Origin of the sequence: Hymenobacter sp. (genome assembly GCF_036387835.1) — a bacterium.
Taxonomy (GTDB): Bacteria; Bacteroidota; Bacteroidia; order Cytophagales; family Hymenobacteraceae; genus Hymenobacter.
Genome location: NZ_DASVSY010000026.1, coordinates 1 through 57671, shown reverse-complemented (window position 1 = coordinate 57671; position 57671 = coordinate 1). Strand labels below are relative to the sequence as shown.

Below are 57671 nucleotides of genomic sequence, written 5' to 3'. Positions count from 1 at the left end.
GATGATGCAAATATCGAATTATCTTGTATATTATACAAATTAATAAGTAAATAAGTTGTTGATAATTTACGTTTTTAATTAGGATGTATCATGTTCGTGGCTATAATGTTCCTTATTAATGTGTTAGATAGGCTATATGTGCAACAAATTTTGTAGTAGTCGATAGATGCTACAAACATTGTTGAATCAGAAAAACGAAAGCAGCCTTTGATACACTTTAAAGCAGCACTAGCCTAGCTGCTTAGCTGCAAAGCGACCGTAGGGCAATGAATGCTAGATGATAATCAGCCGCCGCTTGTTGCGCGGCGTACGACAGCATAGCCAGCATCCAAAGCTTCTGATTTTGGAAATGCCAGTGTGCGGCCTCTCAGAGCAGCTTCTCGTTGCAAGGAATGAAAAGCTGCTTGGTCAGCCAGAGCGGTTTCAAAGTCGGTGGCGAGTAGCGCGCACTTTGTAGTTCGCGTCGCTGAACGAGGCTACCGGCGCGAGGACGCGAACTGTAAAGTGTGCTACTCGCCGAGCCGGTACACTGAGCCTGAAATTGCTATAATCACAGAGTAGCCACCTTTAGCCTGTGCTTAGGTGGGGTATCAGCAAGCATCTGGTTGAATGGGAGACTCCATCGTTGTCTTTTTCAGCTGTTCCCGATGCGTGCGCCAATCCGGCATAAACTGATCCATCAGTCCCCAAAATCGCGCATTATGTAGCCGCTCGTGCAGATGCACCAGTTCGTGTGCTACCACGTATTCCAGGCAGGCGGTGGGCCTTTTGATTAGCTCCAGGTTCAACCAGATTCGTTTTGCCCGGATGTTGCAAGTTCCCCAGCGGGTTTTCATTTGCTTGATGCCCCACTCGTTTACTTGCACGCCCACCACCTTCTGCCACTGCGCTATCATATCCGGTAGTTGCGCTTTTAGCTGCCGCCGATACCAAGCCTGCAACACTTTTTCACGCTGCTGCCGGGTACTGCCTTCCGGCACATACATAGCCAGAACTTGTGGCTCGTGGCGTACTATGTGTGGTGCGCCACTACCTGCGTAAAGCTGCAACAGGTAGCCAGTACCTTGATAGTAATGCGTTTCTCCTGATACGTACTGTAATTCCGCCGCCGGCTTTTGCGACTTGAACTTCTCTTGATGCTTGCCGATCCACGCGCGGCGCGCAACCACAAAATCCTGAATAGCTTGGTCGGGTGTGCGCGTAGGTACGGCCACTCGGATGCGGCCGTCGGGGGCATATACTGTGAGGCGTAAGCTGCGAATGTTCTTGCGTACTATTTCTACCTGCAGATCAGCAATTTGTACTGTTGGCATAACGAGTGGCAGCAAGAACCCTGGTAGTTGCAAAGCTGCAAAACCTTCTTTAGAAGAAACGTGAAAGTGATTTCAGGAGCAGTGTCTGCACAATGGCACCTTGTAAGAACGCTATTACAAGCTATTGCGAAGCTACTAGACGAGGTATTAGCTTCCAACAAACCCTAACTGTTGCAGTTATTGTTAGCTGTTCAACAGGCACTGTGTCAGTGAATTATCTTTCCTGAACGCGTTTTGCTCACTACTAGCAGTTAGCACTATATTGTGCTGGCACAAGTTGAATAGCCAAGTGTCTACGCCCGTTAGTGGGGTCCTTCATCTGATTGTGCACGGCGCGAAACTCACTCAATACCGCTTCCTCGCTGCCCGTAGCCTTGGCCGGATCCGGAAAGTTGTGGTGCCGCTTCCTGGAAGCAGCGGGCAGACTTTGCATGGTCGCACACGGTCAGCACGTAGTCGAAGGGTACGGCGGCGTACTCGTTCACGTGGTTGCTGGTGTGGTGGCTACTGTCTACGCCATCTTCGGCTAGTACTTGCACCGCCCGTGGGTTCGGCCAGGGTGGTGGTACTTGAGGGCGTTGCTGAGCAGGTTATACACCACTGAGCGCAGGTTTTTCTTGGAGAAAGGCAGGTGGGCAGTGGGCGGCACATCAACGACGAGTTGGGCCTGCGTTTGCTGCACCAGCGGCGGCAGGTCGAGCCGGACTTCTTCCACCACGGCGGCCAGCGGCAGTTGCGTAGGCGGTTGGGCATGCTCTTTCTGCAGCTTGCTTACCTCGGTAAGGTAGGTTATGGTGCGTTTAAAGCGCTCGGTAGCATTTTGCATGAGCAGCAGTATTTCGGGCACGTCGCCCACCAGGGCCTCAGACGGCAACTCGTGCCCGAGGGCCAGCAACAGGCCTTCGATGTTGGAGATGGGCGCTTTCAGGTCGTGGGAGGCGGTGTAGATGAAGTTGTCGAGGTCCACGTTGGTGCGGGTGAGCTGCGTGTTGATTTCGAGCAGCTCTTCGTTGAAAACAGCTAGCTCCTGATTGAGGGTATCAACATGCTGACGGGCCTCGACCTGCTCGCTGATGTCGGACGTCAGCGTGTAGAACCCCACGACTGCGCCGCCCCGCACGTCGGGCACGTAGCTGCTGCGAATGTGCCTGGTGAAATTTTCGCAGTAAGGCATCGTGGCTTCGAAGTCAACCCGCCCGCTATCTAACACCCGCTCGATATATGGCTTAATAACCTGATAAGCCGCCTCACCAACTACTTCGCGCACCGGGCAGCCGAGCAGGTGGTCGGGCTCATGGCCAAACCAAAGCTGGTAAGCCTGGTTGGCGAAGCGGTATTTTTGCGCGCGGTCCACGTAGCCAATGAGCACGGGCAGGGCATCAGTGAGCAAGCGCAGCCGGTGGGTCGCGGCCTCACTGGCCCGGCCGGCCCGCACCCGCTCGGTGGCGTCGACGCTCAGCGTGAGCACGCCCTCAACCCGTCCCTGCGCATCAAACAGGGGCTGGTGCATAATGTCGAAATACACCTCGCGTAGCTTACCGTCGCCGGTCTGGTCGATGGTAGTCAGCAATTCGGGATGGTGCTGCGGCTCGCCGGTGGTGTAGGCTAGGTCGAAAGGCCGGTGGGCGTCCTCGGCAAGCTCGGGCAGGACCCGCTCGCCGAACAGCTGCTGCGTGAGCGGGTGCACCAACTTGAACACGTGGTCGGGCCCGCGGTATAAATTAAGGTAAAACAGAGCCTGACGGAAAGCCTGGTCGAGCCGCTGGCGGTTGCGTTCAACTTCCTGACGGGTCATCTCGGCTTCCCGAGTACGAACCCGCACGCGGGCTTCCAGCTCCTGGTTGAGCTGCTGCATCTGCTGGCGGGCCAGCATCTGGTCGGTCACCTCGGTGGCCACCACCGTCACGCCCGTCACTTGGCCGTCTTCCCCGCGCAGGGGCTGGTACACAAAATTCCAGTACACGGTGTCCTGCCGGCCATAGCGGTTGATGAGCGAGGGCGCTCGTGGGCCACGTAAGGCTGGCCCGTGGCCATCACCGCGTCGAGCAGCTTTTCAAAGCCCTGGCCGGCCGCTTCAGGCAGCAGCTCGAACAGGGGCGTGTGTTGAGCCTGAGCTTGGGTGCGGCCCCAAATGGCGCAAACGGCGGGGTTGGTCAACTCGGTAACGTAGCGGGACCCGCGGAAGATGGCAATGGCTACCGGGGCCTGCCCGAAAAGCCGTTGCAACTCCCTGCGTTACCGCTCCACCTCGGCGCGAGCAGCTTTTTCAACGGCCTGGCTTACGCGCAAGGCCTGCTCGACCAGCGTACGGGTCTGGTCCGTGGTGTCGGTGAAACTAGCCACCAGTACCTCGCCGCAGCGTTGGGCCGCAATGCGGTAGTAGTTATCGAGGCCGTCGGCCTGGTAGTTAATTTCAAAGTTGCCGGGCGTGCCGGCAAGGTAGGTGCGGCGGTAAAAGTCGAATGTGCCATTGGCCGCCATTTCTGGAAAACGGGTGAGGGCGGTGATACCCGGCTGTTCGGGCAGGTCGGCCATGCGCTGCGCGGCGGGGTTGAGGTAGTCGAGGATGAAATCGACGATGTCGGTACCGTTAGGGGCATAGAGGGGGCGCAACAGGTTAACGGCAGTAAGCGAAACGGCCAGCCTCGACACCGTCCAAACCCTGCGCTTTCACGGCAAACCGGCCACGTTCGCCAACGATGCTGCCGGCTTTACCGCGCTTCTGACATGGGCCGCTGCCCACCAAGAGCAGCCTCAGGTGCCCTGCTGGTACGTGGTGGAGGCCACCGGCGTCTACCACGAGGAACTGGCCTACTTCCTGGCCGACCACCGCCAGGCGTTGAGCGTGCTCTTGCCCCACAAGGTCAAGCACTTTGCCCACAGCACCCAGGTCAAGAGCAAAACCGACGCGCTGGATGCGCGCCTGCTCTGCCAGTTGGGCCTGGAGCGGCAGCTGCCGCCTTGGCAGCCCCTGACGCCGGCCATGCGGCAGCTGCGCTTCCTCACCCGCGAGCGGGCGGGCTTGCGTCGGCAGGCCTCGCCGCTGAAAAGCCCCCTGCACGCTCACCAGCACACCTACCAGCCCGACCCGCAAGCCTTGACCCGGCGGCGGCGGCAGCTGGCCTGGCTCGACGAGTTGGTGGCCGAAATCGATGCTCAGCTGGCCCAGGTCGTGGCGGCCGAGCCGGAACTGGCCCGCAAGCTGGCCTACCTGACGGGCATACCGGGCATCGGCTTGGTATCGGCTTGCATCATCGTGGCCGAAACCAGCGGCTTCGCCCTGGTGGAGAACGAGCGCCAACTCGCCTCCTACGCCGGCCTGGACGTGGTACAGCGCCAAAGCGGGGCCACGGCCCGCACGGCGAGCGTCTCCAAGCGCGGCAATGCCCGTCTGCGCGTGGCCCTGTATCTGCCGGCCGTCAGCAGCCTGACCCACAACGTGCAGCAAAAAGCCTTTTACACCCGCTTGCGGGCGCGAGCCGGCCAGCCGGCAAAATCGGCGTCGAGGCCGTGATGCGCAAGCTGCTGCTGCTGACCTACTCCCTCTGGAAGAACGAGTGTCCCTACGACCCCACGCGCCGCCCGGCGAACCAAGGCCCAAAAGTAGCCCCAACGCAGCGGGTGCCGGCCGGGGCTACACAGGATGACCCGCAAAGCGCGGGCCTCCTTCAGGGGAGCAATGATAAAAAAGCGGCTTTCAAAGACAACGCGCCATCACAGTATCTGCCACGATCAGCAATTCCAATAAGCAACCCGGCGAAGAGGCCGGCCGCTGACGGGCCCCACTTTTTCACCTCTTCCTCTTTCTTGTTATGGCTACTGCCACGAAAACCCCAAAAACAACCGCTCCTGCTACCACCACCGCCGAGCTGCCGGCTACGCTCCCCAACCCGCCCGCCTACCTACTGGAAAAGGTAGACGAGGCCACCGGCGAAGTCGTGCAGGTGCCGCGCTTTCGCTATCTGCCCGGCCACCCCCGCCAGATTCGCTTCGATACCAAGGCCGGCCAGTTCAACCGCGGCGGCACTACCCCGCTCGGCTCGTCGCTGTCTTTCATTCCGCTGGCTTGGCGCATCTTCCAGGATGATATTCTAAACATGGGCCGCAAGCTGTGGGCCGAGCTGTTCTACGCCGACGACAAAGGCGCCATCTGCGCCGTGCTCTTCCACGGCTACAGCGTCGAAAACCTCTACCGCCTCATTGAACCACTGTTCTACGACGACCTGACGCTAGCTGATGTAGTCGTTAAAGTGCAGGCCAGCAAGAAAGAAACCACTAAGGACGGCAAAAAGGCGACTTACTACATTGCCGAGTTCAGCTACGAACCCGCGCCCGCCCATGAAGTAGCCGCCCGCCAGGAATTTGCCCGCGACTTTCCCATCTGGCGCCAGGAAACCCATACCGGCGCCGCTGAGGTGCGCATCCAGCACGGCTACGCGGCTCCGGCATCAGAAGCTACCGATTCCGAAGAAACCGAAACGTCCCAGGCCGCCTAAACCGACCGGCCCCCAACCCAGCAGGGAAGGGGGCCACCTAGCTACGCTCACCATATTCGCTACCGATGCCTTGCCCCACCGAATCCCCGCAACTGCTGATAGAGCTGCTGCCCATTGACGAAGCTGAAGCCAGCCGGCTAGACCAGTTAGCCTACCTTCTCGACACCACCGAGCCACTGCGCGACCTACGCGACCTAGCTCCGGCTGTGCGCAACCTGTTTCCAGCTCCCGCCTACGAAGTCGGCTGCGGCAGTGCCCACATCTGGCTGCTCCGCACCACCGACCATCAACGCCTGGCTCTCATCCGCTAACTGCACAACTCTATTGAAGGTGCTCCTAGCTCCTAACTTCTGACTTTTTCTCCCATGTTTCATAACCTCGAACCCTTTCCCGAGCTGACCCAGGCCCAGCACCGCGCCTTGCCCTGCGTCAGCAATACCGACCTCTCCACCCTCAAAGCCGGGCTATTAGGCCAACTCCGGGCCCCTAACCCGCAGGCCTTGCGCTTCGGTGCTGCCTTCCACGAGGCTGTACTAGAGCCCGCCCACTACCTGCCGCCTGCCGATCTGCCGCCCGTCCAAATCAAATTGCTCACGAACCTAGCCGCCGCCGTGCGCCGCCACCGCTACTGCCGCGACCTGCTCTACCGCGGTACCCCCAAGCTGACCCATACCGCCACGCACACCGAAACCGGCCTGACCGTCAAGCTGCGCCCCGATCTGCTGCTCGTCACTCCGCGCCGAAACCGCAAGGTGCTCGTTGACTTCAAAACCACCAGCTGCCGCGACTACGCGCAGTTCGTAGCCACCATCGAGCAGTACGACTACGACCGGCAAGCCGCCTTCTACGCCGACGTGCTGCAAGCCCACCGCTTCCTGATTGTGGGCGTGCAGAAGAAAGTGCCCTACGAAATCTGGCTAGTAGAAGTCAGCGCCGACGAACCCACCATGGCCCAGGGCCGCAAGAAGTACACCCGCCTGCTGCGCGAGTATGCCCGAATTAACCCAGTATATCATTCCGCAGACGCCGCAAAAGCTCTGCTTGCTGCTTGCCTCTGAGAACCCTGTTTTTTCTGTTGCTCGGCGCCCTGATGGTATCCGGACTTTTAGGTCGCCCCGCCGACAGCCGCCTCTATGCCGCTGGCCTGTTGCTCACACTGGCCGCCAGCGCCTTCTTTCCACCACGCAAACCCAACCAGCCATGAACCACACCATTCAGCTATGCCACGACAAACAAACCCACACCGTCACGCTTACCATGTGCTACGACAACGAACCCGACGCCCGCGTGGCCTACCCTCAACTTGTTAGCTCTGCTCTCCGATCAGCACCACGCCTCCGTCGTGGCCGAGGCTCCGCCGTGCACAATCCGCCGCAACGTTACTCATGCCGTTGTGCCGTGCGAAGCTCATCCTGCTAAACCACCACGCTCGCCCGACGAGTCAGTAGTACGTTAGAAGTGCTGTGTAATGCTCATAACAATGGAGCCCGCAACTGAACCTATTTGTTTGGTTGCGGACTCTGCATTTCTCTCCACAGCGGTAGCCTTTTGTTTTCAATCTGCTCCTAAATAAATAATATTACAAGGACACCTTTAAGCTTGTTCCGTTTATGCAGTCCACTTCTCTTTCCCTGGCCTCCGGCGTCACAGTAGCCACCTACGAGGCGGGCAACCCGGCCGGCGGGCCTGTATTCTTCGTGCACGGCAATTCCTTCGCGGCCGACACGTTCATTCGCCAATTCGAGGCTCCCGAGTTGCAGCAGTTCCGCCTGGTGGCAATCGACTTGCCGGGGCACGGACAATCGGCCTGGACGCCGGAACGGTATAGCCTCGGCAGCATGCGGGCAACGGTGGGGGCCGCCGTGCAGGCGCTGGGATTGGAACAGGCCCTGGCGGTGGGGCACTCCTACGGCGGTAATCTGCTGCTGGAGCTGCTGCCCAGCTTGCCGGCGCTTCGGGGACTGATAGCAATTGCGCCGCCGCTGAGCGCAATCTCCGATTTTGCCGAGGCGTACCCGAATGTAGAGGCGCGAAAGCTCTTTTTCGTTGAAAACGTGTCGGCAGGCGAAGTAGAGGCAATGGCTCGCTACGCGTTGGGGCCGCGGGCATCGGCCGAAGAGGTGGCGTTACTGCAAGCCGCCGTTGAGTGCGCCGACGGCCGCATCCGGTCAGAGTTGACGGCCAGCATCGCCGCTGATTTAGGCGACGAGCGCGGGCACGTAGCCCGTACCAACGTGCCGCTCGCTTTCGTGGCGGGTGAGCTGGACGAAACCGTGCTGGCTCCTTATTTTGCTACCCTGACTGCCCCCAGCCGTTGGGGCCCGCCCCTGCACCGGGTGCCCGGCACGGGCCACACGCCGTTTCTCGAAAATCCGCCGGCGTTCAACGCGCTACTACTGCGCTTTGCGGATGCCGTGGTAGCACCCGGCGCAACCAAGTCCGGGAGCGGCACTCAATCCCTCGGCGCAGAATGCTAGGCGCCGCTCGGCTAGAAATACAACTGTAGTCCCGGCAGGTAGCGGGGGTTGGTTTTGCGGTGGATATTGCGCCGGTGCGTGTTGACGGTGTGCACGCTCAGGCACAGTTCGTCGGCGATTTCGCCACTGCTGCGGCCGGCCAGCACTAACGCCAGCACGGCCTGTTCGCGCTGGCTCAGGGCCGGGCGCAGCCGGCTCAGGTCTTGCTCCAGCCGCTGCTGCAGGCGCTCATCGGTGCAGTGAAATGTCACGTCGTCGCTGCGCTTATGGGCACTAATGTCGGTGTAGATACTGGCAATGACCAGCACGTTGCCCTCCTCGTCGGCGTAGAGCCCATAGTTCTGGCGCAGCATCTGCACGTAATGGCCCCGTTGGTGGCGCAGGCGGTAAGCCATGCTGAACACTTGGCCCAGCGTTTCGCTCTTGTACCGGGCCACATACTCGGCCGAGAGCACCGTGCCCCGACCCACCGTTGCGGCATCGTTGGGGTGAATATCCTGGTAGAGGCGCTCCAAGCTAAAATCAGCGGCCGGGTAGCCTAGTACCCGCTCGATGCCGGCGCTGACAAATACCGGCTGTTGGGCGCGCACATCATAAATTAAGACGAACTGGTTGAGCAGCATCTGGCGGGCCAGCTCCCGCACGGCCTCGGCGGCTAGGTGTACGGGTGGCGCGTCGTTGCCGTCGGGATAGACGGTACGCCAGGTACCACGCAGGCGGGCTAGCTCGGGGGTGAGAGGAATGTTTTGGGGCATAAGATTATAGCCGAAAGCGTCTGTCAGTGGCAGCAGTCACCAGTAAGTTCTGACTGATACACTAAAGATATCGAGTAAATGCATACTAATCATATGTTTGCGTATTTACCGGTGGGCGCCAGACCAGGCCAGACGGCCTTCAATTCTTTACATTTTAGGACGGATGCCAGCGCGCACGGACAGGCTGGGTGTAAGCCGCATATGCTTACGGGTAGCGCGCCGCCGCCGCCACAGCACTGCTGGAAAGCGGGAAACGCCACGATTGGAACAGGGCGGTAAGGTTGCGGTTGGCGCTGGCGCAGGACGCCAAGAAGAAGTTATCCACCGCGTCTTGGGTGGTGACGGCGTTGGGGCGTAAGGCCGCCTGCTTCCATAGATTACGAACAAATTGCTCCCCGCGCCATAGTCGCGTCTTAACCTAAAGCAAAAAGAAGCAAATAAATCGGTGGCGCCAAGGCCGGAATTGGGAACCCCTTGGCCGGCACCCAGCGTGTTGGCCCAGTTGAGCGAAGGATTGGCCGCGTAGGTGCTGACTAGGTTTTCCACATTGCTTCTGAACACAAGGAAAGACCAAGGCCCAAACGCCGCACCATTTACGCCCGCCGCTTCCATAGCCATAAAGCGCATGAACACGGCATAGCCGGTAACTACTGGGTCGTTGGCTTTGTAGGCCAGCTGGCCGCTGTAAAACCAAAAATTGCGACCGAATTCATAAAACAAAATCTGATCGTACTGATTAGTGACGTTGATGGCGTTGTATCCAACATCGAAATACGTGCTCTGTAACTCTATTCCGGTAGCACCTAGGTAACCGCAGCCCGCCCCGCAGGTGGTCGGCACGTCGGCAATAGTGGAGCGGCCGTTCAGGTACGTGGGTGCATACGGCGTTGGCTCGCGGCCCGTGCATCGGCGGTAATAGCTGTAGGTCGAGTCCATCACCGTGAGCCAGCGGTACATCGTGGCGCGGTTCAGCGTGGCGCTTCTCGACAGAATCACCACTTTGCTTCCCTCCCAGGCATATAGGTTCAGTGGGGTGCCGTTGAAGCTGGTGTACGCCTGCGGGTACGGTGATAGGCGCACTTGCTTGGTGACACTATCCCGGCCACCTGCGTTGATTGCTACCAGCTTAATGTTATAGATACCTCCCGAGGTAAAGGCGGCGGTCAGGTTGGTTTGGGTTGATGTCGTGGTGCCGAACGACCAGCGGTACGTCGTGTTTGCCCCGACGGTGGTGTTCGTTGCGGTCAGCGTAACGGGCAGGATTTTAGCGTCGCTCGTAGTAAAGGTGAAATTGGCTACTGGCTTGTCAAGTGTAATACTGACGGCCTTAGTAAGGCTATCCTTACCGTACTGGTTGGTGGCCACCAGCTTCACATTATACACCATGTTGTTCGTGAAAATAGCCTCTGGATTCGTAGCTGTTGACGTAGTGCCGTTGCCAAAAGACCAGCTTAGCGAAGTGGCGTTGGTGGCGGCTGCTTGAAAAGCAACGGTAGCAGGGAGGGCGCCCGGGTTTCGTACGGTAAACGAGAAATCAGCTTTCGGCTTATTACCAGTCGGCGTGCTGTGCGGCTTCTCGTCTGGCTTTTCACAGGCAAACACCCCGGCCAGCAGCGCAAGTGCGCATAGGGCAGTGCGCCCATAATGAACGAGTAGATTCCGGCTCATGAGTTGAGCTGCTAAGGTGATTATGACAGTATCATCATTTTTCGGTGCATGCGGGGCTGGCTTTGCTCATCCAGCCCGGCGCAGCAAGAAACAGCAGCCGACATCGGCTGCCAGTAGCGCCGCTTGAGTCAGACAGGGTTACGCCCTTGCCGCAGTCGACGCAGGCCGTAGGCCAAGCCACTAGCCAGCAGCAAGCTAGCTCCTCCATCGAGGGGTACAGCTGTCGGAGCTTGTGGGGTAGGGCCACCCGAGCCCGGACCTTGAGCAGCAACCAAGCCCGCGTTGGCCAGGGGCAGCGCTACCAGAAACCAGCGCCATACGGTTGTTTTACCTGAGTTTTTCATGTAAGGATTACGAAAATACTTGAAGGATAAGGGGTTAGCGCACGACCAAGCGCTGGCCACGTAGGGAGCCCAACGGCCGGGACTGGGCATCGCGCGCGGTGAGGCGCAGCAGGTAAAGGCCGGTACTTAGTCCGGTCGCGGACAGAGATTGACGGGCAGCCCCCTTGCGCACGGGAAGTACGTAGCGTCCCACTTCCCGCCCTACCGCATCGAGCAGCACGGCCTCCAGCGTGGCAGCCGAAGCCGGCAGGCCGGTGGCACTCAGCGTGGTTTCGGCGGCTGTGGGGTTGGGGTAAAGGCTAGCCAGCGTACCCGCCAACGGGCTTCCGGGCGAAGTAGTCAGCACGCCAGCGGGCCGTAGCACCAACGCGAAGCGGCCGGCGTAGGGCGCGCCGGCCGCCACGGCAAATGAGTAGCTGGCCTGCCGGCTCAGGTCGGTAAAGGTGCCCGTCAGGGCGTCGCGCAGGTAGGGCATGAGGGCGCTGTTGGGGGTTGCGAAGTTGACTAGCTCGGTGGCGGTGAGGGTATAAGCGCCAGCCGGGGCGCTCAGCCACAGCGGAATTACCTCGTCGGTGGTGCCCGGCAGCGGACGGCCGTTGATGCTCAGGCCTAGTGGTACAGCATCGGTGCTAGTGCTGGCCAGATAGAACCCATTGGGGTTGGCGAGCTTATCAGCGTCGTAGGCCCCATCGAAGGCAGTGGTAGCCCCGGCCTGCAGGTATACGAAAGCTTCGTCGACGGCCGTGGCGGGGGTGGTCGGCTGACTGCCGACGCCCAAGCTCAGGCGCAGGCGGGGGCGCGGGTCATTGCTGCGCTGCAAAGCCGGCTGCCCGGCAAACGTAGTAGCGCGGTTAGCATTCGTGAGGGCGATGCTGCCGGTGGCTCCGGCCATGCTGGCCCGCACAAAGAAGGCTTGGCCGGCCGGAATCAAGCTGCTGCCCGCCCCAATGCCATTCACGAGCGTGCGGTACCGCCCCGCGTAGGGCCCGGTGCTCTGGTGGATATAGATGGCCGGGTTGACGGCCGTGAGCTGGCCGCTGGTCACCGTGCTCCAGTCGAGCGGGGCCGGATAGGGATTGCCCACCAGATGCCAGCCGGCGTCGGCTCGGCTGCCCCGCGTCAGGCCTCCGAGGGTGCGGGAGCCGGTCACGAAGGTCCCCGTAAAATCGACTAGTTCGGCGTTGCCCAGCTGCACCGTATAGCCCCGGCCCACGGCCAGCGGGTCGGTGGGAGCGGCGGGCGAAAACCAGCCTTTGTCGAACTCGCTCAGGCCGGTGGCCGGCGAGCTAGCCAAGCGGGTTTCGTCGTAACCAAATACCGTCGGGAAGGGCTGCACGGCCGTCGGCGTCGTGCTGGTATTATACAGCTGGTTGAGGGTGGGCGCAAACGTGCCGGTGGCCAAGTCGGCCACGGTGGTGCCGCTCACCGGGGTGCTGTAGTGGCGGTAGCCACTGGCCCCGCTGTTGCCGCTGGCGTCGATGTAGCGCTGCATGGTGCCGGTGCTGCCCTGCACCACGCCCGTGCCACTGTTCACCACCAGGGCCGTGCCGCTGGCATCAGAGAGCAGCGTCAGGGCTTGGCCGTTGAGCACGAGGTTGCCCGCGCCGCCCACTGTCACTACCTGTTGCACCCGCACGGGCTGGCTGAGTGTCAGCAATTGGGCGTTGGTAGTTGTCAGGTTCAGTACCTGGTCGGGCAGGGCGTTGCCGGTTGTTTGCGCGGCCGTGCCGTTGTAAAGGTAGCTGGCCGCGGTCGAGAAGCTGCGGGGGCCGGTGGTGCGCACCGCCCCGGTGCCGGTGGTACTGCTCAGGCCCGCCGGGTCGCAGATTCCCACCGTGGCCCCCGCCGTCAGCGTGAAGCTGGCCGCCCCGGTCAACAGCTGGCAATTGGTGAGCAGCGTACCGTTCACTGTCACGACATTGTTCACTACGGTATTGCCGGCTAGTTGAGCCACGCTGTTGCCCATCACAGTGAGGGAGTTGTAGGTGCCGGCAGGCACAGTGGCAGGGCTCTGTAGGGTACCGGTGCTTATTACTAGGTCGGGGAAGCTGGCGTTTTGGTTGAAGCGCACACTCACGGCGTTGGCCGTCTGGTTGGCGGTCAGAAAGTCCAGGTCGCCGTCGCCGTCTACATCGGTTGTTATAATAACAATTGGCCCGCTGCCTACGCTCAGATTGCCTATGCCGCTGAAGCTGCCGCTGCCGTTGTTAATGCGTACACTCACAGTGTTTGCCTGAAAATTGGTCGAGAGCAGGTCCAGGTCACCGTCACCGTCCACGTCGGCGGCCACTACGCCGCACGCATACGCACCCGAACTGACCGAGGTGGCCGCGCCAAACGTGCCGCGGCCGTTGTTGAGCAGCACACTCAGATTGTTGCCGCCGTGGTTGGCCGTCGCCACGTCCAGCGCGCCGTCGCCGTTGAAGTCAGCGGCAACGACACTCTGCGGCGCGGCGCCCACGGGCAACTCGGTGGTGCCGCTGAAGGCTCCGCTGCCGTTGTTGATACGCACGCTCGCCGTGCTGCTGCCCTCGTTGGCGGTCAGCAGGTCTAGGTCGCCGTCGTTGTCTACGTCGGTGGCTACCACGCAGAAGGGATTGTTGCCTACCGGCACAGTAGTAGTACCCGTGAATACCCCGCTGCCGTTATTGAGGCGTACGCTCACGGTATTGGTGCTGTGGTTGGCCGTGAGTAGGTCCAGGTCGCCGTCGCCATCCACATCAGCCGCTGTCACGCCCCAGGGGCCACTGCCCACGGTCACGCTAGTGGCCGCACCAAACGTGCCATTGCCGCTGCCTAGGCATATGCTGGCTGTGTTGGCGTTCTGGTTGGCCGTCAGCAGGTCCAAGATACCATCCCCATTCACGTCGGCGGCCACTACCCCGAAAGGCCGGGCGCCTACGCTCACATTAGTAGTGCCGCTGAAGGCTCCGCTGCCGTTGTTGATACGCACGCTCACGGTGTTGCTATTGGCGCTAGCCGCCAGCACGTCAGGGTAGCCGTCGTTATTCACGTCGGCGGCGGCCACGCTGAATGGTAAACTGCCCACGGCGGGATTCGACCCACCCCCAAACGTGCCCGTGCCGCCGCTCACGGCCGTCGTAAACTGCCACACCCGGGGTGTAGTCAGCGTGCCGCCGCCATTAGATGTAGCTGCCGTGGTTACCGTAGCCTGCACCGTTTCGCCCGGCAACCAGGCATAAGTGGGCGCGAAGCTGACCGTGCTGCCACTTACCGTGGTGGTGCCGCTGCTGCCTGAGCGCAGCCCGCCCCGCTGCTGGCTGAACACCTTGAGCGCCGCCGTGCTGCCGCTACTAATGGCCTGGTTGAAGGTAACCGATACGGGGCCGGTGGCCGAAGCCGCCCGCACATTAGCGGTCGGGCTGGTGCTGGTAATGGTGAGCGGGGCCGTTACTGTGAAGGTGAGGCCGTTGCTGGTGCCGAAGCTAGTGCTCACAGTGATGTTGCCGGTGATGGCTCCGCTCGGTACCACGACGCCCGTAATCTGAGTGCCGGCTGCGTTGACGGTGAAGCCGCTCGTGACGGTGTTGCCGGTGAAGGCGATGCTGGTGGTGCCCGTTAGGTTAGTGCCCGTCAGGGTCAATATCGTACCCGGCGGGCCTATCTGGGGGCTGAGAGCTGTCAGAGTGGGAGAGGATGAAGTATTCCGCAATACGCTAACCGAGCCACCAGGGCTAACCGTCACGATATCGGACCACCCATCATTGTTGAAGTCAGCGGCAGCTACGCGGTAAGGGGCGCCCACTGGTTTCAACGCCACCGCTTGGAACGTGCCGTTGCCATTGCCCAGCAGGGTGCCCACTGAGCCGCTAGTGTAGTTAGCGGTCAGAATGTCGGCTTTGCCGTCCGCGTTCATGTCGGCTACGGCTACGGCGGTAGGAGCACCACCGGCTGAATACGTTGTGGCAGCCTGAAAGGTGCCATTGCCATTACCCAGCAACACGCCGGCCGTACCGTTGCCCGAGTTGCCCGCTACGATATCAGGTTTTCCATCCCCGTTGAGGTCGGCTACAGCCAGGGTGGTGGTGGCGCTGCCCGTGCCTCCGGCGGCATAGGTCACCACTGCCTGGAAGGTGCCATTGCCATTGCCCAGCAACACTGCTACCGTACTGTTGCTGCTGTTGCTTGCCAGCAGGTCAGGCTTGTTGTCGGCATTAATGTCCGCCACGACAATGCCATCGGTACCGCTAGCCGTGCCAATGCTGTAGGTGACCACGGGCTGCAAGGTGCCCGTGCCGGAATTCAGTAGGACGCCTACCGTACCACTACCAGCGTTAGCGGTAAGTACGTCGGGCTTACCGTCGGCGTTTACATCTGCTACCGCCACTACTCGCGGTGAGCTGTTGTTGCCAGCACCGTAAACGGTTGGCGCCAGAAACCCCCCGCCCGGTGCACCAAACAGCGTACTGGTGGAATGATTAAAATTAGCCGTTACTAAATCGAGGCGGCCGTCACCGTTAAGGTCGGCCGCCGCTACCCCAAAGGGCCCGGTGCCAGTGCCCGCAGCGTAGGTAGTCACGGACTGCAAGGTGCCCGTTCCCGTACTCAGAAGTACACCGGCCGTATTGCTGCCGTAATTGGCCGTCAGCACATCCGGTTTTCCATCTCCATTCACATCGGCCACGGCTAGGCCCCACGGCTGACTGCCCGACCCGCTCGAATAGGAGACAGGCGGCCCAAAAGTGAGGCTTTGTCCGGAAGCCGTATAGGCGTTGGTCAGCAGACCTGACACAAGCAACAAAGCATACCGAAATCGATATCGTTTCAAAAACCTTAAAGCCGTGTTTTTTATGAACAGGCTAATCAGAGTCATTATACCAGTGGCTAGCAGCACCCACGTAAGCAGAGTAAAGCGTTTAAGCATAGCAAGAAGTGTTGAAATTTGAAACGCGACTGTCAAAACCAATTGGGTATAACATCCCAAGTAGTGAGCCTTACACTGCCGTTTCGTTCAGCCATAGGCAGGCTAAATAGAACAAGGCACTACGTTGATCAACCAGCGTGGAACCAGCGGCAACCGCTACTCAGCCGCACGCCAACGTGCGGCAGACTACTGCACAAATTTGTCTGCGATTATTGCAATTCCGCAATACCTATTTTAAGTAAAATTCAGCCTGAATAGGCAGGATGACTTGATGTAGAATAAGCTAAACCGAGGCGTGCTTGCCATAACAGAAAAGGCCAGCTCCTCCACGGAACTGGCCTTTTCACTTTTCGGTAAACGGGCTTACACTATCTCCACTGCCTGCACGACCCGGTTCCCGACCGTATCCGTGAAGGTGAACGTCACTATCTGTCCCTGCTTGGCCTCATCCAGCGTGAAGCTCATCTCGTGGTCACTCTCAAAGTCGTATCCGTAGAGCGAAGAGGTATTGACCAGGTGGTACCGCCCCGAAGGCGAGTTGGCTGATACGGATATGGTGTAACTCCCCAGTACGTTCGGCTGCGCTTGCAGCTTAGTAACGTTCAACGGCGCCTGAGCTACAGGTCCGGTGCTACCACCTGCACCACTAGGCGGTGTGGCCGGCTCGGGCAAGCCATCCAACAGCCAGTCACTGGCCAACTCATTGCCAACGCCATTATCCGGAATCAGGTTGAATAACACCAACTCTTCGCCCGGCGTGGAGCCCGCCAGCGCATTGCTCAGCACATTCAGGTCCAGGTTGCGCGTCAGCTCGGCTGTGAGCAGGGTCTTGGTCGACACGTCCACGTTGTAGGTCTGGTTCAGCTGGTTCATCACCCGTGCCGCAAAAGCAGCGTCCTGCAAAGCCAGGAGCAGCCGTTGGGCATACAGCCGCGCTTTGCTGTCGGCTTTCTTGCGCAGCAAAATGGCCCGTCGCATCCGACGGGTATATTGTTTTTGATATAAAGTGGACTTAGCCATTACTCCGGAAAGTGAGGAAGTTGAAAATTAAAGACAGCTAGCAAGAAAAAACGGCCAGCCGTTACCGACCAGCCGCTTTCCCATTGCCCCAAACCTAGGCCACGTACTCAATGGCCAGTGGGTTGGTGCTGTTGTTATTGAGCGCATAGTACTTGCCGCTCACCTGCTGGTAGAAGTTGATGCCCGCCACGCCCACCACCAATTCTGCATTGGTCGGGGCACTGGCGAAACTGGCTACCATCGTCTGATTGGCCAGCGCGGCACTGGCAAGCGGCAGAATGCCGAGCGGAGCGGCTACCGTAGCATTCTTAAACGTCAGCGTTTCCATGTCCAGCGCCGAGGCGGCGAACACCACCTCAAAGTGCGTGGCTCCCTGCGGAGCGGCAATGTCCGACGCCGGGTTCAGGCTAGGAATGGTCATAGTCACGTTGGCGCCTTCGCCCGTTATTTCAAACGGGAAGTACATGGTTTGCCCAATGCCCGCGCCGGCATTGAAGTTGAAGCCCAGCAACGGAGCCGAGTTGCTGGCATCAAACACCCGCTGCCCCCGTTCATTAACGTCATCCAGGCCGATGACCTCGCGCATCACCTTGGTGAGGCGAGCCGCCACGCGGCTGTCACTGGCCGCTGCAATGGCCACGCGCAACGAGTCGCGCAGCACTTTGCTGTAGCTGGCCGCCAGGCCAAATTCCGCCGCGTTTTCCCGCGTCCGCGCCCGGCTCGGAGCGCTGGCGAAAGCCGCCTTGTTGCTGGCCGGCTTCTGCGAAACTGAGCCATCTTCACGGAAGACCAAGCCGCCCACGGTTCCTTGTAGGCCTAAAATTCCTGTTTGTTGTGCCACTGTGAAAAGTAAGTTGTCGAATGCGCTTGAGTTGCCAATAGCCGCCAGCACCACAGCCTGCATTCAAAGCCAGGGCACTGTTTGTGCTATCGAAATACTTCAAGTAAATTTGACATTGCTACTACGGTGCCCTGTATAGCCCCGTCTATCCTCACATACCCCGCTCCATCCTCGTGCCCCGCATCTGCCTATACCCCAAAGACGTGGCAGGCCTGACCGGCCGCAGCTACGACGCTGCCAAGCGCCTCATGCGTCGTGCCCGCCAAGCCGCCGGCAAGCCCGCCGGTGCCCTCATCACCGTGCAGGACTTGTGCCGCTTCACCGGCCTCGACGCAGCCGAAGTATCCGATGCCATCAACCGCTAGCTAGCCCACTCGGACCGTACTCGGAGGCATGTCGGAGCGTACTGATAGCCTTTGCTCATCGAAACAGCCTAAGAGCTACCCGGCAGCAAAACGCCCAGTCGAAAGCTTGCTTCCAACCGGGCGTTTTCTCTTTCTATTTACTACTTACGCGGCCATCACATTACATACCGCCGCGTCTACAGCTGTGCTAGCCGGTGCAGTAGTCGGCCCGTCCCACGCCGTCCGCATCGCCTGGTGCTGCAACTCCTCAACCACTTGCGCGTAGCGCATGGTATTCTGAATTTTGGCGTGGCCCATCACGCGCTGTAACACAGTCACCGGCATTCCGCGCAGCAGGCTTTGTACTGCAAACGTGTGGCGAGCGGTGTGCATCGTTACCAACTCATGCAGCGGCACGGCCGTTTTCACCACCTGACCGCCCGCCGTGCCCACCACTTCCACCGGGCGAGTCACTCCCGCCAGCTGCGCTATTTTCTTTAAATACCGGTTCATCGGCTGGTTGGCCAGCACCGGCAGGAGCCGGGCGCCGTCGTATTGCCGCTCGGGCACCGCGTAGCGGTCCAGGATATCCGCCGCCAACCGGCTCAGGTAGATGCTTACCGTAGCCCGTGTTTTCGTCTGGATTAGTCGCAGCACCCGGTCTCCGTCGCCATTGGCTCCCAACGCGTGCAGGTTGCCCGCGTGCAGTGCCGCTACGTCGGAGTAGCGCAAGCCTGTGTAGCAGCAAAACCAGAACACGTCCCGCGCCGGCTCCAAGGTTTTGGGAAGCTTCACCGCCACCAGCGCGGCCAGGTCAGACCCGGTTAAATACGTTTTGGCTTGGTCGGTGTACCGCACCTCAAACCGCTTCAGTTCCAACCCCAACGTTAGGCCTCGCTCATCCTGCGCATGGCGCAGAAAGGTTTTTAGATCTTTCAGCACCGAATACACTCCGTTGGCGGATAAGCCGCAACCGGCCCGCAGGTAACTCACAAACTCATCGTGCACCGCCAAGGTATAGCCCCGCCAGCACCAGTCCCTTGCGCCGCGTCTTGCCAAGAAAAGCTCCCAAGTGGTTGCACGCGGTTTTATAGTGCCGCACGGTATGGAAGGCATACCCGCGTCCGCCTATCACATCTCGAAACTCTGCGAAGCGGGTCACCAGCGTAGGTTCCTCCTTCACTACAACGGCCGCCGGATTCACCGCCTCACGCATCAAGGCTACGCTTGGTGCTACGTTCGCGGCCCGCAGTTCCCGGTACCGGTCTTCCAGGCGTCGCATCAGGGCTTTCAAGCCATCATTGGCCGTTTGATAGCCCGGAAACGAGCGCCGAAACTCCTGTTCCTTCTCATTCCACTGGCGCGGCTCACACCGCTCTTTCGTCGAGCAGCGAAGCCGCAGCCCGTTGAAGTACGCCGATACATAGACCGGCACCGTGCCTGCCTTATCCTGCTTATCATGCCGCAGCTCAAACAAAACTTTCATAGGGTTTGAAAAAAGAGGTGGCGTAAGGGGTGGCGTAAGCTTATTGGTAAGTCCAGGTATCACCTCTGGTAAATCCCAATTGGGCTAAACGCAAAAAAGCCTCAAAAACTGCATCTGCGAACAGATTTACAGCTTTTGAGGCTTGCTTTAGTGAGGGGCGTTAGCCCTTCCAGGTACCCAGAGCCGGAGTCGAACCGGCACACCTTGCGGTATTGGTGTTTGAGACCAACGCGTCTACCGGTTCCGCCATCTGGGCTTCACTTCGCTCCTTCGTTTCAGGAGCGGGCTGCAAACTTAGTTAGACTTTCGCGAATGCGCAACAGGTAGCGCTTCTTCAAATAATAGGTTTGTATTTGGCGTAGAGCCTGAGGCCGGGTATCAACCGGTAGGCCCGGATAGCCAGCCAACACCGGCTCAATTCCTGCATCTAGCGTCTGAGTCAAGGCATTAACTTCATTTTCGACCCGCTTAGCTGCCTCCGGATCCGGCTCGAATTCCAGCTCCATTATCTGCTCGTTCAGGTCCATCACTTCCATTAAAAAATCTGAAGGCATCTCCTGTTTTCCCTCTTCCAGCAGCCCGTGCTGGCTTAAAATGTAAGCCATCCGCAAGTCAGCATCGGAGAGGGTACGGTAGGCGTTGGTGTTCAGCGTGGCCAGCCGCAGGATCTCCTGCTGCCGCTCCGGACTAGCCGTGGCGTGGAAATCGGGGTGATATTCGCGGCTCAAGGCGTAGTAGCGGTGCTTCAAGGCTGCTTCGTCCGGCTGAAAAGTTTCGGGTAGACCGTAGAACTCGAAATAGTTGGTGTCCATAGCTAGCAATACAGCCTTTGCTGATTAAGGTTGGCGCTTTCTTGTTCTTCGGTGTCCTCGCTGTGCTTATCTATGCTAAATCGATAAGCCAAGAATCTGTCTGGCCAGGAGAGCTTGCTGAGTCTTGCTGGCTTATATAAAATCCTGCGAAGGGGAGGGTTTGGGGCAGACACAAGCTCATTTGCCCTTAGCTAGTAAGGCGGGACTTGGTGCACCGAAAACGCCTGGGCCGGAGCAGTAAACAGCGCCTTGGTAGCAGGCCACACCTGTCCAAACAACACAGAGCGGCGGTAGGCATTCAACGCCTCCTCGGATTCCCAATGACTATGCGTGCAATAAATATGCGGCTGGTCGGCGTCCTGCCACAATTCCAGAAAGCGGCAGCCTGGCATCTGGCGAATCTGATCTTGAGAATTACGATAAATCTCTAGAAAGGCCGGGACTTGCTCAGGCGCGAATGTCATGCGCACAACTCGGATTAGCATGTAAAAGGATTTACGGTTAGCTTGTCTTCTAACATTTCAAGCTCGTAAAAGTAAAGCTCTCCTATTTAACATAATATAAAAACAAAAACAGAAGCTTAATTTCTGAGTAAATAACGAGGTTTTAGTTGAACCAGAAATTAGTTTTTACTAAGCAAGGTGCCTTTACTGCCCGTCTACCGGGAAGCGCAAATCGACTTGTGAGTCGAAATGCAAGCCAAGCAGTTCCGAGGCGTTGCCTTGATTGATGCCGATGCAAAGCTGGCCTTGACTGTTGAAAATGCACACCGCTTCGCCCGGGTCAGAGGCTTGGAAATGGGCGGCAATTTCGCGGACTGTTTCGCGGGCGAAATGGATGGTGAACGGGCGAGTGCGGCCGATAACTTCCACTGCTTGGCGAGTGATGTCAGTAACCAAGTTGCCGTAATGATCGACGTGCACCACGTGGCCGGTGATGCGGTTGTCTTGGAGGCGCACTTGGCGGTTGAGCAACTGGTAAAGCTGCGTAGTGGTGGGTCCGAGGTCGGTTAGCAGGCCTCCCTGAGCTAAGTGCACGGCGGCGGGGGCTAGCAGGTCGCGGGTGGGGGAGGCAGTGAGGGCAGCAGCTGTTCCCAAACTTACTAGCTCCTCGGGTTGGCCATCGCAAAGCAGGGCCAGGACGCCATTATCGGCGGCTACGAAGTAATGTCCTTCGTACAAGCCTGCGTGCCAGGCCGCGCGTGGGCCACCCAAATCGTTGACACCGATGAGGTGGACGGTGCCCGCCGGGAAGTCACGGAATACCGCATTTAGAACGTGAACGGCGTGCGCGATGTTGAAGGGTTCAATAGCGTGCGAAATGTCGAGCACCGGCATGGTCGGAGCTAATTGCAGAATCCGTGCCTTTACGGCCGCCACGTAATGGTCGCGGTAGCCAAAGTCAGACAGAAACGTAATCAATCCCATTGCCGGAAATTCCAAGTTCTTCGTACTATTGTTTTAGTGCCCTCCAAGGGCGGCAAAAGTAGGCTATTTGCCGGAACCGATGTTCTTCAAGCGCTTTCATTTCACTCAACTTCCTAGTCCCCACCACCCCTAATTTGGTAGAGAAAGTCATCACGCTCGAAAACGTGTCCCTGATTGATTTCCTGGGACCCGATAACCAGAATATCCGTCAATTAGCGGCGGCTTTTCCTGGAAGCAAAATTATTTCCCGCGGCAACGAGATTAAAATACAGGGCCAAACGCCCGTCATCAGCCGTATCAACGATATTCTGTCGGCCCTGCTGGAACATTATCACCAGTACGGACAAATCACCGACAAAACAGTGTACCAGTACCTTTCCTCGTCCGATGAGGACCAGCAGGACCGCCTGCTCGCCGCCTCGCCCGATGTGATTCTGTTTGGGGCCAAAGGCGGCGTTATTAAAGCTAAAACAGCCAACCAGCAGCGGCTTGTTGATGCCGTTATGCGCCATGACCTGGTGTTTGCGCTCGGGCCAGCCGGTACGGGCAAGACGTATATTTCGGTGGCATTAGCCGTGCGGGCGCTTAAAAACAAAGAGGTCAAGAAAATCATCATTTCGCGTCCCGTAGTGGAAGCCGGCGAAAGCCTCGGTTTCCTGCCCGGCGACCTGAAAGATAAGATTGACCCGTATCTGCGACCCATTTATGATGCGCTCGAGGACATGCTGCCGCCCGAGAAGTTCAAGTTCTACATGGAGAACAAGACCATCGAAATAGCCCCGCTGGCGTACATGCGCGGCCGGACGCTCAACAATGCTTTCGTGCTCCTCGATGAGGCCCAAAACACCACGCCTTCGCAGCTGAAGATGTTTCTGACCCGAATGGGCCCGACGGCCAAGGTGATGGTGAACGGTGACCGCAGCCAGATTGACTTGCCCACCAAACAGAAATCCGGCCTGATTCAAGCACTGGATATTCTGAAGGATGTAAGTGGTATTGGGTTCGTGGAAATGAGCTCGGAAGACGTGGTACGCCACCGCCTGGTGAAGTCCATCGTGCTGGCCTACGACAAGTTCGACGTGGACACTCAGCACGAGCAGGCTAACTCCATCAACCGGCCCATCCGCGAAGCGCAGCCCTACCGTCGGCCCAACAATCCCGGCTCCGCCGCCTCCGACCCGGGCCGGCATCCTGATACCCGTCCCGAGGACGATGGTACCCAAAAACTACCCGTAAACCAGGAGCAGCAACTGTAAAGCAAGCTGAAGCTTTAGGTGACCTTGTTTTTATTACAACAAAAAGCGGCTTCCCATGGAAGGCCGCTTTTTTTATTTCATTCTTACTTTCGCTGACCAATTCGAAAACGGAATTCATCCGTAAAATTCGATTAATCCGTCTAAATCCGTGATTCATGGAAGCCCAACGTATTTCTGCGCCCCAAGATCTTGATGCGGCATTTGCTATCCGCCGGGAAGTGTTTGTGATAGGGCAAAACGTGCCCGCCGAAGAAGAGTATGATACCCATGATGCAGCCGGCGCTACGCACTATTTGGCCCGTGCGGCGGATGGTACGCCCTGCGGAGCTGCCCGCTGGCGTAAAACCGATGCGGGGGTAAAACTAGAGCGTTTTGCCGTGCTAACAGAGTATAGGAACCAACAAGCAGGTGCCGCCTTACTCGAACAGGTGTTGAAGGATGTGGATGCGCAATACCCGGACACTAAAGTCTATTTGCACGCGCAGCTGCCAGCCGTGCGGTTCTATGAGCGGCACGGGTTCGAGAAAGAAGGAGAAATGTTCGAGGAGTGCGATATTCAACATTTCAAGATGGTCCGGCGCTAAGGCAAAGCAGCCTTTCTGTTCCCTGTTGCTTGGCCAGAAGTACCATTCTCGGGAGGTGGGCGCGGCGGCTTACGCAAAACGCCTTGGTGCCTGGGCCGGAAGGTCTTAGCTGAAGTATTACTTTAGAAGAATTACGGTGTTCTATCGCGGGCTTATTTATGAATAATACCTTCCAGTGGGCTTCCTACGCCTTTGTGCGTCTAACGCTCGCCTTGATGGCGGGCATCCTAACCTACCTCTATTGGGGGGAGAGGCTGCCGCCGCTGCTAGGACCACTGCTGGGGTTGGTGGTCCTCTTCGGAGCTGGGCAGTATTGGGCGAGCCGGCAGCGGGAAGCCGGCGCTACCGATGCCGCCGGCCTGTTAGCTATGGCCGCAGTGTATGTGGCAGGAGCAGCCCTGACGCAGCAGGCAACCGAGTCGCGGGCAGCAAATCATGTGTATCGATTCAGTGATAAGATCGAGTTCTACCGGGCCGTAGTAGACGACTATACCGTGGTGCGGCCTACTACCTACGCTACCACGCTGCGGGTTTCGGCGGTGCGGGTTGCAGGGAAGTGGCAGACGGCGGTGGGGGGCATCCGCGTTTCCATACCGCGCGATTCGGGCGTGGTGGCGCCCCGGTACGGCGACGTATGGCTGGTGCGGGGTGCCCCTGCCCCGAGTAAGGCACCTCTCAACCCCGGCGAGTTCGACTACCGCCGCTACCTGGAGTACCACCAGGTCTACCACCAGCAGTTTGTGCACCCCGATCAGTACCGGAAAATGGGCACGGCTCCCCCTAGTGCCCTACGCGCCGTGGCCATGCACACGGCGCAAGTGCTCGACGGTGTGTTCCGGCAGTACGTGCACGCCAAGCGCGAATACGCGCTGGCTTCGGCGCTGGTACTGGGTATCAAAGACGATGTCGACCAGGAAACCAAGCAGGCCTACGCCAACACGGGAACTACCCACATCATGGCGGTTTCGGGCTTGCAAGTAGGACTGTTGTTTGGGGCCGTGACGTGGCTGTTGAGTTTGGTGCCGGGGCGGCGCGGCGCGATGTTTCGGCTGGTGTCGGCGCTGCTCGGCTTGGGTGGTATCTGGAGCTATGCCTTCCTGACGGGCTTGTCGGCGTCGGTGCTGCGGGCGGCCGTGATGTTCACGTTTATTGTGGTGGCGCGGGCCAGCGGACGGCAAACCAACATGATTAATACGTTGGCGGTGGCTGCTTTTTGTTTGCTCTGCTACGACCCGTATCTGTTGTGCGACGTAGGGTTTCAGCTGTCTTTTCTGGCGGTTGTCAGCATTGTGTACCTGCAACCGCGCATTGTGGCGTGGCTGGATGTGAAGGGCTATTTTCTAGCCAAAACGCGCCCCTGGCAATCAAAAGGAGTCCAGTGGTTTTGGCGAAAAACGAGTTGGGCTCTGGATTTAACCTGGCAGGCCACGGCGCTTTCCTTGGCCGCGCAGGTGGCTACGTTTCCGTTGGGCCTCTACTATTTTCATCAGTTTCCGCTCAGCTTCCTGCTCTCCAACCTCGTGGCCGTGCCTATTTCGTGTTGGGCAGTATATGCCGGCATGCTATTGCTGGCGACGAAGCTACTTACTGCTGGCCTCAGCTTGCTATTGCCCTCCGCTAGTACTGTAATGGATGTGCTGCCACAGGGCATAGGCTTAGTTTTTGAATTATTAATTCGTTGGTTCAACAATTACATCTTCTGGATTGGCCGCGCTGTGCCTGGCGCTTTGATTTCGGGTGTGCACGTCACGGCGCCGCAGGCGTGGCTGATTTTCGCCATCATTCTGGTGCTGCTGGCGTTTGCGGCACGGCGGCATTTAGCCTGGCTTGGGCTGGCGTGTGGGCTGATGGCAGTGTTTGCCGGCAACCGCGTGTGGGCCACCCACCGCCTCGCCCCCGACGAGCGCCTGATTTTCTATAGTATTCCGCGCCGGTCGGTGGTGGGGTTCTGGCAGGGCGCCGCCGCCCATATCGTAACCGTCGATTCGCTGCCCCTCAAGGAGTCGGAGCGTACTTACCGCATTGTACCGGGCGTTATTGAGCGCGAGGCCCGGCAGGTGAGCTACCATACCGGCTGGCAAAGTAGTCCGGTGCCCGCTGCTGGTACCGATGGTAGCGGGGTGCTGCTAACCGTATGGCGTGGGGTGCGCGTGGCGTTTGTATCGGGCCGCCTCGATGGGGCCCGGCAAGCTAGTCCGGTTGATATTGTGGTGCTGCGCCGTAACGCCCGCGTTTTGCCCGAAACACTGGCCGCGGTTTTTGGCTCGTCTCCGACTATTATTTTCGATTCTTCCTGTAAATCCTGGTACGTTGCATCACTGCGCCCGAAGCTGCAACTAGCTGGCTGGCAGACACATGATCTAACGGAGCAGGGTGCTTACAGCCGGAAGCCGGTTTCGGCAGCGACCAGAAACTAAGGCCCAACGAAACCGGTTTGCCTACTAGCGCGCTATATAGTTTTAAGAGCGCCTCCTTTTTGTTAGGTTTGGTTGATACCGATCTACCTCCGCGTTGCCCGGCCGTACGACTTTGTCCTACCAGCCGCGCCGCTTCTCACCGTTGTCTTAACCCTGAACCCTATGGATAATATGCCCACCCAAGAGCTGGAAGCCTTGCGCTTCATTCGCTACGAGGCGCAAGACGCCATTGGCTATATAACCCTCAATCGTCCCGAGAAACGTAATGCCCTCAGCGCCGAGATGGTAAGTGAGCTGAAGCTGGCCTTCGACTTTGCCGAAGACGATGAAGCTTGCAAAGTAGTTGTGCTGCGAGCCGAAGGCGAAGCCTTTTGCGCTGGTGCCGACCTGGCCTACATTCAGGAGCTGCAAGGCTTTGGCTACACCGACAACCTAGCCGATTCCACGCACCTAATGCAGCTGTTTCACCAGATTTACACCCTCAAGAAAGTGGTTGTTGCGCAGGTGCAGGGCCACGCGCTGGCCGGCGGCTGCGGGCTGGCTACCGTCTGCGACTTCGCCTTTGCCGTGCCGGAGGCTCGTTTTGGCTACACCGAAGTGAAGATTGGCTTTCTGCCTTCCATCGTAAGTGTGTTTCTGCTCCGCAAGATAGGGGAGGCCCGTACCAAGCAGCTCCTGCTCACTGGCGACGCTGTTTCGGCCGCGAAGGCACTGGAACTCCACCTCATCAACGAGGTGGTGCCCGCTGAAACGCTGGCTGCACACGTCCACGCCTTCGCGCGGCGGCTGTGCGTCGAAAATTCCAGCCAGAGCATGGAGTTGACCAAGGAAATGCTGGCGCGGATTCCCGAAATGCCGCTGGAAGACAGCTTGCGGTATGCCGCGCAAATGAATGCCGAAGCGCGGGGTACCTTGGATTGCCGCCGGGGTATCGCCGCCTTCCTGGCCAAGGAAAAGATGAATTGGGAAAATTGAGTTTGGTGGTATGAGTTGCAGGCTACGAGTGGTCCTGAAATTCCGTTGTCGCCTGCTATCTGCCAAACAACCGGCTGCCCTACAAGTTAAATGGCAGTCAGTGGTTCGGCAGAGCTCATAGGTTAGCCGTCGAACCACTGTTTTTTTGTTTGCCCGCTTACAACTTCTCCAAACATCTACTCTTTCCTGTGGTTAGCTCATCTATATGACGACAACGGCAGCCGTAGCCACTACCGCGGCTACTTTTCTTGGAATGGAGTTCATTGCGTGGTTTATGCACAAGTTTGTGTTGCATGGGCCACTGTGGTTTTTGCACCGCTCGCACCACGTCCGACATCCGCACCACTTCGAGCGCAACGATTTTTTCTTTCTGTTCTACGGAGCCCTTTCGGCGCTGCTAATCGTGTATGGCACCCCCGAGAAAGACTTTCGTTTCTGGATGGGAGTAGGCATTGCAGCGTACGGCACCTTGTACTTCTTCGTGCACGACGTACTGATTCATGGGCGGTTCCGCTTCTGGCGTAAATCGCGCAACACCTACTTGCGAGCCTTGAACATGGCGCACAAAATGCACCACAAAACCACCGGCCGCGACAATTCCGAAGAGTTTGGGTTGCTATGGGTGTCGCCGCGTTACTTTACACTGGCCCTGCGTAAGCCAGCACCTACCCGTACGCTTCGGCAATCGGCGGTTGCCAGCAACCGCAAGCAGTTGGAAGGAAAGGAGGGCTAGCCGTGGGACAATTTTCAATCAGTGACCTCGAGCAGCTTTCCGGTATCAAAGCGCATACGATCCGGATATGGGAGCAGCGCTACGGCATTTTGCGCCCGGTGCGCACCGCCACCAACATCCGCACGTATTGCGACGATGATTTGCGGCGGCTCTTAAATGTCGCCACGCTTTGCAGCCAGGGGCACCGCATTTCCAAAATCGCGCAGCTAAGCGAAGAAGAGCTCGGCCAAGCCGTTATATCCTGCAACGAAGGCATCCACGACTATTGCCAGCAGGTAAATAGCCTGTTGGCCGCTATGCTCGAAATGAACGAGCCGCAGCTTAGCTACCTGCTTAACCAGGCCTCGAAAAACCTAGGCTTCGAGTTGGCCGTCATGCACGTCATATACCCGTTTTTGCAGCGTATAGGCGTGATGTGGCAGGCGGGTAGCGTCAATCCGGCGCAGGAGCACTTGGTTACCAATCTGGTGCGCCAGAAAATGATGGCCGCTACCGATACGCTGCCTCCAGTACAGGCCACCGCAGCGCATCGGTGGGTGTTGTTTCTGCCCGAAGGGGAGATGCACGAATTAGCCTTGTTGTTTATGAACTACGCCTTGCGGGCGCGGGGGCATCATGTGCTGTACTTAGGTCAGAACCTGCCCATTAAAGAGCTACAAGCTGTTTGCGATACTTACCGCCCATACGCCCTCTGTACGGTGATGACGGCCCTTCCTGAGCGCGACCGGGTACAGGACTTTATAAATAAATTGGCGACGCTGTGTCCAAACAAATTGTTGTGCTTCTACGGACCTTTAGCCCACTCCGAAGGGCTGCAAATGCCGAATAACACCATCCGGTTTCGGTATATGCCAGAATTTTTAACGCTCGCCGATGAGCTCCGACTAGTGGCGAGTGTCCAGGAGTAACAAAAAAATAATTCGTTTAAAGCAAATTTTCTGTTGAGATTTTATCTCCAGAAAAGGCATGTTTGTCTGAAATAATCAGGGGTTCATCGAGTATTTCGGGGGTACGGCGGAGTAGGTAAAGTTGGGTGCTGCCGAATTTTATACGTGGCAAATTGCCCTGATAATCAGTCGCTTCGTACTTTGCTAAACGCTATACTAGCAAGTGAGGGGAGGGACGAAAATAGTTGATCCGGCGTTACCCGACTTTAAATTTGGCTCGTATATTTGTTTAACCTTTTGCCACGAAAAGCTAAACAGTATGACCTCTTTGGAATTCACCAGTCAAGTACAGAAGATTTCCTACTCTCTAAAGCCCGTGGCGATGAACCTGACTCGCGACGCCGACGATGCGAAAGATCTGGTTCAGGAGACTCTATTGAAAGCATTATTGAACAAAGACAAGTTTAAAGCTGGTACCAACCTGAAGGCCTGGTTGTATACCATTATGCGCAACACGTTCATCAACAACTACAATAAGATAACGAAGCGCAACAGCAACATTGACAGCACCGAGTACTTCCAGTATTTCAATACCGACGAAAACTATATCACGCACAACGGAGCCACTTCCGACTTCGTAGTAACGGATATCAACCAGGCCATTGCCGGCCTGTCGGCCGACTACCGGACGCCGTTTATGATGTATTACATTGGGTATAAGTACTTGGAAATTGCCGAGAAGCTGCAAATTCCAATTGGCACTGTCAAAAACCGCATTCACATTGCCCGCAAGGAGCTCAAGGATGCGCTTAAGACATACGCCCCCGGCGAGTAGGGAATAGGGAGAGAGTATACCCCGCCCCGGGCGTATCACGGGCCGCGAACGACGCTGTTATAGCGCTGTTCGCGGCCCGGTTTGTTTATCCGCTATTGGTACTGCTCGAACTTGTTTCGTTGATTAATTGGCGAGGATTCAAACCTCTGCCGCCTCTGCCGGTATGACTAGGTATGCTGTTCTGTTACAGCGCAGCTAATACGGCAAATTCCACCTGGTTTAGGGCCAATTCTACACCTTTGTGGCACTGGCATTAGTCGAGCAAGTTCAATCAGCGCAAATCAGTGATTCCGTTCTGTGAGTAAACATGTGATGGTTATTGGCTCCGGTTTCGCGGGCCTGTCAGCGGCTACTTCGTTGGCGCAGCGCGGGTACCGCGTCACTATTCTGGAGAAAAACGAAGGCCCTGGCGGCCGGGCCCGCGTGTTCAAGGCCGAGGGCTTCACCTTCGATATGGGCCCGAGCTGGTACTGGATGCCCGATATATTCGAGCAGTATTTCGCCCGCTTCGGGCGGAAGGTGGCCGATTATTACAATCTGGTGCGGCTGGACCCGTCGTATCAGGTGATTTTCAAAGGCCCGGAGGCAGTGGATATTCCGGCTGCCATGAGCGAGCTGCGGGCGTTGTTCGAGCGCTACGAGCCCGGCAGCGGCGCCCGGCTCGATGAGTTTCTGCGGCAGGCGGCCTACAAGTATGAAGTCGGTATCGGGAAGTTTGTGCACATGCCCGGCCGCTCCCTCCTCGAGTTTGCCGACCCGCGGTTGCTGGTGGACGCCCTGCGGCTTGACTTACTGCAAAGCATGCACAAGCACGTGCGCAAGTTTTTCAAGGATTCGCGGCTGCTGGAACTGGTGGAATTTCCGATTCTGTTCCTTGGGGCTACTTCCGAAAATACCCCCGCCCTGTACTCGCTTATGAACTACGCCGACTTGGCGCTAGGCACCTGGTACCCCATGGGCGGCATGCACAAGATAGTGGAGGGCATGGTGCAGCTAGCGCAAGAGCAAGGCGTAACCCTCGAATACAACCAGGAAGTGTTGCAGATAGCGGTGGAAAACGGCCGTGCCACCGGCGTGCAAACCGCCACCGGCTTCCGGCCCGCCGATATAGTAGTAGCCGGCGCCGACTACCACCACGCCGAGCAGCACCTGCTGGCCCCCGAGTGGCGCCACTACAGCGAAGCTTATTGGGACAAGCGCACCATGGCCCCATCGTCGTTGCTGTTCTATTTGGGCGTGAGCAAGAAGCTCGACAAGCTGCGCCACCACAACCTGTTTTTCGACGAGGATTTTGCCCTGCACGCCGAAGAGATATACGAGCAGCCGAAGTGGCCGAGCCGCCCGCTGTTCTACGCTTCCACCCCGAGCGTGACGGACCCGAGCGTAGCGCCGCCCGGCTGCGAAAACCTGTTTCTGCTGATTCCGGTGGCGCCCAACCTGCCCGATCCCGAAGAAACCCGGGAGCACTATTACCACCTCATCATGGACCGGCTGGAGCGCCACTGCGGCCACAGCATCCGCGACGCGGTGGTGTTCAAGCGCAGCTACGCCCACCAGGACTTCGTGCAGGATTACCACAGCTACAAAGGCAACGCCTACGGCCTGGCTAATACCCTGCGCCAGACCGCCATCCTGAAGCCTTCGCTGAAAAGCAACAAGGTGAGCAACCTCTACTTTACGGGCCAGCTGACAGTGCCCGGTCCGGGTGTGCCCCCTTCGCTTATTTCCGGGCAAGTAGTAGCCGGCGAAATAGAGAAAGAGTTTCCGGTTCCGGCAAAGCCTGTTGTGCCTGAGTTGGCGCACTAAGAACCTATCCGAATAGGTCTTGTCATTCCGACATTCCCTATTCGGATAGCCTCTAAGAACGCTTTTGCTTCTTTCTATTAGAATAGAGAGTTCTATTTATCTTTCGCTCAGTTACTCAGTCACCAACCCCACCTTGGACCACGTTGCTCTTTTCACTGAAACCAGCCGTGCGTGTAGCAAGCTCATCACGCAACGCTACAGCACGTCTTTTACGCTCGGCATCCGCACACTTGATGCGCGGTTTCACTTGCCGGTGTACGCCGTGTATGGCTTCGTGCGGTGGGCCGATGAGATAGTAGATACCTTCCACGACCACGATAAGGCGGCCCTGTTCGCGGATTTCAAGCGGCAGACCGATGAGGCACTGGCACTAGGGCTAAGCCTGAACCCGGTACTGCATGCTTTTCAGGACGTGGTGCACACCTACAACATAGACCGCGAATTCATCGATGCCTTTCTGTACAGCATGGAAATGGACCTCGACGACCGCAGCTACAACCAGTCGTTGTACGAGAAGTACATCTACGGCTCGGCGGAAGTCGTGGGGCTGATGTGCTTGCGCATTTTCTGCGAGGGCGACGAGGCCATGTTTCAGCGGCTGCGGGAGCCGGCGCGCCGGCTAGGCTCCGCATTCCAGAAGGTAAACTTCCTGCGCGACATCCGCTCCGACTACGACGACCGGGGCCGGGTTTACTTCCCCGGCGTAACCTACGAGCGGTTCGACGACAGCGTGAAGCGCGAAATAGAAGCCGATATCCGGGCCGATTTCGATGCCGCTTACGTGGGCATCATGCAGTTGCCTCGCTCGGCCAAGCTCGGCGTCTATCTGGCTTATGTGTACTACCTCAAGCTATTTCATAAAATCCGGCAGTTGCCTGCGGCACGAATCTTGGGTGAGCGGGTGCGCGTCCCCGACAACACCAAGCTGCTTTTGTTGATGGGTTCGTACTTTCGCTACCGTTTGCGAGCTATATGAACTGTCATTCCGACCAAGAAGGAATCTGAATCAGGGCTTAAAAGGCTTCTCAGATTCCTCTTTGGTTGCAATGATAATTTACGCAAAGCAGCTTATCCGTCCACGAATCCTTTGTTGCGTGAAGCCGTACTTCCGTCGTTGCCTTCTTTCTTTTGTTTGCCTTGCCTCACTTTCAGAATTAAAGAGCACACCGGCTCCGGCGCAGCCGTTCCTTGTTCTTGATTCTTCATTCCTACTTGCAAAGATGCCTTACTCCGTTTCCAACTTGCGCCGCCAGTACCAAGAAGCTGCCACCAGCAAAGAAGCCGGCGAAAAGTTTTACCAGCTGATGTCGGCTTACCGGCAGCAGGACGCGGTGGTGTTGGCCTACAAGGCGGCCGCCGAAGCCATCCGGGCCCGCGACGCTTCGATGTTCAACAAGCTGACCTACGTGCAGAGTGCTACCAAGCAATTTGATGAAGCCGTGAAGCTGGATGCCAATAACCCCGAAATCCGCTTCCTGCGCCTAAGCGTGGAAAGCAACCTGCCCACTTTCCTTGGCCTGAGCCCGCACGTCGACGAAGACCGGCAGTTCTTACTTGACACGTTGCTCCAGCACCCCAAGTCCGGCCTCGACGCTGAGTCGTTTGGGCTAGTGCGCGATTTTATGGTTGGGCGCGGCCACGTTTCCGACGCCGATGCGCAGAAGCTGGCCCAGTTGTAGTAAAACCTACTAAGAGTCTATCCGAATAGGTCTTGTCATTCCGACGCAGGAGGAATCTGAGTAGGCTTTTCTGACGGTTTCCTCCTGCGTCGGAATGACAAACACTTGGCCTAGTTGGATAGGCTCTAAGTGAACATAGCAGAAGCTCCCCACGGGAGCTTCTTTTGTATCTGCTTGGTTTGTAAAGTAGCACCGAGCACCGAAAGACTGTCAGATTAGAAAACTAGCTCTAGTTTTTTAAAACCTAAACAAACTGCTTCTGTATCAATACTTGAAACAGAGGCCTAGCACTTAGCTACGCCGACCCTAGTTTGTACTTCCGCATTGCGTGGTACGGCCCGACTCGCTGCTGATAAACAGCCTCTGCACGAGGAAACGTTAGATATTGCTTCTTCGCAGCTGTGCTTATTTTTCGGAGTTCTATTTGCTATATAGCCTTATCGATAGGCAGCTACTTTTTGTTGTTATGAATTCTGGATTGATGAAGCCGCTGATTTTATTGGGTGCTATGCTGGTAGTAGGGCCGGCTGTGCTGGCGCAGAGTATTACTTTGACGGGGCAAGTAGTCGACAACACGCAGCGCCCGATTCCTTATGCCAGCGTAGGCGTGAAGGGCAGTCAGCAAGGCACTGCCACCAACGAAGCCGGCGAGTTTAGCTTGCGGGTTTCCGCATTGCCGCAGCAGCTGGAAGTGCTCAGTATTGGCTATGCGCCTACTACGGTGCAGGTAAGCTCTGCTGCCACCCCCGTAACTATTGTGCTGTCGGCAAATGCCGTGGCCCTGCCCGAAGTACGAGTTCGCAACCCCGAGCAGGAGGCGAAGGAACTGGTGCAACGGGCTTCGGCCAAGCTGCTCCGGCACGAGAAGCAAGCCTATTATGGCAAAGCATTCTACCGCCAGAAAACCCGTCACAACGGCACCTATTGCGAGTTTTTTGACGCGTTCTATGATGTCAAGTTCGATAACCGGCACATCAGTGGGTGGGACTTGGGGGAGAGCCGCTACGCGGTGCGGCCGGGAGGCTTCACGTTCACCAACTTTTCGGCCATTATCAGGGTGGTGCTGCCCACGTTCATTAAAAACCCGCGGCGCGCAAAGCTACTGACGCCGCTTGGGTCGCAGGCGCTACAGCAGTTTGATTTCACTCTAAAGGAAATTCAAACCAGCCAGGGGCGTGAATTAGCTGTGATTCATTTTCAGCCGAAAATGGAAACCACCAAGACCGCTCCAAGCGGCCTACTCTACATCGATAGGCAGACGGCCGCCCTACACCGGCGTGAAATGACGTTTTCGGCCAGTAGCCTGCTAAGTTTGAATGGCCTTCCCGACACCCACATCGAATCAGATGCGTTTCGGGTGGTATCGGATTACACGCCCGTGGCCGATTCGCTCACGCGGCTGGCCAGTACCCGGGCGCAGTGCCGCCTCGTAACACAACAGGCCGACGGTAAAATCGACAGCACGCACATTGCCAGTACTTTCTTTTTCTACCAATACACGCCGCGTTTGGCGGGGCATGCCTATGCCGATGTGCCACGCAAAAGCAAGGACCTGCAACAAGTGATGGCCCGGTCCTACAATCCGGCCTTCTGGCTCGACAACGCCGTAGTGAAAAATAGTCCGCTGGACGAGCAGCTTATCCGGGACTTGGAAGGCCAGCACGTATTTCGGCCAATGTAGCTGAACCATTGGGCGCACATCCGGTTCTAAAGTAGATTACGTATTATTTGTCGCCAGCTGAACGGCAAATTCGCAACCTTCCGACCCTATCCGCGGTTATTCCTGCGTTATGCCGCAACACCTGAGCGTCCGTATAGACCCCAATTCCGGCTTCTGCTTCGGCGTTATCTATGCCATTCAGATGGCCGAAGACATTCTTGATGAGCAAGGCTATCTGTATTGCCTAGGCGATATCGTGCACAATGATGAAGAGGTGCAGCGCCTTGAAAAGCGCGGCCTGCGCATTATTGGCTACGAACAGTTCGAGCAGCTCCGGAACGAGGCCGTCCTGATTCGGGCGCACGGGGAGCCGCCAAGCACCTACCAGATGGCGCTGGAAAACAACCTGACGCTCATCGACGCTTCCTGCCCGGTGGTGCTCAAGCTGCAAAACCGCATCAAAACCAGCTACGACAAGCAGGAGAAGATTTTCATCTACGGCAAGCACGGCCACGCTGAAGTACGCGGCCTCTTAGGCCAGACCAGCGGCAACGCCGTCGTATTCGAGAGCCTCGATGAGCTGCTGCACCACGAGCTGCCGTCCAACATCACGCTCTACAGCCAGACCACCAAAAGCACCGATTCCTTCTACCGCATCAAAGGCGAGCTAGAGCAGCGCGGCTACCAGATCAACGCCAACGACACCATCTGCCGCCAGGTAAGCAACCGCGACAAAGACCTGCGTCGCTTCGCCGAGCAATACGACCAAATCGTGTTTGTATCGGGCACAAAAAGCTCGAACGGCAAGGTGCTCTACCAGGTTTGCAAGGATACCAACCCCGCTACCCACTTCATTTCCAAGGTCGAGGAAATCTGTTCCACCTGGTTCCAGCCGGGCCAATCGGTAGGCATCTGCGGCGCTACCAGCACCCCCATGTGGCTGATGGAACAAGTCCGCGACGCGCTGCTGGCACTGTAGAGAGAATGAGCGAGTGAGTGAGGGAGTGAAGTAGCCTACGGCGCGCTTGGTGCGTATGCGTATGCGTATTCGTTTATCTCCTCAAGTCTTTGTCCTGCTTTTCGTTTATGCCTGAAACACTTCACTCACTCACTCACTCACTTAGTTACTCTGCGCAGCGCGTGAAGCCTGCGCCGCTTGGCTACAAGGGAGTGGCAGTGGCGTTGCTGATAATGGGAGCATGGGCGGGGCTGCTGGCGTTTCTGTTGGCTGCGTACCACCCCGATTGGACCACGCCCTGGCCGTATCTGCTGGCATTGTTGCAAACGCACCTCTATACGGGCCTCTTCATTACCGCCCACGATGCTATGCACGGCGTGGTGAGTCCCAACAAAAAATTAAACAACTTCTTAGGTACCATAGCCGCGGGCCTGTTTGCCTACAACTGGTTCCCACGGATGCTGCCCAAGCACCACCAGCATCACCGCCACGTTGGCACCGACGACGACCCCGACTTCCACGACGGCCACCACCCCGGTTTCCTGCCTTGGTTCGGGCGCTTTGCCTGGAATTACGTCACCGTTTGGCAAGTGCTGCTGATGGCCGCGACCTATAACGTGCTAAAGCTGTTCTTCCCGCAGGTGAATGTTATTGCCTTCTGGATGATACCCGCCGTGCTGGCTACACTGCAACTGTTCTTTTTCGGCACTTACCTGCCACACCGGGGCGAGCATGCCCCCGACAATCCGCATAAGTCGCGCAGCCAGTTTCGGCACCACCTGTGGGCCTTTGTGAGCTGCTACTTTTTCGGGTATCACTACGAACACCACGACCAGCCCTACCTGCCTTGGTGGCGGCTCTGGCAAACTAAGTAGATGCGCGCATAACTGTCGGAGACCATAGTGCGAAGCCGCCGCTTTTCACGAATAGTCACCAAGAAGACATAAAAAGGGCTTCCTGCCAGCAGGAAGCCCTTTTTACATTTCAAGATTACAACAATCGTTGTAAAAATAAGCAGCTAGTTACCGCCAGTATGTACGGCGTTGGTTTTCTTGCAGCACTCGGGAAGACGGCTGTAGGCGCGGGCGTCGGCGGGTTGAGCGTCGGCATCGTAGCCGGTTTGCTGCACGGCAGTGCGCAGGGCCTCAGGATTGGTTTTGTCGGGGCGGTAGGTGACGGTGAGAACTTGCGTAGGGACGTCGAGGACGGCGGCTTGCACACCTTTTTCGTAGGCCATGGCCTTTTCGAGGCGGGTTTTGCACATGTCGCACACCGCGGAGGTTTTTAGCTGTACTTGCTCGGTGCCAGCAGCTTTAGCCTTGGCTTTTGGGGTGGTTTGCGCTTGTGCCACTTGGGCAGTTAATAGCGTGAGCAGGGCCAGCAGGAAGGTTTTAACGAGTTTCATGGGGTATGAAATTTAGCGCCGAAGCGCGGAAAAGCAGATGAAAATTAACAAAAACTGAGTTGTTTAGTAGGCTGTGTCAAGCGTAGCGCGGAAATCCTGTGGTTTCCGTTCCGCGACGAGCGTAGCGAGTTCCTACGCGTATGAGCCACCCGGCGCAGCTCCCGATACTCGCTGCGGAACAAATGTCCTGTAGCTTCCGTGCTACTATCCGCAGTGACGGATTTTCCGACTACTCTATGCGAAAGCGCAGCCCGGCGTAGGTTAGGCGGCCGTAGGTGGGGCCGTAGACCATAGCCGCATCGAAGTTCTGGTCGAAAGGCATGGCGGTGCCTTGAATGGGGTTGGCTTGGCGGTAGTTGGTTAGGTTCTCCACCCCGGCGTATACTTCAAAGCGCTTGAAGGCCCGCGTAAGCTGCGTGTTGAGCAGTGCGAAGCGTGGCGAATAGGGTAAAGTTGATTCGTCGGAGCCGTGCTGGTGGCCTTCCGCGCCGGGGTTTGGTGCCAGGGGCCGTTGTCCGAAACCCTGCACCGTAAAGTCAACCCGCCACTTGTCGAAAGCCGTGGCGTATCCCACGTTCAGGAACAAGCGGTGCGGTACGGTCATTGGCCGGCGCAGCAGCTGGCCGTCGTAGGTGGTCTTCACGTCCAGGTATTTATAGGCGGCTTTGGTGGTCAGGCCTTTGATGGGCTCCACCTGTATTTCAACCTGAAGGCTGCGCGAGAAGGAGCGGCCACCGGGGGCCAGGTTACCCACCAGCAGCAAGCTAGGAGCGGTGTACATGTCGGCTACTGCCTGATTTTGAAATTCGGTGTGGTAATAGTCCACTACGAAGGTGGCGGGCCGGCTCAACACCGTGAAATACTGGGTGACGCTGCCACCCACGTTCCAGGCTTTTTCGGGGCGCAGGTTAGAATCAATCACAAATTCGCGGGCGCTAAGCAACGAGCCGATATTGTCGGCAATAGGGTTGGGCACCCGAAAGCCGGTGCCCGCCGCCAGCCGCAGCACCGAGTTTTTGGTAGCGTCGTACTTCAGGTTGAAGCGGGGCGTAAGCTGCCAGCCGTAGAGGTTGTGTCGGTCGGCGCGCAGGCCCCCGACCAGCGTCAGGTTGCGCGAGTTCTGATAGGTGTACTCCGCAAAAGCGCCGGGCACGTTTTCCAGGCGGTGGCGGTGCTCCCGGGCGTAGCGCGCCTCGGGCGTCTCGTTCAGGTAGCTGATACCATTGCGAAACAGCTCTTGGTAGTCGTCGTGCAGATAACTCAACCCCACCCGGTAGGTGTGGGCCGTGGTGCCCAATACACTCTGAAACAGCAGCGTCGCAAGGCCCGTGCGCTGCGTGCCGTCGTACTCCCGCGGTCCAAACGGCGCTTGCTTGTAGGAGTAGGTGGAGTTGAAGTCGTGGTGGGTGCCGCTCAGCAGCAGCCCGAGGCTCTGGTAAGGGCGGCCCGGCCAAGTGTATGACGTTTTGGCGAAGCCCGTGTACCGGTTGGTGAGGCTGGTGAAGCCATAGTTCTGCTGATACGCATCAACTTCCCCAACCCGAAAGCCGAGCTGCCCGCCTTGCCGCGTTTCGCGCAGGGCGCCTAGTCCGATTTCGGTTACGATGCCCTTGCCCGACAAGTATTTCCACTTGTTGAACACGTTGTATTGAGTAGCCAGCGGCAGGTCCATAAACCCGTCCTTGTTCCGGTCGACGCGGCGGCCGAGATGGTCGGAGTGCAGCAGCAGGGCCGTGGATATTTTCTTGCTGAGGGGCGTGGCCAGGTTTAGGTTGAGGTCGAATTTGCCGAGGTCGTTGCCGTAGGCGTTGAAGAGCAAACGCTCGGCTTTTTCCGGTTCCTTGAGGCGCACGTTTACCTGGCCGGAAATGCTTTCGTAGCCGTTCACCACCGAGCCCATGCCCTTGATGATGTCGATGCTCTCGATCCAGGTACCGGAGAGGTAGTTGAGCCGGTAGGGTGTCGAGAGGCCGCGTAGGGCCGGCAGGTTATCGATGGTCAGCAGCGAGTAAGCGCCATCCAGCCCGAGCAGCTGAATTTGCTTGGCACCCGATACGGCATCAGTGGTCGAAACCTCTACGGCCGCGTTGGTTTCGAAGCTTTCGGCTAGGTTGCAGCACGCCGATTTGGTTAGGTCGCGGCTGGTGATGACCTGCGTATTGGTGGGCGTGAGAGAGGAGTAGGAAGGAGCGCGGCCTTCTACTTTTACCTCGCCCAACTCGGCGCTTGGCCGCAGAGCTACCCGCACATACGGGCTGGCGGTGGCAGCTACGGCAATAGTATCGGCGCGGTAGCCGAGGGCATTGATAACGAGGCGGCTGGCGGCGCGAGCAGGCCGTGGCAAGGCAAAGCTGCCGGCGTTGTCGGTGGTAGCAGCATCGGCGGTACCGAGCCAGCGCACTACGGCACCTGGCAACGGCTTAGCCGCCGCAGCGTCCGTCACCTGGCCCCGAACGGGCGTCAACACATCAGTGGAGGATTGAGCCAGCGCGGCAGCCGAGCCGCTTAGCACAAGGCTAAGCGCAGCCACAAAGCGGGGCCCTAAAGAAGGGTGCATAGTATCAGTAAGTTAGCATTCATTCCCAAGAAAAACAGACCAGCGCTATATTGCGCGGTTGTTTCGAGACCAACCATTCAAGCTGGCGCGGAACGGATGCTAAATCACTAGCACGCCAATAAAAGAAAGCAGTACCCGCCCGGCTCGTAAAGGCGGCGAACTGTCGGCGGCGTGCCAGGCGTCGGCCTGCGCAACGAGCAGGGTAGGGGGCAAGCTAGGCCAGGTGAGTGCGGGCCATCCGGTAGCCACGAAGGGCGAAGGCAGCAGTTTCGCCCATACCATTTCCGGGGTGAGGGCATCCAACTTGTGCAGATGGGCGCTAAAGTCGCAACACCCGGCTTTCAGCTGTGCTTGCCCGGCAGGGCCATAGTGCTTGGTTTCTGACTTGGGTGCCGGGCAGCGGTGTTGTGGCGTGGTAAAAACGACGGAGGTGGTCCGGTTTCCGCTTAGGTGGCAGACATGCTGCTGCACCGTCATTCCCACCGAGGCAGTGAGAACGAGCAACGCCAGCAACGCGCTGAATAACCGATGGAAAAAAGGACGCTTCATCACTGCAAAGGTACAACCGAAACAGCAGCGAAATGGTGCAGCTAATAGCAGCTACAGGGGCAAGATTTTAGTTTCCGACGCCTAACCAGCCGGCCGCAGTCTTCAGTGAAAGGCAGCCGAATGTAACTGCCAGCTTCGTTGACCGAGCATTCTGGCCATAATCTGCGGCCCGGTCCACCACTGGCCACGGTCGGCGGCGCAGGAAGCTTTAGAACGGTGGCCAGTGGTGGGTAGCTAATAGCAAGGCCAACGGCCTGTTTCAAGCACTGACATTCTGTCAATGCTACGTGAATGGTTCATTGTAGGCTTGGTCGGAAGTAGCTAAGAAGCAAGGAAAATTGCGTTTAGAGCGTAGGAGGGGCTATTATAGATAGTGGTAGAAAATGGTAAATCGTGGTTGCCTTTTATAGGGCATTGTGTACTTTTGCTAACATCCCTCCCTACTGCCCTGTCTCAACCCATGAACCTGCTCTCCGGCGAATACGAATGCAAGCTGGACCCGAAGGGGCGGCTGGTGCTGCCGGCCAAGGTGAAAGGCAACTTGCCGGAAGCCTCGGGCAACCAGCTCGTATTGGTGCGTGGGTTCGAGCCTTGCCTGGTGCTCTACCCGCGTGAGTCGTGGCGTATCATTCACGACAAGGTGATGGCGCTTGATGAGTTCAACGAAGAATACCGCCAGTTTCAGCGCAACTTCTTCCGGGGCATGACGGAGGTAGAACTGGACACCATCGGGCGGTTTATGCTGCCCCGGACCATGGTGCGCTACTCCGGCATCGAAAAAGAAGCCATCATAGTAGGGCTAGGCAATCGGTGCGAAATTTGGGACCCGACCCGCTACGATGAGTACCTGATTAAAGACCAACAAAGCTTCTCGAAGCTGGCTCAAAAATTTCTGACCACCGAAACCGGGCCCGGCGGCCCCCTGGCCGCATGAGCAGCACGCCCGACTACCTCAACGACGCCACTTACCACCGCCCCGTGATGCTGCGCGAGTGCCTGGAGGCCCTCAACCTGCAACCCGGCGGCCGTTATGTAGACGTAACGTTCGGCGGGGGCGGCCACTCGGCCCGTATCCTGGAACATCTTAGCACCGGCCACCTCTACAGCTTCGACCAGGACGCTGATGCCGAGCACGAAGCTGCCAAGCTGGCCCGCCCGCAGTTTACCTTCATTCGGGCCAATTTCCGGGACCTATACACCGAGCTCAAGGCGCTGGACGCGTTGCCCGTTGATGGCCTGTTGGCTGATTTGGGCGTGTCGTCGCACCAGTTTGATACGCCGGAGCGCGGCTTCAGCACCCGTTTCGATGGCCCGCTGGACATGCGCATGAACGCCGAAGACGGTGCCACCGCCGCCGACATCATCAACGAGTATCCGGAAACTGACTTGCACCGCATTTTTGGAATGTATGGGGAAGTAACCAATGCCCGTACGCTGGCCCAAACAGTAGCGTCGGCCCGGCGTGGGCAAACCATTAACACCATTGCCGAACTGAAAAAAGCCATTGCTAGCTGCACCCCGCGCGGCAAAGAAAACAAGTACTTGGCGCAGGTTTTCCAGGCCTTACGCATCGAGGCCAACGATGAAATGAAAGCGCTACAAGAAATGTTGTCAGCCACGGCGCAGGTGCTTCGGCCCGGCGGCCGGCTGGTAGTGATGAGCTACCATTCCTTGGAAGACCGTCTGGTGAAGAACTTCATGGCCAAGGGCAAATTCTTTGGCGAAGCAGAAAAAGACCTCTTCGGCAATACCAACCAACCTTTCGACGTAGTAACCCGCAAACCCGTGGAAGCTTCCCCCGAGGAAGTAGCCGCCAACAGCCGCGCCCGCAGTGCGAAGCTGCGGGTGGCAGTCCGAAAAGAATAAAGAAGAACACTGCGACTTCTGCGCCCTCCTCCGCGCCCTTCGCGGGCTAAAAACTTCAGAACAACTACGTGGCAACCAACACTATAAAACCCGTCGCTAAGCAGCCCCGCACCAATGCGCCCCGCGCCGTGGTGCCGGAGTTTGTGACTGCGCCCGAGCCGGTAGTAACGCCGGCCCCAACGCCCGAGCCCAAGCCTAAGCCTCAACCCGAACAGAAAGCGCCTCAACCGCCGCGTCCGGCTGCCGGGCCGCGCAGCTCCTGGAGCGTATTCACGCTGTTGGAGCGCGTCACGCGTATGGACGGGCTGTTTCGGGAGGGCCTGCCGGTGCGCTACCTGCCGCACGTGCTGTTCGTGATGTTTCTGATTTTGGTGTACATCGGTAACACACACTATGCCACCCGGATGAACCGCGCTATTCAGAAGCTGAAGCTGGAAACCGAAGACCTGCGCGCCGACTACACCACCCTGAAATCCGACTACATGGAGGCCAGCAAGCAAAGCGAAGTCGCCCGCAAAGTGGCCGCTTATGGCTTGGTGGAAAGCTCGTCGCCACCGTTTCGCATCGAAGTGCCTTCCGGCCGTCTCGATGAGGCTTCTCTGGATTTGGTGCCCATTCTGACTGCCGATTCGCTGGCGGCCCGCGCCCTGCGCGATTCGCTGCGTCACGCCGTGCCCGTCGCCCCGATTGATTCCACCAATCTGGAAGTAGGGGCGCCGCCCGTGCCTATCGGGACGGATGCTACTGGCGAGCCGGCGCTAGAGCAGCCGGCTGCTTCTCACCCTGCCAACAGCCCTCGTCGCCATGAAAGGAAGCGTTAAAAAATCCATCGTAACCCGGGTGCGGCTGGCGTTTTTGGGCGTCTGCCTGTTCTCGGCCGCCATTGTTTGGAAGGTTGCCAACATCCAGTTCAAGGAAGGAGAGAAATGGCGGGCCTTGGAGCAGGAGCGGCGCGTGGTGTACCAGCCTGTATTTGCCACCCGCGGATCTATTGTGGCCGATGATGGCAAAAGCATTATGGCTACGTCGTTGCCCTTTTTCCGGGTGGCGTGGGACCCGAGTGTGGTGGACAACCAGTTGTTTAAGCAGGGGGTTGATTCGCTGGCCTTGCAATTGTCACGGTTTTTTGGCGACAGGAGCCAGCAGGAGTACGCTCGTAAGCTTAAAAACGCGCACAACCCGAAGTCGCACGTGCGGTATCTGCGGCTGAATTCGCGGCAAATCAATTTTCAAGAGAAAAAGGAAATGGCCACGTGGCCCATTTTTCGGGCCGGCAAAAACAAGGGCGGCGTTATTTTCGAGAAAGTGGACAAGCGTTTCCGGCCCTTTGGCGGGTTGGCGCAGCGCACCATCGGCTTTATCAACGAAGACAAAAACGGCGCGGGCCTGGAATTCACCTTCAACCGCCACCTGGCCGGCAAAGACGGCGAAGCCCTGTTTGAGCGCCTGCCCGGCGGCAACAAGCCCATCTACGACGGCACCGAAATCAAGCCGATTGACGGCTACGACGTGCAAACCACGCTGGATATCAACCTGCAGGACGTGGCCGAAAATGCCCTCTACAAGTCGCTGGTGGACAACAATGCCCAATACGGCTGCGTGATTCTGATGGAAGTACAGACCGGCGCCATCAAGGCGGTAGCCAACTTGGGCAAAGTAGACGAAGGCGTCTACCGCGAAGACTACAACTACGCCATTGCCGACCAGGGCCGGACCGAGCCGGGCTCTACGTTCAAGCTGGCCTCATTGATGGCCGTACTGGAAGACAACCCCGAAATGAGCTTGGATGAAGTGGTGGACACCGGCAACGGCCGCATGTACATCGGCGGGGCCGTGAAAACCGACTCGCACGGCTACGGCAAGATTACGGTGAAGCAGGTGTTCGAGAAGTCCAGCAATATTGGGGTGGCGGTGCTCGTGGACCGGCAGTTCAGCAAGAACCCGAGCAAGTACACCGATTATCTGAAGCGGTTCGGACTGCACAAGCCGCTCGGCTTCCAGATGGCCGGCGAGGCCCGGCCCTACGTGAAAGACCCGCTGGACCGCTCCTGGAGCCGCACATCCCTGACCACCATGAGCATCGGCTACGAGCTGAAGCTGGCGCCGCTGCAAACTCTGGCTTTCTACAACGCCGTAGCCAACGGCGGCGTAAAGGTGCAGCCCATGATTGTCAAGGAAATCAAGCAGGTGGATAAGGTACTGGAGCGGTTCGAGCCGGTGGTGCTCAATCCGAAAATCTGCTCCGATGAAACCCTGGCCAAAGTGAAGGCCATGATGGAAGGCGTGGTAACGGAGGGGACGGCCCGCGGTATCCGCTCGGAAGACTACACCATTGCCGGCAAAACCGGCACCGCCTGGAAATTCAAGAACGGCGCTTACACCCGCACGTATTCCACTAGCTTCTGCGGCTACTTCCCCGCCGACAAGCCCAAGTACTCGTGCATCGTGGTGGTGGATTCGCCAAAGAAAGGCCGCATCTACGGGGCCGATGTGGCCGCGCCGGTGTTCCGCGAAGTGGCCGACAAAGCCATGGCCCGCGACGAAGCCAGCCAGCGGCCGGTGCTGGCCCGCACGCCCATCAACCGCGCCAAAACGCCGGTGGTGCAAGCTGGTATGCAGGACGAGTTACGGCTGGTATTCGAGAAAATCGGGGTGAAGAACGAAGCAGTAGCGCCCGAAGAAGATTGGGTTAAAGTACCGACGGCAGCCGACAGTGGCACCGGCGCTCTGACCTTGCAGCCGCTGGCCGTACGCCCCGGCCGGGTACCCGACGTGCGCGGCCTAACGCTGCGCGACGCCCTGTTCCTGCTGGAAAACCGGGGCCTGCGGGTGCGCGCCCTCGGTACGGGCCGCGTGAAAACACAGTCGTTGGAAGCGGGTGCGGCGGCCCAACGGGGCACGGTGATTACGCTGGCGCTGGAGCCGATTGGCCAACGCTCTACCTCGGCGCCTGCTCCGTTGGCCGCGCCGGCGCCGAGCCAGTTGGCTGAAAACAAGCTGCTGACGCCCGTAGACACCGATTTGGCGGCTAAAACGCGCGTACTGGCCGCCAAGGCCAAAGCCCGGATGGCCGCCAGCAACGGCACCGCGCCGGCCTCCACGGAAGTGAATAAGCCGGAAGCCAAAAAACCGGAACCCCGCAAACCGGAGCTCAAGCCGGCTCCGAAACCCAAACCAGTGGAACCCAAACAACCTAAAAGACCAACGCAGATAACACAGCAGGCCACCGCCAGCAAACCCAAGAAAGTTTAAAGAACACTTCTGCGTCCTCTGCGGAAACTTCAGCGCCCTCTGCGGGCTAAAAACACCAGTATCACCTTGCCAACTGATAAAGAAATAACGCCCCCGCTCTTCGCCCTACTGGCCGATGTAACCGTGCAAGACCAGTACGGCCCTACCGACGTGCCCGTGCAGGCCCTCACCCTCGACTCGCGCCAGGCCGCGCCCGGCTTCGTGTTTTTCGCGTTGCGTGGCGCCGCCACCGATGGTCACCACTTCATTGCTAAGGCCGTGGAGCAAGGCGCGTCGGTTATCGTTTGTGAAGACCTGCCCGGCGAAATGCAGTCCGGCACCGCCTACGTGCAAGTGCCTGATTCGGCGGAGGCTATGGCGCACATGGCGGCGGCTTTCTACGGCCATCCGTCGCGCAGCTTGCAGTTGATTGGCGTGACGGGCACCAACGGCAAAACCACCTGCGCCACGCTGCTGCACAAGCTGCTGCGGGAGCTAGGCTACCACGCCGGCCTACTGAGCACGGTGCAGAATCAGATTGACGAGGAGGTTATTCCGGCCACCCACACCACACCCGACGCCATCCGGCTGAACGAGCTGCTGGCCCGCATGGTAGCGGCCGGCTGCACCCACGCCTGCATGGAAGTCAGCTCGCACGCCGTAGTGCAACACCGCACCACCGCCCTGCGCTTTGCCGGAGGTATCTTCACCAACCTCACCCACGACCACCTCGACTACCACGGCACCTTCGACAACTATCTGAAAGCCAAAAAACACTTCTTCGATAACCTGCCGAAGTCGGCCTTTGCCCTCACCAACGCCGACGACAAGCGCGGTACTGTGATGCTGCAAAACACCGCCGCCCGCCGCGAAACCTATTCCTTGCGCGGCGCGGCCACGTTCCGGGGCAAGCTGATTGAAAACGCGGTGCACGGCCTGCATCTGGAAGTGGACGGCCAGGAAGTACAGTTTCGTTTGATTGGCATTTTCAATGCCTATAACCTGCTGGCCGTGTACGGCGCGGCCGTGCTGCTCGGCGAAGACTCGTCGGAGGTGCTGACGGTGCTATCGGGCTTGCTATCGGCGCCGGGCCGCTTCGAGCCGATTGTGTCCGAGAAAACCCACGTAACGGGCATCATCGATTATGCGCACACTCCCGACGCGCTGGAAAACGTGCTCGATACCATTGCCGACATTCGCCAGCCTAGCCAGCAGGTTATCACGGTAGTGGGCTGCGGCGGCAACCGCGACGGGGCCAAGCGCCCCATCATGGCCAACCTCGCCTGCCAGGGCTCCGACCGGGTGGTGCTTACCGCCGATAATCCCCGCTTCGAAGACCCCAACTCTATTCTGGCCGAAATGCAAGCCGGCGTGAAAGTGCAGGACCAGGCCAAAGTGGTTACCATCCCCGATCGGCGCGAAGCCATCCGGGCCGCCGTACTCCTGGCCAACCCCGGCGACATTGTGCTGATAGCCGGCAAAGGCCATGAAACCTACCAGGAAGTGAAAGGCGTCCGCGCGGAATTCGACGACAAAAAGGTGCTAAAGGAAATGTTTGAACTACTTGATAAATAAGGAGCCGTTAACCAAAATCTGCAAAAACACAACCCTTGCTTGACCTGAAAAAACTGGAACCTTTGCAGCTTGCCCGCTTTCTAACCGCAATCTGCTAACCCCGCGCTCATGCTGTATTACCTCTTCAACTACCTCTATAAAGTGCATCACATACCGGGAACGGGGGTGTTTCAATACATCACGTTCCGGGCAGCCATGGCGGTAGTTACCTCGCTCATCATTGCCCAGTTCTTTGGGAAACCACTGATTCGGGTGTTGCAGCGGGCGCAGATTGGGGAAACGGTACGCGACTTAGGTTTGCAGGGGCAGCTTGAGAAGAAAGGCACTCCCACGATGGGCGGGCTCATCATTCTGCTGGCTATTCTAGTGCCGGTGCTGCTCTTCGCCAAGCTCGACAATATCTACATCGTGCTGATGCTGCTTAGCACGGTTTGGCTCGGGCTGATTGGCTTCGTCGACGACTATATCAAGGTAGTGAAGAAAGATAAAGAGGGTTTGGCGGGCCGCTTCAAGATTATGGGGCAGGTTGGGCTCGGCCTCACGGTGGGGTGGGTGCTGTTCTTCTCCAACGAAGTAACCGTGCGCCAATACCTGCTGCCCGACGGCCAGCTCTCGGCCGTGGATGCCAGCACCGTGTACCAGGACGTGAAGCTGATGATTACGACGGTGCCCTTCCTTAAGAACAACGAGCTGAACTACGGGGACCTGTTCGCCACGGCCGGCGACTTTTTCAACGAGTACTACGCCTTCTTCTACATCCCGATTGTCATTCTCATCATCACGGCCGTCAGCAACGGCGCCAACCTCACCGACGGCCTCGACGGGCTGGCAGCCGGTACTTCGGCAATTATCGGGACCACACTGGCGGTTTTCTGCTTCGTGAGCGGTAACGCTTTTCTGGCTGACTACCTCGACATCATGTTCATTCCGAACTCCGGCGAGCTGGTTATTTTCTGTACTGCTTTCGTGGGAGCCTGCGTAGGGTTTCTGTGGTACAACTCGTTTCCGGCGCAGGTATTTATGGGCGATACGGGCTCGTTGGCCATCGGTGGCATCATTGCGGTGCTGGCGCTTATCGTGCGCAAGGAACTGCTGATTCCGGTGCTGTGCGGGGTGTTTTTGGTGGAAAGCTTATCGGTAATGGTGCAAGTAAGCTACTTCAAATACACCCGTAAGAAGTACGGGGAAGGCAAGCGGCTGCTGCGTATGTCGCCGCTGCACCACCACTACCAAAAGCTCGGCTACCACGAGTCTAAAATCGTGTCGCGCTTCTGGATTGTGGGCATCATGCTGGCGGTGTTGACCCTAGTAACCTTGAAATTGAGATAAAAGGCTTACTAACTGAAGTGTTTAATTATTGACTTGCTAAATGGCTGATTAAACGGCCTACTCCTAAAATCAAATCGGAACTATGAACTTGATAATCAGTCATTCAACAATTAAACAATTCAGCAAGTAAACCATGCATATCCTTGTATTAGGAGCGGCCGAAAGTGGAGTAGGGGCAGCGCTGTTAGCGCAAGCCAAGGGCCACTCTGTGTTTGTTTCCGATAAAAGCCCCATCCAGCCTATATATAAGGAGAAGCTGACGCAGGCAGGTATTCCCTTCGAGGAAAATCAGCACACGATGGAGGAAGTCCTGAAAGCAGAGGAAGTAATCAAAAGCCCCGGCATCCCGGAAAAAGCGCCCGTTATTCAGGCCTTGCGCGAGAAAGGCACGCCCATTATTTCAGAAATTGAATTTGCGGGTCGCTATACCAAGGCGAAGTGCATCTGCATCACCGGCACCAACGGCAAAACCACCACCACGCTGCTCACCTATCACCTGCTGAAAGAAACTGGCTACAACGTAGGCCTGGCCGGCAACGTGGGCTACAGCTTCGCCGAGCAGATTATCGAAGACAAATTCGACTACTACGTAATCGAGCTAAGCAGCTTTCAGCTCGACGATACCTATCATTTCCAGCCGTGGATTTCGGTATTGCTCAACATCACCCCCGACCACCTCGACCGGTACAACTATTCCTTAGCCAGCTACGCCGAATCCAAGCTGCGCATCATGCGCAACCAGGACAGCAGCGGCTACTTCATCTACAACGCTGACGACGAAAATATCCAACGCTACTTCCAGGCGGCGCTACGCTCGGTGCAGCAATTGCCTTTCAGCCTGCACCACCGCTCCGACTACCAGCTAGGCGCGTACTATCTGGACGAGGAAAACATTTGCGTGGACCTACAGCCCGGCTATTTCAGCAAAACTCAGAAGATCAATACTGCCAGCTCACCGCTCATTGGGCAGCACAACCGCCAGAACATGATGGCGGCCGTACTCTGTGCCCGGCTGGCGGGCATAGAGAAGTCACGGATTGAAGCGGCCCTGGCCACGTTCCACAACGCCGACCACCGCCTGCAACCCGTAGGCGAAATAAACGGTGTCCGCTTCATCAACGACAGCAAAGCCACCAACGTGGAAGCCGCCTGGTACGCCCTCGACGGCATCAAGGAGCCAATCGTGTGGATTGCGGGCGGCACCGACAAAGGCAACGACTACGCTACGCTTGTTCAGTTGGCGGAAACCAAGGTGAAAGCCCTTATCTGCCTTGGCGTCGATAACGAGAAGCTAAAAACGTCTTTCGCCTCGGTAGTGCCTCACCTAGAAGAAACGCAAAGCGTAGAAACCGCCGTGCGCCGCGCCGCCGAGCTAGCGCAGCCCGGCGACGTCGTGCTCCTTTCACCCGCCTGTGCCTCGTTCGACCTTTTCAAAAACTACGAAGACCGAGGCCGGCAATTCGCGGCGGCGGTGAAAAGAGTAAGTGAGTAGCTGAGTGAATTATTCAACTGCTCTTTTCTCAGTTACGCTTCCAAATAGAAACTGCTCAGTCACTCAACTGCTCTTTACTCCGCTACTCACTTACTCAGTTACTCTATGGACATCATCAAAAACTGGCTGCGGCAGAACCTGAAAGGTGACCCGGTATTATGGGGCATCGTGATTCTGTTTTCGCTGATTAGTATTGCCGTGGTGTACTCGGCTACGGGTACGCTGGCCTACAAGCAGCGGGCGGGCAACACCGAATACTTCCTGCTCAAGCACACCGGCCTGATTTTCGTGGGGCTGGCCTTTATGTGGCTGGCGCACCGCATCGACTACCGCTACTATTCGCGGCTGTCGTTGTACGCGCTGCTGCTGTCGGTGCCGCTGCTCATGTTCACCTACTTCATGGGCTCGAACATCAACGAGGCCTCCCGCTGGCTCACCATTCCCGTTATCAACCAAACCTTCCAGCCCTCCGACCTGGCCAAGCTGGCTTTGATTGCGCACCTGGCGTCCATGCTCAGCCGCCGTCAGCAGCAGGTACAGGATTTCAAAACTACGCTGCTGCCCGTGATGCTGTGGGTGGGTTTGATTTGCGGCATCATTATTTTGAGTAATGCTTCTACGGCGTTGCTGCTGTTTGCTACGTGCTTGCTGCTGATGTTCATTGGGCGCGTACCGCTCAAGCAGATGGCCGTGATGGTTGCAATTGGCGTGGTAGTGGGCGGAATAGGTCTTTCTTCGGGCCAGCGCTACAAAACCGTGCTAAGCCGTATCGAGAACTTCACCGATAAGAGCAAGCCGGTGCCGTTTCAGTTGGAGCACAGCTACATCGCCATTGCTACAGGCGGCGTAACCGGCAAAGGCCCTGGCAACAGCACCGAGCGCAACATTCTGCCGCACCCGTATTCCGACTTCATTTTTGCTATCATCATCGAGGAATATGGCATGGCTGGCGGTGCGTTCGTGCTCTTTCTGTACCTGGCCTTTCTCTATCGAGGGCTGCTGACGGTAGTGAACAGTTACGGCGCGTTTGGCGGCCTGCTTTCGGCCGGGCTCACGTTCAGCTTGGTGCTGCAAGCTATGGTGAATATGGGCGTAGCCGTGGGCTTGGGGCCGATTACCGGTTTGCCGCTGCCGTTGCTGAGCATGGGCGGTACCTCGCTCATCTTCACCGGCATCAGCATCGGTATCATCCTGGCCGTGAGCCGCGGCGAGCGGGAAATTCGCCCCGTAGCCGGCGAGCCCGCCGACACGGCCCGCATCCCAAAAGTATCGTCTTACGCTTGATAATTGTTGATTGCTGGTAGTTGATTGATATTCAGCTAATTAAATATTAAAATAGGATACGGTATTCACTAACAACCAATCAACCAGTAGCAATCAACAATCAATAAATGAAAATTATCATCAGCGGCGGCGGTACGGGGGGGCACATTTTCCCAGCGGTGGCTATTGCCAACGAACTGCGCCGCCGTGAGCCTACAGCTGAAATCCTGTTTGTAGGTGCCAACGGCCGCATGGAGATGACCCGCGTGCCCGAAGCCGGCTACGAAATCGTAGGCCTCGATATTGCCGGCTTGCAGCGCCGCCTAACGCCGCAGAACCTGATTTTCCCGATTAAAGTAATGCGGGCGGTGCGCAAGGCGGGCAAGCTGATCGAAAACTTCCGGCCCGATGTGGTCGTGGGAGTCGGAGGCTACGCCTCGGCGCCGGTGCTGCTGGCTGCTACTTCGCGCGGCATTCCTAGTCTGATTCAGGAGCAGAACTCGTACGCGGGCCTGGTGAACAAGCTGCTGAGCCGTCGCGTCAACAAAATTTGCGTGGCGTATGAGGGCATGGACAAGTTTTTTCCGGCGGAGAAGCTGGTGCTGACTGGCAACCCCGTTCGCACGGAAATAGCCAGCGGCAACCGTCTGGAAGCCCGGCAATTCTTCGGCCTCACACCCGACCAGCCCGTTCTGCTCGTGATAGGAGGGAGCCTTGGGGCGCGTACGCTCAACCAGGCCACCGCTGCTGCGCTGCCGCGCCTGAAAGCGGCTGGTGTGCAACTGCTGTGGCAAACCGGCAAGCTCTATTACCCCGAAGCAACACAGCAAGCCGCGCCCTTCGCAGCCGACAACCTAAAGGCCCTAGAGTTCGTGCAGCGCATGGATTTGGCGTATGCCGCTGCCGATGTGGTGGTTAGCCGGGCCGGAGCGCTGTCGGTTTCCGAACTGTGCCTCACAGGTAAGCCAAGCATTCTGGTGCCTTCGCCCAACGTGGCCGAAGACCACCAAACCAAAAACGCCATGGCGCTGGTACGAAAAGACGCCGCACTCCTGGTTTCCGACGCAGAGGCTCCCACTAAGCTCTTTGACACGGCGTTGGCGCTGCTCCAGAACCCTACGCAGCAACGGCAGCTAACTGCCCATGTGCAGCAACTGGCCCACCCCGAAGCTACTACCACCATCGTCGATGAGTTGCTTAAACTAGTTTCTGGTTGATGATAGCAACTCGCCAATTGTTCGGCCCGTCATGGGTTGAAGCTTGAAATGAAAACGTGTTTTTAATTCTCAATTCATAATTTTTAATTGAAACAGTTCGTCTACTTCCTTGGTATCGGAGGCATTGGCATGTCCGCGTTGGCACGCTGGTTTCAAGCCAATGGGCATACCGTAGCGGGCTACGATAAAACCAGTACGCCCCTAACCGAAGCGCTGGCGGCAGAAGGCATTGCTGTGCATTATGACGATGCGGTAACCAGCATTCCGGAAGCCGTACGTGCAAACCGGGAGCAGACGCTCGTCGTGCTCACGCCGGCCATCCCGAAAGACCATCAGGAGTGGGCCTGGCTGCGCGAAAACGGCTACGACATCCGCAAGCGTAGTCAAGTACTGGGCGTCCTCACGCAGGGGCACCGCACCATTGCCGTCGCCGGCACCCATGGCAAAACCACCACCAGCAGCATGGTAGCCCACCTGCTGCACCACGCTGGCATACCCTGCGCCGCCTTCTTGGGCGGTATTTCTGTGAATCTAGGTTCCAACCTGTTGCTGCCCCACCCCCCAACCCCCTCGCCTGCGGGAGAGGGGAAGAGTTCTGGAGAGAATCGTTTAGCTCCCCCTCTCCCGCAGGATGTAGCGCATCTAGCTAGTGTGGAGTTGGGGGGTGGAGTTCCCATCGTAGTGGAAGCCGACGAATACGACCGGAGCTTTCTAACCTTGCATCCGGACATTGCCATCGTCACGAGCACCGACGCCGACCACCTCGACATCTATGGTAATAAAGAGGCGCTGGTGGAATCGTTTCGGCAGTTTGTGGGCCAGATTCAGCCAGGGGGCACCCTTATCATCAACCACACGGCCGACGCCAGCGTGGCCGCTGCCGTACCCGCGGGGGTGCGGGTTATTCGGTATGGTCTTACCGCCGAACAGGGGCCCGAGCTGTACGCCACCAATATAACGGCGCAAGGCCACCAGTTCCGTTTTGCGCTCCACGGCCCGCAAGGCACCGTCGATAACTTAGAACTGGCTGTGCCTGGCTACCACAACGTGGAAAACATGCTGGCTGCGGCCTGCGTAGCACAGCTCGAAGGAGTGAATTCCGAGAAGCTGCAAGCCGGCGTAGCGGCCTATAGCGGCGTAAAGCGCCGTTTCGAATTTATTGTGACGGCCGGTACATCTGAACAGCCAAAAGTGTATGTGGACGATTATGCCCATCATCCACGCGAAATAGAGGCTTTTCTACGTTCTCTGCGGGCATTATATCCGGGGCGGCAGCTGCGGGTCGTGTTTCAGCCCCACTTGTTCACCCGCACCCGCGACTTCGCGCCGGGCTTTGCTGAAAGCCTGAGCCTCGCCGACGAAGTGGTGCTGATGGATATCTACCCGGCCCGGGAGTTGCCCTTGGAAGGAGTGACCTCGGAATTGATTTTGTCCCAAATAACGGCTCCCAAAAAGTCGTTGCAGAGTGCGGACAAAATTTTGGCAAATGCTGGTACTGATTCTAATTTCGACGTACTCGCAACGGTTGGAGCAGGAGATATAGACAAACTAGTACCTGATTTAAAGAATATTTTACATATTCGCTGGAATGAAGCTCAAGCGTAAGATCCATAACATCTTGTTTGCCACTAGCTGCCTGATGCTGCTAGGTGGGTTGGCCGTCTTTGCGGGCGTACGGCAAGCCAATCGGCCTGTGGGTCAGGTGATTGTCAACATCAGCAACGAGTTCAACAACTTTTTTATCAGTGAGCGGGAAGTAACCAGCCTGCTCACCCGCGGCGGCGAACAGCGCCTCGAAGGCAGCACACCCGCCGAGCTGGATTTGCCCGCGCTGGAAGCTCGCCTAAAAGCTCATTCCTTCGTAAAGGACGCCCAAGTGTACCGCGACTTGTCGGGCAACCTGCACGCTGATGTTCGCCAGAACCGCCCCATTGCGCGCCTCGTTCACCCCAACACCCGCCTCGACTCCTACCTGGATGCCGACGGGCACAAGCTACCGCTCTCGTCGTTGTTTACGGCCCGGGTGGTGCCGGTAGCCCGGCAGGGTGGGGCTCCGCTGGCAGCTTCCTTTTTTCAAGACTCCACTGGTCAACGCTACCTGGAATTATTGCGCTATATTGATGAGAAACCCTTCTGGCGCGCTCAGATTGCCGAGGTGTTTATTGCTGCCAACGGCAAGTTGTCCTTCACCCAACAGGTGGGCGACCAACGAGTGGAATTTGGCTTTCCGGAGAATATTTCGGAAAAATTCGCGAAACTGATGGTATTTTACCGTCAAATACCCCCGGCGCTAGGTTGGAACACGTACCACCGCGTCAATGTAGAGTTCAAAGATCAAATCATTTGCGAGTAGATTTTTCTGCTCCTGAGGCCTGAAAAGGCTATTTTTACCAAATCACACCGCACTAAACTGCTATTTCCCCGCCAGCTTTACCCGACCCTTCCCCATGCAACACGATAAGATTGTAGTCGGCCTCGACATCGGAACCACAAAAATTTGTGCCCTTGTAGGCCGCAAAAACGAGTTTGGCAAACTCGAAATACTAGGTATGGGTAAAGCCGTGTCGGAAGGCGTGGTGCGCGGTATCGTGTCCAATATCGACAAGACGGTGGATGCGATTCGGCGCGCCATCCGGCAGGCCGAAGAAATGTCGGGTATCAACATCGGCGTAGTGAACGTGGGTATTGCCGGGCAGCACATCAAGAGCCTGCAACACAACGGCAGCATCACCCGCGCCTCCGCCGACAGCGAAATCACGCAGGAAGACGTGGAACGCCTCACCGGCGATATGTACCGCCTCGTGACCCCGCCCGGTTCCCAAATCATCCACGTAATGCCCCAAGACTACAAGGTGGACTATGAGGAAGGCATCATGGACCCCGTGGGCATGTCGGGCGTGCGGCTGGAAGGCAACTTCCACATCATCACGGCGCAGAGCACGGCCATCAACAACATCAATAAGTGCGTGACCAAAGCTGGCCTCGAAATCGACAACCTGATTCTCGAGCCGCTGTCTTCTTCTATGTCTGTGCTGTCGGACGAAGAGAAAGAAGCCGGCGTGGCCCTGATTGACATTGGGGGTGGCACTACCGATCTGGCTATTTTCAAAGACGGTATTATCCGCCACGCGGCCGTGTTGCCCTTCGGCGGCAATATTGTCACCTCCGACATCAAACTCGGCTGCCAAGTGATGCAAAACCAGGCCGAGCAGCTCAAGGTGAAATTTGGCAAAGCCATTGCCGAGGAAGCTTCCGATTACGAAATCGTAAGCATCCCCGGCCTGCGCGACCGGGCTCCCAAGGAAATTTCCCTCAAGAACCTGGCTTACATCATCGAGGCCCGGATGGAGGAAATTATCGAGTTGGTGTATGCCGAGATTCAGCGCACCGGCCACGCCGATAAGCTGGCCGCCGGCATCGTGCTGACGGGCGGCGGCTCGCAGCTCCAGAACCTGGTGCAGCTCACCGAGTATGTAACGGGCCTCGATACGCGCATTGGCTACCCCAACGAGCACCTAGGCAAGAGCAAGATTGAGGCGGTGAAGTCGCCGATGTTTGCTACTACCGTCGGCCTGGTACTGGCCGGTTACCGTTCACTCGATGAGCGTTTGAACCGCAATTACGAGCAGGAGCAGCAACACCAACCGCAGCCAGCCCCGTATTACCAGGCACCAGCGCCTACTCCGGCGCCGGCACCAGCTCCGGCAGCTAAACCAGTAGCGCAAAAGCCTGCGGAGCCTAAAGAGCCCAAGAAGCCTTCCGGCGCCGGTAAGTTCTTCCAGGACATCATCAGCCGTACCAAAGGCTTGCTAATTGACGACTTCGACGACACCAAGTACTAAATGTCAATTATGAATTATGAATTTTGAATTCTGAATTGGAAACGCTAGAGGAGGCTTAACCGTCTCTCATCCTGCTTGCCAATTCAAAATTCAAAATTCATAATTCATAATTCATAATTGACTTTCCCATGAATTATAAATTTGACATCCCGGCGCAGTCCAAGTCCATCATCAAGGTGATTGGCGTGGGTGGGGGCGGCTCCAACGCCGTCAACCACATGTTTGGCCAGGGCATAAAAGACGTAGAATTCGTCATTTGTAACACCGACAAGCAAGCTTTGGCTTCCTCGACGGTGCCCAACCGGTTGCAAATCGGCATGGACTTGACGGAAGGCCTTGGCGCCGGTGCCAATCCTGAGCGCGGTAAGCAGGCGGCTATTGAAAGCCGCGAGCAAATCCGGGAGCTACTCAGCAACGGCACCAAGATGGTGTTTATCACGGCCGGTATGGGCGGTGGCACCGGTACCGGCGCGGCTCCTGTTATTGCCAAAGTAGCCAAGGAACTTGGCATTCTCACGGTAGGCATCGTGACGGCGCCGTTTATGTTTGAGGGCAAGAAGAAGCGCCAGCAAGCAGAACTCGGCATCAAGGAGCTAAGCGAGAACTGCGACACGGTGCTGGTGATTCTCAACGACAAGCTCCGCGAGATTTACGGCAACCTGCCCATCCGCTCAGCCTTCGCCAAAGCCGATAATGTCCTCAGCACCGCCGCCAAGTCCATTGCCGAAATTATTACCGTGACGGCCGATGTAAACGTGGACTTTGAAGACGTGAAAACCGTTATGAAAGACAGCGGGGCCGCCGTAATGGGCAGCAGCATCACGGATGGCGAAAACCGCGCCCGCCGGGCGGCTGAAGAGGCTTTAGCCTCGCCGCTGCTCAACAACACCGACATTCACGGTGCGCAACGCATTCTGCTCAGCATCATGTCCGGCGACCAGGCCGAACTGGAGATGGACGAGCTGACGGAAATCACCGAGTGCATTCAGGACAAGGCCGGCCAGAATGCCGAGGTTATTTTCGGCCACGGCATCGATTCCTCGTTGGGTCAGAGCATCCGCGTGACGGTAATTGCGACCGGATTTGCCCGCGAGGCGCACACCATCACGGTTACGCCTTTTAGCAGCCGTGAAGCGGAGCCAGAACCAGCGCAGCCAGATCCGCAGATCAACATCTTCGATAAAGATCGGCAGGAGACGACACCAGCTACTGCCGTGGTGCCGACTTTCACGACCACTCCCGCGCCGCCTCCAGCTCCGGAGCCGCAGCCCGTGAAGTTCGACCTCGAAACCTCGCCTTACAACGCCCCCGTGCCCCCCGTGGCCGCGCCGTCGTCGCCCGCTCCTGATCCGGTGGTATACCAGGCGCCGCAGCCGGCGCCGCCACTGCCGGGCCGTCCTGCTCTTGATGCGCGCGCCGAAGAGCGCCGTCGTCGGTTGCAGGAGCTAAGCAACGGCCTCTCCAACGAAGCCATTAAGGACCAGCTGGAAACGCCGGCTTACCTGCGCCGGCAGGTGAAGCTGGAGAACGTAACACCTTCGTCGGAGCGCAACATCAGCCGCTTCAACCTTTCCGATGATAATGAACTGCTAGGCGACAACCGCTTTCTGCACGACAACGTGGATTAACCGTTGCGCATAATCAACAAGAAGGCCGCTGAGGAATCTCAGCGGCCTTCGTGTTGATT

At 57.7% G+C, this 57671-nt stretch carries 53 protein-coding genes and 1 tRNA gene; 34 read left to right on the top strand and 20 right to left on the bottom strand.

The features are described from left to right. Positions 1 to 590: 590 nt before the first annotated feature. The 5 genes from VF639_RS05420 to VF639_RS05400 form a co-directional block, all read right to left on the bottom strand. Positions 591 to 1313, bottom strand: a complete 723-nt coding sequence (locus tag VF639_RS05420) for a M48 family metallopeptidase (RefSeq protein ID WP_331144863.1) — start codon at positions 1311 to 1313, stop codon at positions 591 to 593. A gap of 341 nt (positions 1314 to 1654) precedes the next feature. Next, positions 1655 to 1852 (bottom strand): low molecular weight phosphatase family protein, encoded by a 198-nt coding sequence (locus VF639_RS05415; RefSeq protein WP_331144862.1) that lies wholly within the window; start codon positions 1850 to 1852, stop codon positions 1655 to 1657. Further along, the gene (locus tag VF639_RS05410; RefSeq protein WP_331144861.1) at positions 1840 to 3276 is read right to left on the bottom strand and encodes a sensor histidine kinase; all 1437 of its coding nucleotides are present in this window, start codon (positions 3274 to 3276) and stop codon (positions 1840 to 1842) included. The genes VF639_RS05415 and VF639_RS05410 overlap by 13 nt, the downstream gene beginning before the upstream one ends. Then, positions 3225 to 3539, bottom strand: coding sequence for a PAS domain-containing protein (locus tag VF639_RS05405; RefSeq protein ID WP_331144860.1), 315 nt, complete (start codon positions 3537 to 3539; stop codon positions 3225 to 3227). The genes VF639_RS05410 and VF639_RS05405 overlap by 52 nt, the downstream gene beginning before the upstream one ends. A gap of 9 nt (positions 3540 to 3548) precedes the next feature. Beyond that, positions 3549 to 3926: a hypothetical protein gene (locus VF639_RS05400; protein ID WP_331144859.1), complete on the bottom strand. Its 378-nt coding sequence runs from the start codon at positions 3924 to 3926 to the stop codon at positions 3549 to 3551. 49 nt (positions 3927 to 3975) lie between these two features. On the opposite strand from VF639_RS05400, the gene VF639_RS05395 reads away from it, so the two are divergent. The 7 genes from VF639_RS05395 to VF639_RS05365 all read left to right on the top strand — a co-directional run bounded on the left by VF639_RS05395 (position 3976) and on the right by VF639_RS05365 (position 8286). Next, positions 3976 to 4827 (top strand): IS110 family RNA-guided transposase, encoded by an 852-nt coding sequence (locus VF639_RS05395; RefSeq protein WP_331144886.1) that lies wholly within the window; start codon positions 3976 to 3978, stop codon positions 4825 to 4827. A gap of 298 nt (positions 4828 to 5125) precedes the next feature. Next, positions 5126 to 5809: a hypothetical protein gene (locus VF639_RS05390; protein WP_331144858.1), complete on the top strand. Its 684-nt coding sequence runs from the start codon at positions 5126 to 5128 to the stop codon at positions 5807 to 5809. Between the two features lie 65 nt (positions 5810 to 5874). Further along, on the top strand, positions 5875 to 6120 hold the full coding sequence (locus tag VF639_RS05385) for a hypothetical protein (protein WP_331144857.1): 246 nt from the start codon (positions 5875 to 5877) through the stop codon (positions 6118 to 6120). A 54-nt stretch (positions 6121 to 6174) separates the two neighbouring features. Next, the gene (locus VF639_RS05380) at positions 6175 to 6867 is read left to right on the top strand and encodes a PD-(D/E)XK nuclease-like domain-containing protein (protein WP_331144856.1); all 693 of its coding nucleotides are present in this window, start codon (positions 6175 to 6177) and stop codon (positions 6865 to 6867) included. Continuing rightward, positions 6858 to 7013 (top strand): hypothetical protein, encoded by a 156-nt coding sequence (locus VF639_RS05375; protein WP_331144855.1) that lies wholly within the window; start codon positions 6858 to 6860, stop codon positions 7011 to 7013. Before VF639_RS05380 ends, VF639_RS05375 begins: the two co-directional genes overlap by 10 nt. Further along, positions 7010 to 7228, top strand: coding sequence for a hypothetical protein (locus VF639_RS05370; RefSeq protein ID WP_331144854.1), 219 nt, complete (start codon positions 7010 to 7012; stop codon positions 7226 to 7228). The genes VF639_RS05375 and VF639_RS05370 overlap by 4 nt, the downstream gene beginning before the upstream one ends. A gap of 191 nt (positions 7229 to 7419) precedes the next feature. Next, complete coding sequence (locus tag VF639_RS05365) at positions 7420 to 8286, top strand: alpha/beta fold hydrolase (RefSeq protein WP_331144853.1); 867 nt, start codon at positions 7420 to 7422, stop codon at positions 8284 to 8286. An 11-nt stretch (positions 8287 to 8297) separates the two neighbouring features. Here the strand turns inward: VF639_RS05365 and VF639_RS05360 are convergent, their stop codons facing one another. The 6 genes from VF639_RS05360 to VF639_RS05335 form a co-directional block, all read right to left on the bottom strand. Further along, positions 8298 to 9041 (bottom strand): helix-turn-helix transcriptional regulator, encoded by a 744-nt coding sequence (locus tag VF639_RS05360; RefSeq protein WP_331144852.1) that lies wholly within the window; start codon positions 9039 to 9041, stop codon positions 8298 to 8300. A 147-nt stretch (positions 9042 to 9188) separates the two neighbouring features. After that, the gene (locus tag VF639_RS05355) at positions 9189 to 10709 is read right to left on the bottom strand and encodes a PKD domain-containing protein (RefSeq protein ID WP_331144851.1); all 1521 of its coding nucleotides are present in this window, start codon (positions 10707 to 10709) and stop codon (positions 9189 to 9191) included. Positions 10710 to 10837: 128 nt separating this feature from the next. Next, positions 10838 to 11053 carry a PID-CTERM protein-sorting domain-containing protein gene (locus VF639_RS05350; protein WP_331144850.1) on the bottom strand — a complete coding sequence of 72 codons (216 nt, stop codon included), beginning with the start codon at positions 11051 to 11053 and terminating at the stop codon, positions 10838 to 10840. A 34-nt stretch (positions 11054 to 11087) separates the two neighbouring features. After that, positions 11088 to 15806, bottom strand: coding sequence for a beta strand repeat-containing protein (locus VF639_RS05345; RefSeq protein WP_331144849.1), 4719 nt, complete (start codon positions 15804 to 15806; stop codon positions 11088 to 11090). 495 nt (positions 15807 to 16301) lie between these two features. Further along, positions 16302 to 16958, bottom strand: coding sequence for a hypothetical protein (locus tag VF639_RS05340; protein ID WP_331144848.1), 657 nt, complete (start codon positions 16956 to 16958; stop codon positions 16302 to 16304). A 94-nt stretch (positions 16959 to 17052) separates the two neighbouring features. Then, positions 17053 to 17799 (bottom strand): hypothetical protein, encoded by a 747-nt coding sequence (locus VF639_RS05335; protein WP_331144847.1) that lies wholly within the window; start codon positions 17797 to 17799, stop codon positions 17053 to 17055. 173 nt (positions 17800 to 17972) lie between these two features. On the opposite strand from VF639_RS05335, the gene VF639_RS05330 reads away from it, so the two are divergent. Then, positions 17973 to 18164 carry a hypothetical protein gene (locus tag VF639_RS05330; protein ID WP_331144846.1) on the top strand — a complete coding sequence of 64 codons (192 nt, stop codon included), beginning with the start codon at positions 17973 to 17975 and terminating at the stop codon, positions 18162 to 18164. Between the two features lie 144 nt (positions 18165 to 18308). Here VF639_RS05330 and VF639_RS05325 read toward each other — a convergent pair whose 3' ends face one another. The 6 genes from VF639_RS05325 to VF639_RS05300 form a co-directional block, all read right to left on the bottom strand. Beyond that, entirely contained in the window at positions 18309 to 19151 is an 843-nt protein-coding gene (locus VF639_RS05325) for a site-specific integrase (protein ID WP_331144885.1), read from the bottom strand. Continuing rightward, positions 19141 to 19629, bottom strand: a complete 489-nt coding sequence (locus VF639_RS05320) for an Arm DNA-binding domain-containing protein (protein ID WP_331144845.1) — start codon at positions 19627 to 19629, stop codon at positions 19141 to 19143. Before VF639_RS05320 ends, VF639_RS05325 begins: the two co-directional genes overlap by 11 nt. Positions 19630 to 19803: 174 nt before the next feature. Beyond that, positions 19804 to 19885 (bottom strand) — tRNA-Leu (locus tag VF639_RS05315). 19 nt (positions 19886 to 19904) lie between these two features. Then, entirely contained in the window at positions 19905 to 20441 is a 537-nt protein-coding gene (hscB, locus tag VF639_RS05310; RefSeq protein ID WP_331144844.1) for a Fe-S protein assembly co-chaperone HscB, read from the bottom strand. Positions 20442 to 20632: 191 nt separating this feature from the next. Beyond that, the gene (locus tag VF639_RS05305) at positions 20633 to 20926 is read right to left on the bottom strand and encodes a putative quinol monooxygenase (RefSeq protein WP_331144843.1); all 294 of its coding nucleotides are present in this window, start codon (positions 20924 to 20926) and stop codon (positions 20633 to 20635) included. Positions 20927 to 21088: 162 nt separating this feature from the next. Further along, on the bottom strand, positions 21089 to 21883 hold the full coding sequence (locus VF639_RS05300; protein WP_331144842.1) for an SAM hydrolase/SAM-dependent halogenase family protein: 795 nt from the start codon (positions 21881 to 21883) through the stop codon (positions 21089 to 21091). 119 nt (positions 21884 to 22002) lie between these two features. Here VF639_RS05300 and VF639_RS05295 point away from each other — a divergent pair, with 119 nt between their 5' ends. The 13 genes from VF639_RS05295 (at position 22003) to VF639_RS05235 (ending at position 36533) form a co-directional block, all read left to right on the top strand. Then, on the top strand, positions 22003 to 23124 hold the full coding sequence (locus VF639_RS05295; protein ID WP_331144841.1) for a PhoH family protein: 1122 nt from the start codon (positions 22003 to 22005) through the stop codon (positions 23122 to 23124). A gap of 155 nt (positions 23125 to 23279) precedes the next feature. Beyond that, positions 23280 to 23708, top strand: coding sequence for a GNAT family N-acetyltransferase (locus tag VF639_RS05290; protein WP_331144840.1), 429 nt, complete (start codon positions 23280 to 23282; stop codon positions 23706 to 23708). 158 nt (positions 23709 to 23866) lie between these two features. Further along, the gene (locus VF639_RS05285; protein WP_331144839.1) at positions 23867 to 26125 is read left to right on the top strand and encodes a ComEC/Rec2 family competence protein; all 2259 of its coding nucleotides are present in this window, start codon (positions 23867 to 23869) and stop codon (positions 26123 to 26125) included. A 162-nt stretch (positions 26126 to 26287) separates the two neighbouring features. Beyond that, positions 26288 to 27100: an enoyl-CoA hydratase/isomerase family protein gene (locus VF639_RS05280; protein WP_331144838.1), complete on the top strand. Its 813-nt coding sequence runs from the start codon at positions 26288 to 26290 to the stop codon at positions 27098 to 27100. 205 nt (positions 27101 to 27305) lie between these two features. Next, complete coding sequence (locus tag VF639_RS05275) at positions 27306 to 27833, top strand: sterol desaturase family protein (protein ID WP_331144837.1); 528 nt, start codon at positions 27306 to 27308, stop codon at positions 27831 to 27833. 2 nt (positions 27834 to 27835) lie between these two features. Next, the gene (locus tag VF639_RS05270; RefSeq protein ID WP_331144836.1) at positions 27836 to 28741 is read left to right on the top strand and encodes a MerR family transcriptional regulator; all 906 of its coding nucleotides are present in this window, start codon (positions 27836 to 27838) and stop codon (positions 28739 to 28741) included. 298 nt (positions 28742 to 29039) lie between these two features. After that, complete coding sequence (locus VF639_RS05265) at positions 29040 to 29555, top strand: sigma-70 family RNA polymerase sigma factor (protein ID WP_022823815.1); 516 nt, start codon at positions 29040 to 29042, stop codon at positions 29553 to 29555. 297 nt (positions 29556 to 29852) lie between these two features. Beyond that, positions 29853 to 31361, top strand: a complete 1509-nt coding sequence (locus tag VF639_RS05260; RefSeq protein WP_331144835.1) for a phytoene desaturase family protein — start codon at positions 29853 to 29855, stop codon at positions 31359 to 31361. A gap of 133 nt (positions 31362 to 31494) precedes the next feature. Next, positions 31495 to 32337 (top strand): phytoene/squalene synthase family protein, encoded by an 843-nt coding sequence (locus VF639_RS05255; protein WP_331144834.1) that lies wholly within the window; start codon positions 31495 to 31497, stop codon positions 32335 to 32337. 244 nt (positions 32338 to 32581) lie between these two features. Then, a complete protein-coding gene (locus tag VF639_RS05250) occupies positions 32582 to 33040 on the top strand; it encodes a hypothetical protein (RefSeq protein ID WP_331144833.1) in 459 nt (152 codons plus the stop codon). 466 nt (positions 33041 to 33506) lie between these two features. Beyond that, complete coding sequence (locus VF639_RS05245; RefSeq protein WP_331144832.1) at positions 33507 to 34721, top strand: carboxypeptidase-like regulatory domain-containing protein; 1215 nt, start codon at positions 33507 to 33509, stop codon at positions 34719 to 34721. A gap of 109 nt (positions 34722 to 34830) precedes the next feature. Further along, entirely contained in the window at positions 34831 to 35679 is an 849-nt protein-coding gene (locus VF639_RS05240) for a 4-hydroxy-3-methylbut-2-enyl diphosphate reductase (RefSeq protein ID WP_331144831.1), read from the top strand. A 212-nt stretch (positions 35680 to 35891) separates the two neighbouring features. Then, the gene (locus VF639_RS05235) at positions 35892 to 36533 is read left to right on the top strand and encodes a fatty acid desaturase (protein WP_331144884.1); all 642 of its coding nucleotides are present in this window, start codon (positions 35892 to 35894) and stop codon (positions 36531 to 36533) included. Positions 36534 to 36676: 143 nt separating this feature from the next. Here the strand turns inward: VF639_RS05235 and VF639_RS05230 are convergent, their stop codons facing one another. The 3 genes from VF639_RS05230 to VF639_RS05220 form a co-directional block, all read right to left on the bottom strand. Next, a complete protein-coding gene (locus VF639_RS05230; RefSeq protein WP_331144830.1) occupies positions 36677 to 37063 on the bottom strand; it encodes a heavy-metal-associated domain-containing protein in 387 nt (128 codons plus the stop codon). Positions 37064 to 37292: 229 nt separating this feature from the next. After that, the gene (locus tag VF639_RS05225) at positions 37293 to 39620 is read right to left on the bottom strand and encodes a TonB-dependent receptor (protein ID WP_331144829.1); all 2328 of its coding nucleotides are present in this window, start codon (positions 39618 to 39620) and stop codon (positions 37293 to 37295) included. A gap of 99 nt (positions 39621 to 39719) precedes the next feature. After that, entirely contained in the window at positions 39720 to 40169 is a 450-nt protein-coding gene (locus VF639_RS05220) for an HYC_CC_PP family protein (protein WP_331144828.1), read from the bottom strand. 460 nt (positions 40170 to 40629) lie between these two features. Between VF639_RS05220 and mraZ the strand changes: the two genes are divergently transcribed. The 13 genes from mraZ (at position 40630) to ftsZ (ending at position 57612) form a co-directional block, all read left to right on the top strand. Then, entirely contained in the window at positions 40630 to 41103 is a 474-nt protein-coding gene (gene mraZ / locus VF639_RS05215; RefSeq protein ID WP_331144827.1) for a division/cell wall cluster transcriptional repressor MraZ, read from the top strand. Further along, the gene (gene rsmH, locus VF639_RS05210) at positions 41100 to 42035 is read left to right on the top strand and encodes a 16S rRNA (cytosine(1402)-N(4))-methyltransferase RsmH (protein ID WP_331144826.1); all 936 of its coding nucleotides are present in this window, start codon (positions 41100 to 41102) and stop codon (positions 42033 to 42035) included. Before mraZ ends, rsmH begins: the two co-directional genes overlap by 4 nt. A 68-nt stretch (positions 42036 to 42103) precedes the next feature. Next, complete coding sequence (locus VF639_RS05205) at positions 42104 to 42856, top strand: FtsL-like putative cell division protein (RefSeq protein ID WP_331144825.1); 753 nt, start codon at positions 42104 to 42106, stop codon at positions 42854 to 42856. Then, positions 42840 to 45287, top strand: a complete 2448-nt coding sequence (locus tag VF639_RS05200) for a penicillin-binding protein (protein WP_331144824.1) — start codon at positions 42840 to 42842, stop codon at positions 45285 to 45287. Before VF639_RS05205 ends, VF639_RS05200 begins: the two co-directional genes overlap by 17 nt. A gap of 66 nt (positions 45288 to 45353) precedes the next feature. Beyond that, on the top strand, positions 45354 to 46841 hold the full coding sequence (locus VF639_RS05195; protein ID WP_414654663.1) for a UDP-N-acetylmuramoyl-L-alanyl-D-glutamate--2,6-diaminopimelate ligase: 1488 nt from the start codon (positions 45354 to 45356) through the stop codon (positions 46839 to 46841). Between the two features lie 108 nt (positions 46842 to 46949). Continuing rightward, complete coding sequence (gene mraY / locus VF639_RS05190; RefSeq protein WP_331144823.1) at positions 46950 to 48170, top strand: phospho-N-acetylmuramoyl-pentapeptide-transferase; 1221 nt, start codon at positions 46950 to 46952, stop codon at positions 48168 to 48170. A gap of 133 nt (positions 48171 to 48303) precedes the next feature. Continuing rightward, on the top strand, positions 48304 to 49662 hold the full coding sequence (gene murD / locus VF639_RS05185) for a UDP-N-acetylmuramoyl-L-alanine--D-glutamate ligase (RefSeq protein WP_331144822.1): 1359 nt from the start codon (positions 48304 to 48306) through the stop codon (positions 49660 to 49662). A gap of 105 nt (positions 49663 to 49767) precedes the next feature. After that, on the top strand, positions 49768 to 50946 hold the full coding sequence (locus tag VF639_RS05180) for an FtsW/RodA/SpoVE family cell cycle protein (protein WP_331144821.1): 1179 nt from the start codon (positions 49768 to 49770) through the stop codon (positions 50944 to 50946). A 107-nt stretch (positions 50947 to 51053) separates the two neighbouring features. Next, the gene (murG, locus tag VF639_RS05175; protein WP_331144820.1) at positions 51054 to 52142 is read left to right on the top strand and encodes an undecaprenyldiphospho-muramoylpentapeptide beta-N-acetylglucosaminyltransferase; all 1089 of its coding nucleotides are present in this window, start codon (positions 51054 to 51056) and stop codon (positions 52140 to 52142) included. An 87-nt stretch (positions 52143 to 52229) separates the two neighbouring features. After that, positions 52230 to 53747, top strand: coding sequence for a UDP-N-acetylmuramate--L-alanine ligase (locus tag VF639_RS05170; protein WP_331144819.1), 1518 nt, complete (start codon positions 52230 to 52232; stop codon positions 53745 to 53747). Further along, positions 53731 to 54495, top strand: coding sequence for a cell division protein FtsQ/DivIB (locus VF639_RS05165; protein ID WP_331144818.1), 765 nt, complete (start codon positions 53731 to 53733; stop codon positions 54493 to 54495). The genes VF639_RS05170 and VF639_RS05165 overlap by 17 nt, the downstream gene beginning before the upstream one ends. A 94-nt stretch (positions 54496 to 54589) precedes the next feature. Beyond that, complete coding sequence (ftsA, locus tag VF639_RS05160; protein ID WP_331144817.1) at positions 54590 to 55984, top strand: cell division protein FtsA; 1395 nt, start codon at positions 54590 to 54592, stop codon at positions 55982 to 55984. Between the two features lie 128 nt (positions 55985 to 56112). Further along, the gene (gene ftsZ / locus VF639_RS05155) at positions 56113 to 57612 is read left to right on the top strand and encodes a cell division protein FtsZ (protein WP_331144816.1); all 1500 of its coding nucleotides are present in this window, start codon (positions 56113 to 56115) and stop codon (positions 57610 to 57612) included. Positions 57613 to 57671: the final 59 nt, after the last annotated feature.

Bases quoted from the DNA above. Each gene is read 5' to 3' on its own strand.
- VF639_RS05420 (WP_331144863.1), bottom strand. From the start codon at position 1,313: ATGCCAACAGTACAAATTGCTGATCTGCAGGTAGAAATAGTACGCAAG.
- VF639_RS05390 (WP_331144858.1), top strand. From the start codon at position 5,126: ATGGCTACTGCCACGAAAACCCCAAAAACAACCGCTCCTGCTACCACC.
- VF639_RS05385 (WP_331144857.1), top strand. From the start codon at position 5,875: ATGCCTTGCCCCACCGAATCCCCGCAACTGCTGATAGAGCTGCTGCCC.
- VF639_RS05380 (WP_331144856.1), top strand. From the start codon at position 6,175: ATGTTTCATAACCTCGAACCCTTTCCCGAGCTGACCCAGGCCCAGCAC.
- VF639_RS05370 (WP_331144854.1), top strand. From the start codon at position 7,010: ATGAACCACACCATTCAGCTATGCCACGACAAACAAACCCACACCGTC.
- VF639_RS05365 (WP_331144853.1), top strand. From the start codon at position 7,420: ATGCAGTCCACTTCTCTTTCCCTGGCCTCCGGCGTCACAGTAGCCACC.
- VF639_RS05360 (WP_331144852.1), bottom strand. From the start codon at position 9,041: ATGCCCCAAAACATTCCTCTCACCCCCGAGCTAGCCCGCCTGCGTGGT.
- VF639_RS05355 (WP_331144851.1), bottom strand. From the start codon at position 10,709: ATGAGCCGGAATCTACTCGTTCATTATGGGCGCACTGCCCTATGCGCA.
- VF639_RS05350 (WP_331144850.1), bottom strand. From the start codon at position 11,053: ATGAAAAACTCAGGTAAAACAACCGTATGGCGCTGGTTTCTGGTAGCG.
- VF639_RS05340 (WP_331144848.1), bottom strand. From the start codon at position 16,958: ATGGCTAAGTCCACTTTATATCAAAAACAATATACCCGTCGGATGCGA.
- VF639_RS05320 (WP_331144845.1), bottom strand. From the start codon at position 19,629: ATGAAAGTTTTGTTTGAGCTGCGGCATGATAAGCAGGATAAGGCAGGC.
- hscB (WP_331144844.1), bottom strand. From the start codon at position 20,441: ATGGACACCAACTATTTCGAGTTCTACGGTCTACCCGAAACTTTTCAG.
- VF639_RS05305 (WP_331144843.1), bottom strand. From the start codon at position 20,926: ATGCTAATCCGAGTTGTGCGCATGACATTCGCGCCTGAGCAAGTCCCG.
- VF639_RS05290 (WP_331144840.1), top strand. From the start codon at position 23,280: ATGGAAGCCCAACGTATTTCTGCGCCCCAAGATCTTGATGCGGCATTT.
- VF639_RS05285 (WP_331144839.1), top strand. From the start codon at position 23,867: ATGAATAATACCTTCCAGTGGGCTTCCTACGCCTTTGTGCGTCTAACG.
- VF639_RS05280 (WP_331144838.1), top strand. From the start codon at position 26,288: ATGGATAATATGCCCACCCAAGAGCTGGAAGCCTTGCGCTTCATTCGC.
- VF639_RS05275 (WP_331144837.1), top strand. From the start codon at position 27,306: ATGACGACAACGGCAGCCGTAGCCACTACCGCGGCTACTTTTCTTGGA.
- VF639_RS05265 (WP_022823815.1), top strand. From the start codon at position 29,040: ATGACCTCTTTGGAATTCACCAGTCAAGTACAGAAGATTTCCTACTCT.
- VF639_RS05250 (WP_331144833.1), top strand. From the start codon at position 32,582: ATGCCTTACTCCGTTTCCAACTTGCGCCGCCAGTACCAAGAAGCTGCC.
- VF639_RS05245 (WP_331144832.1), top strand. From the start codon at position 33,507: ATGAATTCTGGATTGATGAAGCCGCTGATTTTATTGGGTGCTATGCTG.
- VF639_RS05240 (WP_331144831.1), top strand. From the start codon at position 34,831: ATGCCGCAACACCTGAGCGTCCGTATAGACCCCAATTCCGGCTTCTGC.
- VF639_RS05235 (WP_331144884.1), top strand. From the start codon at position 35,892: ATGGGAGCATGGGCGGGGCTGCTGGCGTTTCTGTTGGCTGCGTACCAC.
- VF639_RS05230 (WP_331144830.1), bottom strand. From the start codon at position 37,063: ATGAAACTCGTTAAAACCTTCCTGCTGGCCCTGCTCACGCTATTAACT.
- VF639_RS05225 (WP_331144829.1), bottom strand. From the start codon at position 39,620: ATGCACCCTTCTTTAGGGCCCCGCTTTGTGGCTGCGCTTAGCCTTGTG.
- VF639_RS05220 (WP_331144828.1), bottom strand. From the start codon at position 40,169: ATGAAGCGTCCTTTTTTCCATCGGTTATTCAGCGCGTTGCTGGCGTTG.
- mraZ (WP_331144827.1), top strand. From the start codon at position 40,630: ATGAACCTGCTCTCCGGCGAATACGAATGCAAGCTGGACCCGAAGGGG.
- rsmH (WP_331144826.1), top strand. From the start codon at position 41,100: ATGAGCAGCACGCCCGACTACCTCAACGACGCCACTTACCACCGCCCC.
- VF639_RS05200 (WP_331144824.1), top strand. From the start codon at position 42,840: ATGAAAGGAAGCGTTAAAAAATCCATCGTAACCCGGGTGCGGCTGGCG.
- mraY (WP_331144823.1), top strand. From the start codon at position 46,950: ATGCTGTATTACCTCTTCAACTACCTCTATAAAGTGCATCACATACCG.
- murD (WP_331144822.1), top strand. From the start codon at position 48,304: ATGCATATCCTTGTATTAGGAGCGGCCGAAAGTGGAGTAGGGGCAGCG.
- VF639_RS05180 (WP_331144821.1), top strand. From the start codon at position 49,768: ATGGACATCATCAAAAACTGGCTGCGGCAGAACCTGAAAGGTGACCCG.
- murG (WP_331144820.1), top strand. From the start codon at position 51,054: ATGAAAATTATCATCAGCGGCGGCGGTACGGGGGGGCACATTTTCCCA.
- VF639_RS05165 (WP_331144818.1), top strand. From the start codon at position 53,731: ATGAAGCTCAAGCGTAAGATCCATAACATCTTGTTTGCCACTAGCTGC.
- ftsA (WP_331144817.1), top strand. From the start codon at position 54,590: ATGCAACACGATAAGATTGTAGTCGGCCTCGACATCGGAACCACAAAA.
- ftsZ (WP_331144816.1), top strand. From the start codon at position 56,113: ATGAATTATAAATTTGACATCCCGGCGCAGTCCAAGTCCATCATCAAG.